Genomic DNA, 52,377 nt, shown 5'->3' on the forward strand with positions numbered 1-52,377 from the left:
GCCAACATTCTCGTTACTTCCTGCTTAAACTCAGCATCATAACTCTTTCGGGTTTTGCTCTCTTTCTGAACTCCCATTTTGCATCATGTTGTGCAAAAATGTGTGCCGCTTTCGGGAGCCACCTCAGATCTGCTTATTTTGAACCAATCGTTTTTCTAAATCTATGGCATAAACAATGGTCTTTCTTTGAAGCAAATTGGAGCAAGCCGTATTCTGTTGTAGAAACACTGAAGTCTCTAAGACTTAGTGAAGAACAAAAGCATATTCTTTTTGGATTTATCTTAAAGTTTTATGGAGGCTATCCAATTCAACATATCTCTACTAATTCTGCTGTAGCTTTAAGACTTTTAGAGAAAGCATTTCTTAGTTTCCCGCATGATTCTCCGGAAAAGTTATATTGCTTGCATTCGTCCCATGTGCGTGTCCCTACTATTTTGCCCGAAAATGAAACCATCGTATACAAATATGACGAGGGCGATGTCAAGGTCTTATCTGCTGACAATGATTTGGACTTTTATTTTAGTGTACGCAATATTCCTAATAGTGAACTTGTCTTTCAGACATTCGAGTATTTTGAAACTGGCCCACGCAGAGGTACTTTTATGCCATTGATATTTTTAAATTTGCTTTGGGAGCAACAAGGCTGTACACGTCGAAATTTAAAAGGAAAGGTCAATTCGACTTTGGAAGTATTGAAATCATTGCCACTCGATGAAGAACAAAAGCATATTTTATTCGGATTCATATTGAAATGGAAAGGAGGGTACCCAATTCAGGTTTTTGATGCAGAGGAAAAGATTTTTTATAAGCTTTTGGAAGACGAATTTTTGAGGTATTCCGAACAAACTCCGGAAAAATGGTTTTGCTCAAAAAAATATTGGGTTGAAAGCCAACAAAAAACATTTCTCCCTAATCAATCAGTCGAAAGAGAATCAAGCTTAAATCTACCGGATTATGTTCAAATTGAAGTCCATCAACCGGAAGAAGACCGACTAAGAATTGAATTATGTAGATACTATTTTGATAAGTTTCACGAAGAAAAAAATATCGATCCGGGTAAAGTATTTAAATTGCTCAATGAGAACAAGCTACCATACCGAATAGCATTGTTAAATATTACCGGATATTTAGACTTTTTAAAGAAAGAATTTGCTAATGGAATTGATAGGAAACTTCATCAATTGTTGGGAAAGATTCTATCATCGCATGAGCGAAAAGTAAGAGGAAATATACTAGTTCTTAACCCTAAGTCCATTGAGGATCGAAAAGCATACACTAGCCATGGTCATGTGAGCAAAGCAGAAAATGATCTAATGGGACTATAAATAGGGACTATTGTCGGTTAGCAGCCCCAAATCGCCCTCCTAATGTTGCAAAGTATTTAAAAACATAACTTTGCAATGGCAAATAAACAATCTGTTATCGTATCCGCGATTGGAGTGATTCCCAATCGTTCACATTCAAGCCGCAGCGTATTTGACAACTACAAGAATCAATTAGAAGTTGTCTATTCTTACCTCAGTGAACATATCGCAACAGCAACGATGATCTCGATAGCCACGGGAATTCCTCAAAAAAACATCTGTCGGTACAAAAGAAAATTGGAAAAGGCTGGTCTTGTTTATCAGGCTGAGCTGGGGATATGTGAGGTAACTGGATACAGCGCATGGTACCTGTGTGCAATTTCCAATCACGAAGACTAGAAGCTACAACTAGTACAAAAAATTAAAATTTTGCACCTGCGAAATCGTCGTGAAAAGTCGATCTCGCAGGTGAATTTGAAAAAAGCACTATTTTATCCGTCAACTTCGGCAGTTATCACATCTGAACTAGTCATTTAAACCAATCCCTCTACTCCTTCACAACCCTAAAACTCCTTTCCCCCTTCAAACCTCCAACCCTCATCAAATAACTCCCGGAGGGGTACGCCTTCATATCTACCTCTGTATCGGTTTCTGAAATCGTTTTTGTCCAGAGCAGCATTCCGCTGGTATTGTATAGGGTAAGCTGCCTTTTGGCGGCGGTTTTGAAATGTAGTATTACCAGGCCATTGGTTGGATTGGGGCCGAAGGTGATGGGTTCGGCGTTTTGGGCGGGTTCCGTGCCCAGGATTACTTCCACTCTGATCGTCGATGGTTCGCTGATCGTTCCGGTGCCGCAGCCGTTGGAGACGGACAGTAATTTGAAATAGGCCTGTGGCTCCTTGCTGGTGATGAGCAGGGTGTCGGGGGTGATTTCGGCGTAACGCTGGGTGGCACCGAAGTCGTTGCCATAGTTGTATCGCCAGGGGCCGGTGCCTGTGAGCAATACTACGGCCTTGGCTTTTCCATTTTCGTCGAGCGTAGCATGGTTGCTGGCAAAAGAGGCGGTTGCTTTGGTGCCGAACAGCATGATCTGCTGGTAATCGCTGGAAGCAGTGTTGGCATCACTTGCGGCCAGACGGATCCGGTAGAACTCCGTTGTTGAAAAACTGGGGGGAATGAAGGCCCTGAGCGGCGATCCACTGCCCGTTGCCGTCAGGGATTTAGCGAGTTTTCCCTGGCTGTCGTAAAACTGGACAGTGAATTTATTGCCAGCCGAGAACGTCCCGGTCGTTGAATAATAGACCAATAACGTATCATTTTCGCAGAAAGGATTTGGAATGTTGAAACCCGTAATGCGGACTGTTCTTGCAGACGGCGGATTAACCGTCACAGTCGCACTTCCCGACGCCCTGGCGGTGCCGCAGCTGCCTGTGGCCGACGTGATGGAGAATGTGGTAGTAGCAGGAGGGGTTATGTACACATAGTGGGATGAGCCCGTGCCCCAGGGGGAGTAGGTGGTTTTTGTACCATCCGAAAAGGTAACATCGAGCGGGATGTTGCCTCCATTGGTCGACCGGATCAGAAGATAAGTAAAATCACCCGTGTTAATAGTTGTGGTGCCGGTCAGTTGGAGATCCGGTGTCTGATAAATGCTAACCTCCAGGGATTCTGAAATTTCGGAACCGGTGATGTAACATACAAGCGCATAGGAGCCGCCTGGAAACGTGGTAGATATCGGAAATGACACGGTACCTGTGGTAGCAGTGACGGAGGGTAGTTCAAATCGTGTTCCATTGTTATTTCTGAGATAAAAACCGATTTTTTCTCCCTGAGGAACGTCGCCGCCCACCTGGTATTTTACGTTGATGCTTTCACCGAGGCATACGTTGTTTTTGTCAGCCTGGAAAGTGATGATCCGCGGCCTGACCCGTACACTTGCACTGCCCGATACGGAGCCGTATCCGCATTGGTTACTCACAGATTGCAGTTGAAAAACCGTAGAGTTCGCAAGTGCGTACGACTGCGTGTACTTCGGTTCGGTTGAAGTAAGATTGCCTTGCCCATTCAGGATCATATCCCACGGGCCTCCGCCTGTGAGGTTATAGTCGATGTATGCCGACTGGCCGTAATCGATTTCGGCGTAAAATGGATCATTGAGCGAAATTGTCGCGGTAGGTTTTTTGTTTACATAAAATCTTTTACTTCCTGCATCATTGATGCCGTCTGTCAGGATGCGGACATAATACTCGCCTTCCATCGATTCCGGGATAATGTATCTGAAATCATCCAGCGTCGTTTTTGAAGCAACAGTTGTAAAATTATCAAATGTTTTCCCGACCTGAAGATGATAGGTAGTGCCTGCCGGAGGAGTGCCTTTTTCTATGTTGAAAGGGACAATCATTTCCTCGCCCGTGCAGAAGCGTTTGTCGGTAGGAAAATACTTCATCGAAAGGTTGTAACCGGCCTGGTATAAATACATCGTTTTGTTAACTTCGGTTGTGCCGCATGAGTTGCTCAGCGATTTCAGCGTGTAGGCTGTCACTTTGGACTTGGGAATCTCCGGATAAAAAGCGTCATATTGCAGCACCTGCTTGAAATGGTAGTCCTTTACGCCGTCTGTGTATTCTGCCGTGTAAGGGGAGTAGCTGTTCAACTGGGTGTAGATGGAAGGTTTTTGGTCCACTGCGAATATCCAGGGTTTCTCGGGCGTTGACCAGTCCAGCTGGGCGAGATAGCTTAAAGTCGGTTTTTTGTCGATGATCACCCGCAAACCCGCGGCAGCCTGGATCGCAGGTCTGGTGGAATTGACCAGTATCGTGATATAACCGTCAACGGCCAGGCCCGAAGCAGCTATTTTGTAGCGGCCCGGTTTTGTTACGGTCAGCAGGTTTGTTGCATAATAGTCTTTGCTAATCTGAAATTCGTTGCCTTCTTCAAATTGTCCGAAAGTTTCAAAAGACACCTCGATACTGTCGGGTTCGCAGTAGTATTTCTGTGTGGGCGGATGTACCACAATGGCGGGCGCCGTACCAGTGAACGGATTGACGATCAGATCCATCTTCACCGGATCGTTATTGGTGTAGCAGCCGTTTGCGACGGATTTGGGGCCGTATGCGCCCGTAGCCGGAACGAAGATGTGCTGCGCCAACAGGTTGTAATCTGCCGACATCTTTTCTCCTTTGATGTCTGTCACCGTATAAGGAACGCCTCCCGAAACATTGAGTGCATACTCAAAATACTGGGGGCCTGTCATGGTCCGGGGATGGTAGGTCTGGTAACCGACTCTCGGTATGCCCCGGATATTGAAACCAGACCTGTACTGAGACGTAAGCGACGGACTGGACGTTTTGATCCTGAAAGATCTGATGTTAAAATAACCCTCCGTAATCCATTCCGCGGGCGAGTGGGGGATCAGAAATTCGATGGAGTCGTTCACTATTTTTGCTTCAAATTCATAAGTCGTATTGTTGTAGGTACGGCCCTCTACCGTAAATTTTGTATTGGCAGTCAGTACGGCATTGGTGATAAACGGAAGTCGTAGTTTTTGGTTTTCACACACTTCCCATTGTTGATCCGCAGGTGCGTCGATGGCGATGCCGGCCGGCACGGTTGCTACCACGGTTTGCTTGGGGAGGTCGGTAGTCACCCCGCAGCCGGTCTGCAGCGAGCGGATCGAGAATGTTTCTGTTTTGACAGGATATACAGCGATACTGCGGTTTTGATCCAGCGTATAGGAATTACCGTTGTTCAGTTCAATGGTATAAGGTTCAGGGCCTGAAACATTGAACCCCAGCGAAAAGGGCTGCCCGATAGTTGCCGATTCACTCTGACTCTGGAATGAGGCAACCGGCTTTTTGTAAATGGTGACCGGTGCGAGATAGGAACTCACCAATGCCGGGTTATCGACCAGCACAGCTATTTGGAATGAAGCCGCATACTCCAGGATATTTTCGGGAATGCGTGCCGCCAGCACACCATTGCTTTTTCTGGTGGCAGGTACTTCGTAGATCTTTTGGGCATTGACATCGGAATTGGGATTGAAAAAACGCAGCCGGAAAGTAGCGGTTTCGGGGATCGTGCCACCTGAGACGGCATAACTCAGCTCAACATTGCTGCCTTCACAAATAGCGTTCGGATTGTTGATCCTGAGAGGAACGATCGATATCGGGTTAATGGTCGTTTTTACTTTCCCCGAGAACGGAACGGGAACATTGCAACTGTTTACAGCTTTGACGATAAAAATCTCGGCTGGCTTTGATGCTACCATACTAATTGTTTGCTGGTAATAAGGAGAGGGGGCTATTTGCCGCACGGAGCTGTCGTTGAGCGTAATCGTGATCGGATTGTTGCCACTTGCATTTACATTAAAAATGAAGCTCATCCCGGTGTTCAAAGTGTCCGTATAACCACTCTGGCCGGCGATGGAAATTGCTCCGCGGCTTAACCAGGAATTGGCGTATAAACCGGTCTGAGTGGCCGGGCTGGTTGTCGATATCCGGTAATTGATCCGGTCGTAGGTTTCAGTAATTTCGCTTCCGACGCTAAAAACCAGGTTGCCGTTTTCAAGGACAGCTTCGTATTTACCGAGCAGCTTGTTGTTATCGTAGTAGGACGAAAGCTCCACGAAGAACCGGTTGTTGTCATTGAAATCGCCAAAGATCTGAACAGGGATTTTGGTTTGGGTCTCCGCGCAAATCCGGCCATTGTAATAGTCTGTAGGATATACCTGGGGAGTAGCAACCTGACCAACGGCGGCGTAACAGAGTAAAGACAGTCCTGCCAGCAGCAGACATTTTAATTTCATTTTGAAGAAGTTTTACTGTAGTTTTTAGTATTTCACAATCCGGTATGTGGCCAAATTCTGTTTTTTTCTGACCTGCAAAAGGTAGGTACCCGCCGGGAACGCCGACAGATCGACAGTCGCGTCCTTGCCGGTATATTTGCCTGAGAAGATCTTCTGCCCGGCCACATTCAGGATGTCCAGGTTTCTTGCTGCTCCGTCTTCAAACCGCAGCAATAGTGAGCCGGCAGTAGGGTTGGGGCCGAAACCAATGACTTCCCCCACGGGTTCCGTAGCTGTGATGAGCTCGATCCTGAGTGTCGACGGTTCGTCGATTGTACCGGGCCCGCATTCATTGCTCAGTTGTGAGATCTTGTATGCGGCCAGTGGCGTAAGCGGCGCCAGGGTGATCGTGTCGGAATAACTGGCTGTATACCGATACCGTGAAAAATTGTCGTCGCCAAAGCGGTAATCGAACGGGCTGCTGCCTTCAAGGCCTACTACCACGTTTACCGACTGGCCGGCCTCGTAAAAAATAGAAGACGTAATTAGTTTTGCCCGGGCACGTTCCCCGATCCTGAATGTTTCTGAAAAGGTGCTGCCGCTTACCTTCTGATCTTTCGAATGGAGGCGAAGCCGGTAGAAGCGGGACTGTTTGATCCCTGCCGGAATGATGGCCGTCACTGGCGAGGACTGACCGAAGGTGGGAAGCGAAACGAAATTTTTGCCTGTGCTGTCTGAAATTTGTACATCATAATCGCCGGGATTTCCCTGGTAGCCCAGGTGGGTAAACGAAATCTGTATGGTATCCGAGTTGCACACATTCCAGCGTCGCAGGCCTTCAACCCGATATATTGAAAGCGATTGCGCCAGTTTAGGCTGTACAGTGATCGTCGCCGAGCCTGATACCTTGCCCGCGCCGCAAACACTTTGCATGGGTTTCAGAGTGTAGGTAATGGTGGCGGAAGGTGCTACCTTGATCTCCATAACGCCACCCGGGTAAGTGGCGTTGTTCACGTACGATTTGCCGTCGGATAGTTCAAAAGCGGTATTGGGTGTAAACCTGGTATTCGAACGGACATAGATAACGGTGGACTCTCCGGCGGTAATGGTGTTGTCGCCAAACAGCGTCATGTCCGGCGTAGCATACAACTGGTAAAATACTGATCTGGAAAGTGTTAGCGATGCGATTTCAGCCTTGATTGAAAATAAATCACCCGAGATGTTATCAGGTATGGTCAACTGGATGCGCCCCGAGGCGCTACGCACCGAATCCAGTTTGACGGTCCCACTTTTACTACCCGTGATAGAAACAACCAGGTATGTATTTGCCGGTACTTCACCACCCCTGATCGCATAATCCAGCTCGATCTTCTGACCCGGACAGATGGACGGATCTGCATTTGCGGGGAATTTACTGATTTCTAAAACCGGTCTGACCTTGACACTCACCGAGCCGCTGGCCGTTCCGTAACCGCAAGAATTCCATATTTTGGTGATCGTGAACGTCTGCGGGCCGGTTATGATGGGCGTGTAGGAACTGCCGCTGCCGGTCACCTCCTGTTGGTGCCCGTCGCTGTAAATGATTCCCAGGGGAGTATTGCCGGTTATTTCGCCTACCATATTTACCCAGCCACCATAGTCGACCGTGGCGCTGCTCATGCCGTAGTCAGGATAGCCTGTTTTCAAGGTCGCAGTTGGTGCCTTGCCGATGTTCATGAATCCGTTTTCGGAATAAATATTATCCGAGGAGTAAATTCGCATATAGTACATGCCAGCCTTCACATCGGGGGTAATAAACTTAAATACCTGCTCATCGGTCACGGAAACCAGGTCGGTGAAAGAGCCGTTATTGCCGGAAGGAGAAATTTGCAGGGTGAATTTTGTGCCCGCCGCGGGCGTGCCGCTCTCGAATGAAAAGCTGACTTCTGTATCGGTACCTGCGCACCGCCAGTTACTGTAAATTCCCGGATTGATCAGGATCTTGTAGCCGATTCCGTAATAATAGGACGTGACTTCACCATTCCAGACCCCGCATGCATTGGCAACCGATTTTAGTTTGAACTCCGTGGTTTTGCCGTTCTGTAAGGGTAACGGAACATGCGACATCCCGTTGTTGTTGCCAATGATCCTGCCTTCAATTCCATCTATCGCATACACCGTCGGACCGTAGGCGCTTGCGGAAACTGTGACACTCGGCGATTGGCCCAGATACATTTTCTCAGGGTACTGCTGCGTGCCGGTAGGCGATAGGGACGGCTGCCGGGGCGGTAAGCCCAGGTAAATCCGCTCTGTTTCTGAAACCAGCCTGGGTAAAGATGAACTGAGCTGGAAGGTGGCATCGTAACCTCCTTCTTCCCATGCGGGCAGTTTGATTTTATGGATGCCCTGTCTGGTCACATTCCGGATCGTGTAGGAGGTGCTCTGTATGTTACTAATGTAGGATAACGTAAACTCGTTGCCGGTCTCAAACTGTCCGTTGAATGCGAGTTCCAACTCCACGCTGTCGCCTACGCATTTGGTTTTTTTGGCCCATTTTATAAAAATACTTGGTGTGGTTCCGGCCGGATTCGCAACTTTTACCGGAAATGCGGGCGGATTGGTGTTGGTAAAACAGGCATTGGAAAGCTTTGACAGCTGGAAAGTCGTATCCCGTTTCACAAAGTACTGAAACCAGATGTTCCGGTAATCGTAAGTTTCCTTCGTCCCATTTGCATGCTCGACCGTGTAGGGAGCCCCGCCACGAAGGTCGAAATCCAGCCGGATGGGCGAGGGAAACTGCACACCCCGCTCCGAATAATCGGCCATGAACATGGTCGGCGGGCTTTGGATCTTGATAACACCCGACCATTGTGAAGAAAGTGACGGATTGGCCGACACTATGCGCAAAGTATAGATATTCCCGTAATCGAGATCCGGGTCCTGGCTGTTGTTTTTAGGGATGAAAAATTGAAGGGAATCGCCCGCGACAGTGGCAGGGAACACGATCTTTTTCTCAGAATAGGTATTGCCCTCTATTGAGTAGGTTGTTTGCGCCGACACACCGCTGGCCCGAAAGCCTACCCGGACGGTCTGCCCCTCACATACTATCTTCGGACTGCTTGGATAGGCCGGCCCGGCGAAAACCAGGCTTGGCTTCACCGTCACAATTACAGGCGTATTCACCGGATTCTGAATGACGCCGCAGCCCGACTCAAATGTTTTGACCTCATAACCTGTTGTCTTTGAGGGGCTGATGTCTGTACTGTATTGCAGTACTTCTCCCGACTTAAGAGTAATCTTATAGGGCGGCTTTCCTGTTGGGTTTGAGGAAAGGTAAATGCTCTCTCCCAGGTTGATTTCCGGCTTTTCAGCTTTCAGTGAAAATGAAGGCTTGGGATATACGTACATTTTCAGTGCCTTGGTAACCGACACGGCTGAGGGGTTTTGGGTCACAATGCCGAAGTATATGGACTCACTGCCCACCCGTTCCCTCACATTATCCGGAATACGCGCAGTCAGTTCATTTTTGCCCGTCAATGTCGCCGGTACATCCACATAACGATACGAATCGATGTTTAAATTGTCGCTCGCAAACCGTATACTGAACCTGGTATTGGCGTTAAATCCAGCCCCGTCGGCGTTGAAAACCACTTTGACCTCTGCACCGGCGCAAGGCTCCGCAGGGGTGAACGCCACTGGCATAAAGTCGATCGGATTGACTTTGACGTTGACCTGTCCGCTTGTACTCATCGGCCCGCAGACATTGCTTGCTTCCTTAATGGAGTACGTGCCCGCCTTGGCTTTCGGCAGGGTGATGACCGTGGGGTAAGGCGAAGGCCACTCCCAGCCGTACTGAAGGTCGAAGGTCTCCCCGGTGTTCAATGTGACTTTGCCGGGCGAATTCGGGCTGGCGATCACCGCCAGCGAGAGCTGGTCGGTGGAGTTAATCGTATCGGCGGAAAGGCCCCAGCGGGTTACCAGCTGCACCGACCCTTTTGTATAGATCCTGAACCGGTCGTAGCCATCGATCTCAGTTTGCGGGTTCGAAGTGCGGATTTTGATACCGAAGCCTACTGAATTGGCCAGCGAAGGCTCCCTCAATATCGTAACCAGCTTGTCGCCTCTGAGCTCGGCGGGGTACTCCCAGGTTTCAGCAGGATCATTAAAGTTGCGGGAGGCCACAACGGTGAATTTGTTGCCCGCAGGAAACGTGCCATTCACATTGACATCAATGCTGAGCTCAGTTCCTAAACAATAGTTTTGCGAATTGACCCTGATAATGCTCAGGCTGGGACTTTGGGCGAAAACGGCAAATGATAAAAAGGAAAAAAACAGAACGCGTAAAGATTTAAACATAGAGTGGGGAATTGATCGTGCAATTTCCCGGTTTATCCCGATTAATGCAATTAAAAGACCCATCGGTTACATATTATTTTGATTGTGTAGTAAATTACCGACAAGGGTATGTCCGCAGGCCAGAAACACCGCATCGTGGAAGAGATTTTTTACATTTTATTAACAAGGTTTTACAAGTGAATCGCCGGAAACTATCTGCGCGACGATAAATTCGTCGGTTCAGAAGAAACGGCTCTCAAATTGTTCAATCGTACTGTAAAAAAATGGGTATGTTCAGGTCCTCCTTGTCATTTAAGGTGAGCGTAACCTATGCCGACCCTAATTTTTTTGAGATTTTTTCCTTTCCACTCTTGCAGGGAAATGCATCGCAGGCACTTAAAAATCTCAATTCGATAGTCATCACCGAGGAAATGGCTATGAAGTTTTTTGGAGAAACAGACGTTGTCGGAAGAACCCTCGGCCTGGAAGACGGCCCCTCGGTCGAAACATTTTTGATAACCGGTGTAGCTAAAAACTTGCCCGGCAATTCTTCTCTCAAATTCCAGGCAGTAATTCCTTTCAAATTTTTGCAAAGATGGTGGAATGACGGTGATTGGCTAAACTACTATCTCAATACGTTCGTATTGCTCCATCCCAACACGAACCCGGAACTGCTTGAAAACAAGTTCGCCAGCGTTTTTAACAGGGATGCGAAGGAGCAGATCAGGAAAGCCAAAATACTTGCATCCGACATTGAGTTCGGCCTGCAACCTCTTGCAGACATGCATTTGAATATATTTGGTAATGATGCCGGATCAAAGAGAAGCCGTTACGCCGCGCTGACGAACGAAAGCCTTTTTGAGTATTCGCTTATTCTGGGCGGAATAGCGGTGATGATCATGATCATGGCCTGTGTCAATTTTCTTAATCTGAGCATTTCCGGACTATTACAAAGATCGAAGGAAATAGGGGTTCGTAAAATCGCCGGCGGACTTCACGGCAGATAATCTGGCACCTCCTGACAGAAACCATTATAGTTTGCTGGATCTCTTTTCTTCTTGCTTTACTGATGGTGGCATCCGGCCTGCCGGTCTTTAATCAGATGGCTGAAAAGGATATTCACCTTTCGTTTCCCGGAGACCTGAAATTTTTTGGAGGGGCCGCGGCTGTACTTACAGCTTGCGTGCTGATCATCGGTCTCTATCCGGCTGTCAAATTATTGAGGTTTAACCTGGCAGATGTTTTACAAAGCAAACAGAATTGGGGTGGGAAAAATTATTTCAGCAGGGCCCTGATCGTTCTGCAGTTTTCACTGGCAATGGGTTTGGTATTTGCAGTTATTGTTTATTACCGGCAAATGGATTTTATCTCAGCGAGAAATCTCGGCTATAATCCTGGAAGAAAATCAACCGATATGCCATGTGCCTCGCTATTTTCATTTGTGGTGCCGGACTGTTCGGACTTACCCATTTTGAGACTTTAAAACGCAGGCGGGAAATAGGTATCCGTAAGGTATTGGGGGCGTCTGTGTTAAGGCTGATGCGGCTGGTATCCGGCGATTTTCTGATGCTTGTCCTGATTTCCGTGGTCGTCGCCTCACCGGTAGTTTGGTATGTGATGAATGACTGGCTGCGGGATTTCAGCTACAGGATACAAATTTCGTGGATAGATATGGCAGTAACCATTTGGGCTGCCATGGTGATCACCGCGTTAACGGTTGGAATCAGGGTAGGCAAGGCGGCCCTGCAAAATCCCGTGGATGCGCTGAAAGAGCGTTAACTGATCTTTTTGGGAAACATCTCGCTGGCATTGACAGCATTGGGTTTCTGAATGAATGGTTGCGGAGGCCTTACGTGGTATTTTCTGATATCATTGAGATGGCCAGAGCTGGTTACCTGTTCCGGTCGTGAAATTGTCATAATTCCCCCTCAAATATGGCCGGTTTTCCCTATGTGACCGACAGCTTAAAGACGTAATTTTGAAGCGTTGGCAGGGCGTGCAATTATTCTGAAACTATTGTGAAGTGTAATTATGGAAAATCAGGTGATATTCTTACAGGGTGGCGGGTCCGGGGAAGACTACAATGCCGACGAAAAGCTGGTGGAGTCGCTTAAATTATATTTGGGCTCAGCGTACCTTGTTCGTTACCCTTTGTTGCCCAACGACGGAACGCCTGACCTCGGGCGGCGCGGGCAGATCAGACGGCTTCTTTTCGAAAGTGCCGACGGTGTCATTTTGGTTGCCCATTCTTTCGGGGCATCGATGTTACTGGCTTGTTTGTCTGAATTTGAGGTAAAAAGAAAAATTGCGGGCATTTTCCTGATCGCGACCCCTTTCTGGCAGGGGAATGAAGACTGGGTGGAAGCCTTCAAACTGCGCCCGGATTTTGCAGAAAAACTGGATAAGAAAATCCCTTTGTTCTTTTATCATTGCCGCGACGACGAAGAAGTGCCGTTTTCACAGCTGGATACCTATAAGGAGCAGCTTCCCTGGGCGACTTTCCGCGAAATCCCGACCGGCGGCCACCAGCTAGGAGAGGACCTTTCCATTATAGCGGAAGATATCAGGGCGCTCTGACAATGAGTATATCAGCCCGATCCGGGTTCGGCGGCTTTCTCAACTGAACATTATCCAAAATAATTGAATCCCTTCGGGGCTGTCATTCAGGCAATTAGAGTAAGTCCATCAAAAGAAAAGGGGCAACCAGCCCAAAGCCAGTTCCCCCTTTATCCCTTTCCTCCCCAAATCAAATCAGGCATTCAACCCGCCGTCGATGGTTATCCAGGAGCCGGTGATGTATTTTCCTTCTTCACTGGCCAGAAACGATACCAGGCCTGCGATATCGTCGCCGGTACCGTAGACAGGGATGGCCATTTTGCCGCGGATGAAGTCGGCCAGTTCGCTTTCCGCAGGATTCATATCGGTGTCGACCGGCCCCGGCTGTACCAGGGTGACTGTGATACCTTTCGGCCCCAGGTCCCGGGCCAGCCCGCGGGTAAAACCCTGCAGTGTCGATTTGCTCATCGCATACAAAGTATTCTGCGCGCTGAGTGCGTTATCTGCCATGTTACTACCGATCGTGATGATGCGTCCGCCTGCCTTGAGATGTTTCACCGCTTCAAGCGCCGCTACATACACGGCCTTTACGTTTACGTCCATCACCTTATCGTAATCATCGATTGTGTGTTCACCGAATTTCCTCCCTATATACACACCGGCATTGCTCACCAGTATATCCAGACTACCGAAATTTTCGACTGTTTTGTTTACGGCATTGATCACTTCCTCCGGCTTGTTGTTATCCGCAGCAATGGCCAGGGCCCGGCCGCCGGCCGCACCGATTTCTGCCGCCAGCGCCTCCGCCTTTTCGGCAGAGCGTGTGTAGGTGAACGCCACCTGTGCGCCATCGGCTGCCAGACGGCGTACTGTGGCCGCACCTATGCCGCGGCTGCCACCTGTTACCAGTGCTATTTTATTTTCTAACTTTTTCATAAAAACATTTTGTTTTTTTTAATGCGTTACAAACCTACGGCGCTTGCTTTATATTTGTAAGCAAGCAGCAAATTGTTAGGTACCAACAAAAAAGTAAGAAATGAGAAAGGAAACATCCACCAATGCTTTGAACGAAAGAATGCTCAGCGACAGCTGTGGTATGGCCTATACGCTAGGGGTGTTGGGTGGCCGGTGGAAGCCTGCGATCCTGTGCAGGCTCATGCATGGCACCATGCGCTACGGTGAGCTCAAAAAGTCGATCGAGGGTATTTCTGAAAGAATGCTGGTAGCCCAGCTCCGCGAACTCGAGCGCGACGGAATCGTGCGACGGATGGTGTTTCCGGAAGTGCCGCCGCGGGTCGAATACGAAATGACAGAACTCGGGCTGACCATGCAGTCCGTCATATCGGCCATGTCGGATTGGGGTAATATGCACAGAAGTGTAAGCGGGCAATATGTCGCTGCGGAACAGGCCTGAAACAGCAGATTATCAACCCTTGCATGAGAGGGGAGATTTGCCCGGTTTGAACAACTTCCGGGTTAATCTTCCATCGCAGTTTGCAGCAGTGAAGTTTTAGACGTATTTATCTGACCAATAAAACTTTTCTGACTACCTCCGTACCGTCTTGAAGGCGGATCTTCAGCTGATAGATCCCGGTTTGATAAGCTGCAACATTCAGTTTTTCATTTCTGGCTTCGTTTTCCGCCGGCTTGTCGAAAACCGTTATTCCTGCATTGTTGATCAACTTAAACCCTGAAACCGGCTCCGAGCACGTGACGGTAATTTCGTCTGAGGCAGGGTTTGGAAAAACGGTCACTTTTACGGCCGCTTCTTCCACTCTGGCCAAAACAATTTTGCTCCACGCATGTTGACCGTTCAGGTCGATCATTTTGAGCCGGTAATAATACGTGGCCCCCGACCGGGTCGCTTTGTCCAGGTATTGATATTTGCCCGGGGCGGCGTGCGGTGCTATGTTGGCCAGAAAGCTGAACCCATTTTTCGGGTCGGTGCTTTTTTGTAATTCGAAATGGTCAAAATCTACTTCTGAACTTGTTTCCCAGTCGATTGCGACATCGCTGTTCTCTATCACCTTCGCAGTCATTTTGGTCAGCGTCACCGGTAGCGGAGTAGGCTTTCCGGTGACGAAAAATCCGCTGAACCCGGTCACATCAAAAGTAATTTCCCACCTCTCCAGACCCTCATTCCAGACAATATTGTCGTCAGCAGGATGAAAAGGAAGTGCTGCTTGGCCCAGGTAGGTGCTGGGAGCGCCGGTCTCGGATGTTCCGTGAAACTGGTTGATATACAGGTTTGCCTTGTTATCTGAAGGCGACGACGGCAGCAGGATACCTCCGGCAGCTGTATTGTAGGTGTCGAAATCCTGCTGCGTAAAGTACAAAGTGACGGTGGCGGTAGCTCCGTCGGGATTTACAGTCGGTAACAGATCATAGTGTCTTGGAACGTATGGTCTGGATGGAGGTACCGTTTCGTCTATGTACACCCTGGCGACGATGTCGCCGCTGACCGGGCTGGCGCCGGAAGGGACAACCGAAGCGATAATGCGACAGTCGTCTGCAAAGATCTGGGCCGGATCTGACCCAGCTGTTGTAGTGGTCGCATCACCGGCAATGGCCAGCGTAGTAGCGTTGATCGCAATGAAATGGTAGTTTCGTCCGACACATCCGTTTGTACCCTCAACCATGTAGGTGACCACGAGTTCTCCGTGCTGCTGGCCGGTTACCAGTCCGTTTGCTACTGTTGCAAGTCCTTTGTCGCTGCTTTGCCAGGTCCCTGCTGCGGGGGTACCGGTGAGTTGCGTGCTTGCGCCTGCACAAATGGCCGCTTCACCGGTAATTGAAACGATTGGGGAGGGGTTAACGGTAATGGTAAAAGTAACCGGGTTCCCTGTGCCACAGGTTGTTTTCGGCGTTACGGTGATCGTCGCGGTGACAGGGGTAGTACCCGGGTTGACGGCATTAAACTCAAAGATCGAAGTAGCGTCCGTCTGGTCGGACATGCCGATCTCTTTCCCACCGGTAATATCGAATCTGACTCCCGAGGGTGTGCCTGCCAGTGCAAACGCCGGGACGATCTCCTGACTGCAATAGGTCCGGTTCGGGGGGATTGTGGTGATCGTGGGAGCCTCTATTGTTGAGGTCACAACAATGGTGTCACTCGCGGTGCAACTCCCCTGGGTTAGAACTACAATGTAAGTACCCGCCGTGTAAACCGACAGCGATGGTGTGGTAGCCCCCGTGTTCCATTTGTAGGTCACGCCCTCGCTATTGTTGGAAATTGGGCTGAGCGTCGAAGCAGGTTGCTCGCAGGTCAGGACAGTATTGCCTACAATATTGACTGTCAACGGATCCGTGACGCCGTTGATGCTTCGGGAAGCACTCACGCTGCAACCGTCGCTTGTCAATGTCACAGAGTAACTTCCTGCAGTAGTGACAGTGATTTGCATGGTTGTTTCACCCGTGCTCCACAGGTAGGTCGGGTTTGTAGCGGTTGATTTTGCTGTCAGCAGTATCGATGTCTGTGAGCAGGATAATGTGCTGGAAGGAGTGGTTATACTGACCGTTGGTGGCGCGGTGCTGCCTGTAATTGTTTTGGTTGCGGTAGTCGAACAGTTTTCGCTTGTCACCGTCACGGTGTAGGTTCCGGGGGTTGTGACACTGATCGTTCTCGTGGTGGCCCCGGTACTCCAGCTGTAAGCTGGGTTGTACGAGTCGGTATCGGCAGTCAATTCGATCCTTTTTTCGCTGCAGGTCAGCGCATCAAGGCCGGTGATAGTTGCGGATATGGTTGTCGGGCTACCTGTAATGGTCTTTGACTGGGTGGCGGTGCAGTTTCCGCTGGTCATTGTCACGGTGTAAATTCCACCGGCGGCCACATCAATAGATGCCGTGGCAGCTCCCGTGCTCCACAGATAAGTCGCATCGGGGAAGGCCGTGGAGGCTATGAGTGTGATGGTCGGCCTGTTGCAGCTGAGTACCGTCTGAGCGCCGGAAATGTTGACTGCACACTGAGACGGATCTTCAACAGTTAATGTATAATCTTCTGCTTCCCCAAAATTATAATTACCGCATGCGTTGTCGGGGATTGTTTCAAATGCGGAAACAATGCGCATCATGAGCGGTCCGGGGGCAAGTCCCGCCGGAATGGCGATGTCGCCTGAAAAAGCACCAGCCCCAGGCTCCGGAGTACTGAACACCCTTTCGTCTGCTTCAAAAACGGTGTTTCTGTTCATGTCTAGCCAAATGGCGATGCCGTGAGACCAGACATCGCTCAACCGGCTGCCGCTGACAGCAACCGTTTGCCCGGCCCGAACATACACAGTCCCTGGCATAGCCGCATAGCTGTTTGGTGAACATCCGGAATTATCGCTCAGTACGGCACCGTTCACAACAACCCGCTTCAGTCCGTCTTCTCCCGAACATTCATTATTGAAAGTGGGTGTGCAGGTAACAATGTCGCCAGTCACTGTGAGCACGTAATCTTCTGTCTCGCCCATTGAATAGTTTGCACAGGAACTGCCCGGGATGGTGTTGTATACTACTGTGACCCGCATAGCAAGCGGACCTGCGGCAGCGACCGGAATGGTGACGCTTCCTGATACGGAACCAGTTACCAGCGAAGGCGTATAAAATACCCTTTCGTCGTCCTCGAACATCCTGTTTCGGTTGCCATCGATCCAGATGGCCGCCCCTTCCTTATTCAGCGAATTCAGAAAGGTGGCAGTGAACGGCACTGTCTGTCCCGGTGCAACGGTCGTAGTGCCGGGAAGCACGCCATAGCCGTTGGGTGAACAGCCCGAATTCTCGCTCAGCATGACGCCGTTGAGGGAAAACGATTTTAAACCGTCGTTATCCGAACACCCTATGGAATAAACGGGAGTACAATCTGGGGACAATGTTTTAAAATTCCCCATCGTATATTCAGAGAAAGTGTTCATTTCGCAGCTCCTCCGCACTTGCCAGTCGTAGCTGGTGCCTTCGCTCAACCCTGTTAATAAATAACCGGGGGATGTGAGATTGCTGACCGTATTCCAGCTGGAAGCCGAGCTTGCTTTCCATTGCAGCTCATACACGGTGCCGGCTCCCATATTGATCCAGCTGAGCTGTGCGCTGTTGGTACCGATTTTGGTATTCGCGGTACCGAGTGGAGAAGGACAGACGGCGGTACTGAAAACCGTTGACGCGGTGTATGCCGATGATCCCGACGTACATTTGTTGCGTACCTGCCATTCATAGTTTAAGCCTGGCGTAAGGTTGCTGAGGGTGTATTCCGCTGTATTGAGGTCGCTGACATTTGTCCAGCTGGCAGTGTAAGCAACCCGCCACCGCAAATCATAACTAATTCCGGGGCCTGATGGTAACCATCTTAATTCGGCACCGGAGGTGGTGACCTCGATGGTTTTCATATTCCGGGGCACTGAGCAGTCTGTGGTGATCGACGCCGCTGCGCTGATTCCCTCTGTACTGTTGGAAGGCCTCACACGGTAATAATAGCTGGTGGTAGCCCCTGCTTTTGTATCGGTAAATGTGGTCATATCGGGCCCCACACCTCCTATATGTACAAAACCTGATTCCGGAGAGAGTGAACGTTCGATGAAGTAGCCCATTTCGTTGGAAGCATTGTCCTGCCAGTTGAGCACTACGTTTGCTGAACTCCCGGTGAAGCTGGCTGTCAGGTTGGTAACTGCCGGAACATCCGTAGACGGGTAGGTGAGCGAGTAAGAAGTGTGGCTCTGGCGCAAGGCGAGGGCGGTCTGCATGCGCTCATACTGGCTGGGGACAAAATGATGTGTGCAGGTGTGATAGTAGCTCATAAGATTGGAAATAGATGGAGTATACCTCTCACCGTTTGCGTCCAGCGCTGTTCCATTGTATGAATTGCATCCGTTTACGTTGATCACCGAACTCCCTTCCTGTCCGTAAGGATCCGCCGGGGTTTCGCAAAGCATGTCGCCTGCGAACGAACAATTCGCTCCCGGACCCCGTGTCACGAGTTCGTTGGTGGGCTCTGTACCATTGCTGCTGCCAAAAGTGTGGAGCAGGTTAAAATTGTGCCCCAGTTCGTGAGGTACCACCCGGTTTCCCAGGTCTTCCTCCGTCGCCGGATATCCTGTGAGTATGAATGAACGTGTAGAAGACCGGGTGTTCGACGGGTAATATGCATATCCTCCCCAGCCCTCACTTGTGTAGTCGACATAATATTGGTTGAGGGCGTTGCCTGCGTCCCGGGAATTTGCAACAGCATCCTCAATAGTGGAGGTGAAGTTATTGTACCAATAGGAATTGTCAATATAATCAAATGAGGTGCCTGCATAAAAAAACTGGATGCCGGTGCCATTTTGCATGTGGTAACTGTTGGCAAGGGCAAGTATGTTGTTGAGGCTGTTGACGCTGTAACCACCGTTGCCGTCACTTCTCCGTAAAATATGCGGACGGATGGGAACCCATGTAACGCCCGTGCCGCCCGCATTCCTCATCCGTGCGGCCCTGGCCATTTCCATCTCCAGGGCTTTTCGCTCGTCGTCGCCCAGTTCGGGAACGGCACACTTTAATACATTGCCCGATATCCCTTGACTTACACCGCCGGGCAGGTCTGATTGTCGCGTTTTTTTGAAGGTTTGGGCATAAGAAGGCCCCTGTAAGCAAAGCAAAAGGGATGTTAATGCCATGCAGTTCAGTAAAGTTCTGATCATTAAAGTTATCGTTGATGTGTTTACATTCAGAAATACAGGCGACTTCCGTGCGCGTAAAAGCAAACGGAAACGCAAAAACAGGAAGTGGCGGGTGACGTCGCTATTCTGAGGATGTAGAAGAATGTTTCATGTCGTTGAGAATTATGTTGAGAATAAATGCGGTAGAAAATTATAACTTTTTTTAAGTATTTACATTCTGATATTTTTTATAATCTTACAAATGTTATGTTAAACTGCGTTTCCTTTCAACTTAAACAGTGCCCAGCTCATTTTATGAAATTTTTTGTAAGCAGATCGTCTATCAGAAAAATAGTGCCAGCTTTTTATTTTCTTTTTTTATTGCCAAATATTTCTTGTGACAACAAAGAGCCCGTCCCAAGGGTCGTTGTTGATGCGCCTCAACTGGATCTGAAATACGACCAGCAGCACCAGTTTAAGCTTTCTGAGGGAGGTGAAGAACTCCAACCCCAAACCTTTGTGTGGAAATCAGATGATGAAACAGTGGGTACGGTGGATGCAAATGGAAAGTTTACGGCCCGAAGAGTTGGGGAAACTATTGTCCATGCTGTGTCGCCGGATGGAGAAATGCAAATCGAAAGTAAGGTAACCGTAAGCCCATACTCGTCGTTGTACACGGAACCCGTACTGCTTTGGGGCGCGAGCCAGACGCAGGTTAAAGCGGGAGAGAAACGCAAAATTTCGGAAAGTTCCCCATATTACCTGGCGTTTACGGGGGAAACGACCACGGTTAAAAAAGCCGAATATTACTTCAGCCCGGACCAAAAACTCAGCGGTGCCAACATTTACCTGGGTAATACGCAGGAAGCTTATCAGGAGGCTGTTTTGTATTTAAAAGAGCGGTATCCCGACAATTTCACCTACAAGAATACTACTGCGCCGTTTCAATTGATCCATTCGTTTTTTAACGATGCCAAAACAATGCGTATTGATTTTTCAGCGACGGAAATTTCCGGAAACGTTGTGAATTATTACAGTTTTACGTTCTGACAGACTTTTCGGATGAAAAGCAATAAGCAGTATAGGCAATGGTGTCTGCATCCAGCTCCTGTAACGGTCTGGATGTTCACATTCACTCGCTTCGCAGACTCTTGACAGGGTCCGTTAATGCTGCCTTGATGCTTTGGAACGAAATCGTCAGCAAGGCAATGGCAAGCGCCAGCACGCCGGCGAAACCGAAAACCCACCACGGCATGTCCATGCGATAGGCAAAATCCTGCAACCAGTTGTCCATGACATACCAGGCAATCGGGACAGCGATCATGATGCCTGTCATCACCAATTTGATAAAATCAGTGGCCAAAAGACGGATAATCCCCGTCAGGCTCGAACCTAAAACTTTCCGGACGCCGATCTCTTTTGTCCGCACCTGGGCTGTGTAAGTTGCAAGTCCGAATAACCCGAGACATGAAATCAGAATGGCGATGGAAGCGAAAATGTTGAACAACATGCCGGCTTGCTCTTCGGACTTGTAAAGACTATCGAATGCTTCGTCCAGAAATGCATATTGAAACGGGGCATCAGCATTGAATTTTGTCCAGATGTTTTTAGCAGCCGCAATGGCTTTTTTTGCGTCAGTACCTGTTGTTTTGATGTAAATGCGGTTCATATTACCGGGATCATAAATGAAGACCGCGGGTTCGATTTTTTGTTTCATCGAGGCAAAATGGAAGTCCTTCACCACCCCGATAATTGTCCCTTCCGTGTCCCAGATCTTGAAACGCTTGCCGATCGGATCTTTTATCCGCGCAGTTTTGACAGCCATTTCGTTCAGGATAAAATGCCTGGTATCGGCCGGAGCGTCCGTAAAATTACCGCCTTCTTTCAGCTGCATTTTGAAGAACGGGATAAAGGACCTGTCCGTGTTCATGAACCGGATCATCATGGTTTCGCCCGGTTGCTTTCCATCCCAGTTGCTGGTCCCGGTCTGGCCGCCGATCAGGACCACATTGAAGTTGGATCTGCTGACGTCGGATATGCCGGGCTGGCTCAATAAATCGGACTTGATGGCTTCATAATGCTTCGTCAGGTCCCGCATATAGAAGGATAACACATGCGTTTTGTCATAACCCAGTCCTTTGGACCGGATATATTTCATCTGGCTGCTGATGATCAATGTTCCAACGATCAGAATCACCGAAACCGTAAACTGAATAACTACCAGTGTTTTGCGGAACATTGCTTCGTTAAGCCCGACCGAAACTTTGCCTTTCAGGGATTTGAGTGGCTCAAAAGACGATAACAGTAAAGCCGGGTAAATGCTCGAAGCGGCCAGTGTACAAGCTATGGTAGCACCCAAAACCTGCCATATATGTGGTTTCAGAAAATCCAGGACTAATTTTTTGCCCGAAATCTGATTGAAAAACGGCATGAGAATGTGCATCAATACGATGGCCAGCAACGTGGACAATGAAAATAGCAATATGGTTTCTACCAAAAACTGCACGAAAAGTTGTATCCGCGCCGCGCCGACAATTTTGCGCATGCTCACTTCCTTGGACCGAAGCAATGAGCGGGCTGTAGAGAGGTTGACGTAATTAATGCAGGCAATGATCAGGATCAGTAAGGCCACGATCATAAACATTCTCACCGTTTCAATTCCTTGCCCGGAACCGTCGGATTTGTATAAATGTACGTCCGGCAACGCCTGTAATAAATAGGTGAGGTCCGTGTCGTCCGGTTTGTTGCGCAGATGTATGTTGCGAAGATTGGCTGCTATATCCTGCAACGGCCGGCCCGGCTGTAAGAGCAGATACGTTGTGTAATCAAATTCGGAAAAATCATTGTCCATATTTTTCCCGTCCTTGCGCCCTTCATATACATCCTTAAAGCGGAGCGAAATTGGGAAGACCATGTCGCCTTTGATGCTCGAATTCTCCGGAAAATCTTCAACTACACCTGTAACTGTGAAATGTACGTTCCCACAAGCAATCGCTTTTCCAAGGGCGTCAGCATCGCCAAAATACCGCCTGGCGGTTGTTTCGGTAAGTATAACCGAGTAGTTATCCGGGAAAGGCTTCTCCGGATTCCCATGAACGAGCCTGTAATCGAACATGGTGAACAGGGTAGGGTCGGCGAAAAAAGTGTTTTCTTCGCTGAAAACCTTGTCCTGATACCTGAACAAGGTGTGCGCACCATTATAGGTCATCCGGACCGCTTCCCTGATCTCAGGAACTTCCCTTTTGGCAAATCCCGCGATAGGCGCAACCGTTGCGGTCCATATCTGCTGACTGGAACCCGTGCCAACCCTGTTTTCAAGCTTATAAATATTATCCGCCTGCTTGTTGAAGCTGTCAAAGCTCAGTTCATCCTGCACCCAAAGCAAAATCAGGATCCCGACCGCCAGCCCCACAGACAGCCCGATGCAATTGATCAGCGAATAAAAGCTGTTATTGAGCAGATTGCGCCAGGCAATTTTAAAATAGTTACCGATCATATCATGAATGAGAAATGGTGAAGGATAAGTTTGGCTTTGTTTTTTAAAATAGCCTGGTTTGAAGAATCCCAGAACTTCCAGCCAATAGAGCCGCCTGGCTTTTTTCAGGCCAAATCGGCGGATATGGTCGTTGAATACTTCATGTAAATCTCCTTCTACGTCCTCAGCCAGGTTTGCAGCGCAAAACCATCTCAGAAAACGGACGGCAAGCTGAGGCGGAGCAGGGGGGATGTGCGCGTTCTTTTTCATAAATCAACAACCATTTTAAGTGGGCTGATAAGTCTGTCCCAGAAGCCGGCACGTACCTGCTGGATCTCTTTCAATGTGCGCAGTCCGTAGGCTGTAACGGAAAACAGGCGTTTGCGTTTGCCACCCCGCTCCGCAGTAGGCTCGCCCATAGCAGATCTCACCATACCTTTTTCTTCCAGCCGCTGCAATGCGGAATGTACCTGATTGAGCCGCAGGTCCCGGCCGGTTTGCCTGCCGATATCAAGCAAAAGCGCGGCTCCGTAAGCCTGCCCGTCCGTCACAGCCACGGCGAGCAGCACAATTTCCTCAAACTCTCCGAGATAGGTTCGTTTCATGGTTTTAATTAAATCTATTTTTGCTGATAAAATAGTTTGCCAGGAAATGAATTGTCTATCAACAGCTTGAATGTGATATACTTGTAAAAATACTTGCAGCTGAACGTTGTCCGATATCGAACAGCGTTTGTGCGGTTATGCGCCCGGATTATTAGCGTAAGTGACCATCATGCGGTATGTGCGAACAGGCACGTCTAGTCTGTAAGCTTAATGTATTCGCATTCGCCGACCGGTAATTTCTCCGGCCGCTCGTACCATTCGTCGATTTCCTTGCCGCCAAGGAATTGTTTTGCGGACCAATGGTACTCACCGGCGGGCAGGTCGACCTTTACCATATCGCCGAGCGTTGCCTGGTTGCAGTCCGGTCTTTTTGCATTGGGCGAAACGAGTTTTCCGACGAATTTTTTGTTAACGTAAATGTCTATTGCATCAAATTCCTTCCTGTCTAATTGGGTGTAGAAGATAAACCGGCCCTCCTCCCGGGGCGCTGGTTCATCCTTCTTGCAGGAAATAACTAATAGTTGCAGACCAAGCATAAGCCCGAATACCTTTGAAGCCGAATGGCAGCTTTTTAGAATCTTTTTCATAGCTACTGATTTGTTAAGTACGATTTGTTTTAAAAAACACGGTATGATTGATACGGCAAAAGTATTTCCCCTGGATAGTTGAGGCGAAATTTTAAGTACCGACGCGTGGTAATTATCTGCTGAGCCGTGGGGTAAATGCCGGTGAGACGTTTTTGAGAACTGCGAATCCGGCCTGCGCATAGAGCACCTGTTCCCTGAATTCACACAAATTTGAAGATGAGTTAATTTACTTTAAATGAAAGTGGCGTTACTTTGACGGCGCAATATATGCTCTGCCCTGTCCGGCAAGGCGAAATCGACGTAAACGCAAAACTTCGGCCACACGGCGAAGACTGGTAATTAAACCGACCTAATTATTCTCAAAATGACAAATGTTCTAAAAATACAGGTAGTCGCTGGCTTTCTTTGTCTGATCAGCCTGGCGGGATTCGGCCAGAAAAGCGCGCCTTTTTTCTTTATCCAAATGACGGATACTCAATTTGGATTCTTTACCGATAACAAGAGTTTTGAAAGGGAAACAGAGAATTTTGAGAAAGCCGTTGCGGCGGCAAACCGGTTGCGCCCTGCCTTCGTAGTCATCACCGGAGACCTGATCAACAAACCAGCCGACAAGGCGCAACTGTCGGAATACAAGCGAATCGTAGCGCTCCTTGATCCTGAAATTCCTGTATATCATGTGGCTGGAAATCATGATGTTACAAACGATCCCAGGGAGAACGATATCGCCGGTTACCGCAAAGAGCTTGGAAATGACTTTTATGTCATTAAACACAATGGCATGCGCGGGATCGTCCTGAATTCCCTGTATTTTAAAAGCCCTGCCGGGGTGGAAAAGGAGGCCGCCGCCCAGGATAGATGGTTGACCAGGCAACTGAAAAAAGCCAGACGCGCTTCAGCTGCGCCTCTGCTGGTGTTCCAGCACCACAGCTGGTTTTTGGCTGAGCCGGAAGAAAAGGATGAATATTTCAACATTCCTGCTGTGACACGGAACAAGTACCTGGCATTATTTCAACAATATGGTGTGAGCCATGTTTTCGCCGGCCATTATCACCGCAATGCATTTGGCAAATCCGGGACCATGGAAATGGTAACTACCGGCCCCGTAGGGAAGCCCCTGGGGAAGGACCCGTCGGGTTTTCGGATTGTAAAGGTTTCCGGAAATAAGGTAAGTCACCAATATTACGAACTTGATCACATACCCGGCCAAATTGTTCTGGAGTAGGCGAAACTTGTTTACTCCTCAATCACCGAAATCCCCTTTTGTTTGAGATTTTCCAGTCCGTCGATCATTGCTTTGATTTGTTCTGCGGAATGCCGTTGCCATATTGTGACCTCGCCGATCACTTTGAATGGATGCAGGGAGCGATAGGACATTGTAGGGTTACCGGGGAATTTTTTATCGGTAACATTCGGGTCGTCTTCCAGCGGACCTGTCGCTTCCACCAGGAATATTCTTTCACGTCCCTCTCCCAAAGCAAGTTCAGCTCCCCAGACAGCGGCATTCAGGGTGGCAGAGAGGTAAATGTGTTTTAATTTCCTGTCTACAAAATTGGAGTTAAAGCCGGTTTCTATAAAATCCCCGATTTTCAGATCTGCTTTGGTCCCATGAAAGAAGGTTTGAGAAAAAGCATTATATACCGGTGCGCTGGTTTCGTGTACTGTATCCATTGGTTACTGGTTTTGATTTATTGTTTTTATTTTTCGGTTCATTATTTCCATGGCATTTAAAAAATACCTTTCCAGAACTTTTAATTCTTCTGTTGAAAATGTAGCAAACAAGTTTTCGGTATTGGTCTGGAAATCTTCGTAAAGAGGTTTTAACAGCGCTGCTATTTTATTTGTATCCGGTACGATGATCACTTTTCTGCGGTCAGTTTTATCCGGCTTCCGTTCCACCAATTTTTTCTTTTCAAAACGGTCTATCAGGCTCGTGGTAGCGCCCGTCGTCAGCCCTGTTATAGCGGAAAACTCTCCGGCAGTCATTTCCCCCCGCTGGATCAAGAAACCTAAATATTTATGGTCAGTGCCCGACATACCTGCTTTTCTGCCGATGGCTTCGTGCATCTGTATGGAGGTATAGGCAAATTGCTGGCTTAGTTTTCGGATTTCTTCCAGAGCGGACATATATCTTGATTGTTAATTATCTTGATTGTAAAGATAAATAAATGACGCTGGATCTTCTAAAAAATCCTGAAAAACTGCCTTCAAAGCTGTGAACTCGGCCCGTTCAGCTGTTCAGCCAGGAATTACGGAAGTCGGAGAAATTCATGCCGGTTTTGGATTTAAAAAATTTACTGAATGAGGACGGATCTTCGAATCCCAGCTCCAATGCAATTTCCTTCATTCGCCCGGCGTTGGTCAGCGCTTTTCGTTTGGCTTCGAGCAGTAGCCGCTGCTGTATGTGGTAGCTCGCCGAATGCCCCGATGCCCTTTTAACGACCTCACTCAGATAGTTGGAAGTCACCGCCAGATCTGCGGCATAAGCTGAAACCTGTTTTTGCCGGCGGAAATTCCGGTCCAGCAGCTTCATGAATCTGTTAAAAACGATCTGATCGTTTCCCGGAAGGCGCGGGAGCGCGTCGGTATCGAACCTGCGCGAGAAGTAGGCGACCAGGATTTTGAGAAGGCCGTGCAGCATGTCGGCCCTCAGCCTTTGCTGGTTCCTGTATTCCCAGATGATCGTGTCGATGACGTTCTCGATGTCCATTTGTGTGCCTGCGTTAAACCGCGCCACCAGCAGGCGTTTGCCCCGGCTGGTGTGGTTCAGGGCGGGAGGTAAACTTGCAAAGGCACTGCCTGCACAAAGAAATTCTTCCGAAAAGGCAATTTTATAGCCTACGAGCTCCCGTTCCGGGGTAATCCGGTGGATTTGCCCGGGGAAAAGACAGTAAAGCGTATTATCCAGGATCTGTCGCTTTTCCAGGTCTATCATAAATGCCCCCTTGCCCTTTTTGATCCAGATCATCTCGAATATTTCCGATTGGTGATATCCGCCGCCGGAAGAGCCGGGTATACGCCCGTAGATGTCCAGACATTCTGCATGGAAAGGCTGTTCAGATGTCATAGGATCAGTGTTTTTTTGATACTACATGATTTGGTATGCCCGCTTGTATTCCGAAAATGTCATCCCGGCTTTATTACGGAAAAATTTGCTGAAATGCGCCATATCCCTGAAACCAAGTCCGTAAGCAACTTCCTTCATACTGGCATGAGAGCTGATTGCCGCTTGCTTGGCTGCCCGGATGGTCTGTTCGTAAATATGGTGGCTTGCAGGATGGCCCGACACTTTGCGAACGGTTTCGGTCAATACATCCGTTTTTACCGACAGGGCTGCGGCGTATTCCTGAATTCCCTTTCTGTCCGTTCCGCATTCGCTGACGAGTTTCATAAACCGTTGAAACAGCCGGTTGTCGTCATTTTCAGGCGCCGGTGACTCCGGTTGTTGAAAAAGGCGCGAAATAGAAACGAGGAGTACTTTCAAAAGTCCGGGGACCAGCATATCGCCGCTGTGGAAGTTACGGCATTCGCGCGACAGGTTGATGATCAGCCGCTCAATAGCGATACTGTTTTTGGCAAGGGTAGATGTTGCCGAAATCGGCTGTCCGGGCTGGTAACCGGGACTGGACGCGAACGGGTAAAAATGCCGGCACCCTGTCAACAGCAGCATTTCTTCCGGAAAGGATACCGAATAACCACTGCAGTTCTGGCCGAAGGTCGGATTTGGGGCGCTTCCTGGAGGCAGGACAAACAGCTGCCGCATGTTTTTGTCCATGGAATTAACGGTCCACAATATGCGGTATGAAGTAGCGCGGCTTTCCGGAAACTCGGCCCAGGTTTGGACTTGCTGCACCTGGAGCAGACTTGCCCCGGCATGCAAAGACGAAACTTCCCCGGTCATTTTTTTACGCTGTAAGGAAATTGGATATTCTTTTGGGTATGCAGCGTGAACGATGGTGTCACAACGCAGATAGCCGGTCTCTGCCTTGTCACATTGCGGTTCCGGGAGTTAAAGTACATCTGCGTGCCCGGCGATGCCGGGGCCGCGGGGAGCGTAGCCGTCAGCAGTGAGGAGATGGTTTTCATGATAAATTGTCTGAGTTAAAGTTGAGCTGTTAATTATCATTATTTCCAATTTTATGCCAATTAGTTAAAATATTGATTAGTAGTGTTTTGTGTAATATTAAAAATCTGATTTATTGTTGAAATACCAACAATACAGTCTGCTGATTAACGATATTTCAACAATCGTACGGGATCTCGAACGTTTACATGGTTAGAAAAAGTACCAGCAGCTGATTGCCGAGGCCCAATCAGTAATTCAGATCGAGTTTGCTGATGCCCAGTTTTTTGATCTTCGAATTCAAAGTACCAACTTTCAGGTCCAGAATTTCCGCCGCACCGCCGGGACCAAATATTTTGCCGTTACATTTATTGAGAATCTCTATAATGTGGCTCCGTTCATTTTCTTCAAAAGTCTTGACGGCGAGCGAGCCGGAGTTCTTGTCTTGGCTGACGTTTTTCCTACCGGGCAAATGCATTTCAGACAACACATTCCCTGTCGCCATAATGATGCTGCGCTCGATCACATGTTCCAGTTCCCGGACATTGCCCGGCCAGGTGTAGGCCATTAGCTCGTCCATTGCCTCACTGGTGATCCGGTTGATGCGCCGGCCGACGTTCTTGGCATACTTGTTCAAAAAGAACCTTGCGAGCGCTGGGATATCCTCTTGATGTTCGCGCAGGGGCGGGAGCACGATGGGAAACACGTTCAGCCGGTAAAACAAATCACTCCGGAACCGTCCTTCCTGCACTTCCTTCTGCAGATCGCGGTTGGTGGCCGCGATCAGGCGCACGTCGACCTTGATCGTCTCTCTTCCGCCGACCCGCTCGAACTCCCGCTCCTGAATGGCCCGAAGAAGCTTCACCTGCATTTCAAGCGGCATTTCCCCGACCTCGTCCAAAAACAGAGTGCCATGATTGGCCAGCTCGAATTTTCCTACCCTTTTCTCTGTGGCACCGGTAAAGCTTCCCCGCTCATGGCCGAACAGTTCACTTTCCACGAGGCTGGGCGGCAATGCGGCGCAATTCACCTTCACCATAAGCTTGTTGCCGCGCCTGGACGCATCGTGAATGGTCCTTGCGATCAGCTCCTTTCCTGTGCCCGTTTCTCCCATCAGCAGCACGGTGCTGTTGGTGACTGAAACCTGTGAAAGCATATTGAACACCTTCTGCATTTCAGGTCCTGTGCCGATCATGCGGTTTTGGGAGTAACCGGCCTTCGCCTCCTCCTGCAAATAATGCTTTTCGTCTTCCAGCTGCTCTTTGTACCGGTTTATTTCTACCAGTTGCGCTTCGATACGTTCATTGGCAATGATATTGGATACGGCCGTCGCAAAGTGATGGGAGAGGCGGGCCAGCAGGCTGAGGTGCCTGGGCAGAAAGGCTCCGTCATGCTCCGCAAGCAAAACGAGCGAGCCAATGATCTCATTCTTGTTCTTCAATCTCACACATGCCACCTCCCGGATCCCGGACCTCAATATAAATTCGATGTGCGGCTGGTGCATCCGTCCGAGTGCTTCGTGATTGAAAAGCACCGGTTCATTTGTAGCCAATGCAATGTTGTGCATTCCGTCCTGGATGGGAAACTCGGCCGCTTCCACGGACTTCCAGTCGGGATGCTGCTGGGTTTTGGTATTGTCCCTGGCGAAAACTTTGTACGTGCCCTTGCTGAAATCATAGCAGGAAATGCAGATATCCGAAAATGACAGAACAGTTTGCAGCAACTGTTTGACGGCGGGCAGCAACTCCCTTTTTTCCCGCACCGAGTTCATGGCACTGCTGATTTCCAGAAGCAGCTGATTTTCCTCGTCGCGGCGTCTGATCTCCATCGCCGCGAGTATATTGGCCATTCCTTTTGCCAGCTGGAATGTGATCTGCTGGAGCAATGAAATGTGTGCGCTGGTAAAATGCCCTTCGTGGTGCGACATGAGCACCAGCTGGCCCACCACTTCGTTGCCGTCCAGCAGTTTGAGATGCAGCATCTGCCTGACGCCCATCTGATATACCACCTTTGCCCACGGAATACCATCTCTGACCAGGTCGGCTACATTGGTAAGCTCCGGTAAGTGCGATTTGCGGCGAAGGTTCATATCCGGATAGTCGTGGTTGGCCATTGCGCGGAACAGGGGGTCGTTCAGGCGCTCCGGCAGCACGTCGTAGCTGAACATACGGTACGCTTGCTTTTCACGAACGTAGAGCAGCAGGTTGTTTTCTTCATACGGAATATAGCGGCGCAGGTCAACATCAATAATTTTCTGAAAATCTTCCTTCGTACGGATCCCGATCAACCGGTTGTTTAGCGCCATAATAGCCTCATTTTCCGCATCGCGCCGCCGGATTTCTTCCTACCTCAGGAAACTGACGGTGGATTTGGCAATGATGGGCGCAGCACTTTGCAGTATTGGGTACACATGCGGGTTAAATGTATTTTCGTTTTCGGAAAAAAAGCAGAGCATACCGATTGCCCCACTTTCAGCTGGCAGGGAAATGGCCAGGACCTCATTCAGCCCCGATTCTCGGATGATCGGAATGTGGGTGGGCGCGTCCGATTTGTCGGCATAATCGGAGATCCGGATCACCACCGGCTCGGTAGTAGCGAGAACGACATTGTTAATACCGTCGTCGACGGCAAAATCATGGTGGGAAATCCAGTTGAAAAGCGGATGGTCCCTGAGTTTCGACACCGGATCTATCACATAGGGCCTCAAAGTTGTCCGATTGTCACTGCAAAGGAGTAGTGAACAATGACTGAACGGGAAGAAACGTCTGAACTGCTCGTGGATATTCGTAATGAGCTCTTCCTTTGTTCGGGACATGAGCAGGGTCGAATGAAATGCGAGCAGCAGGTCCTGTTTTTTTTCATTCTCAATATCCATTCCGGCATTCATAAAAGGCTGCGATGTTCGGGGTGAGTAGACTAAAAGCACCCTAATTTAGCATAAATTCGTCAATCGACGTACCTTTTAAACATCGGCAGCGGCCTGAATGGATGATGGAAAAAATTGGAAACTATTTGCCCTTGCAATGGCAAGGGCAACGTTTTGAACAGGCATGTATCGGTCAGTAGTTTTTAATCCAGTCGAGAATGTAGTTGGCATCGTTTTCCCAGCCGGGCTGTGCGAGCAGGTGGTGATTGCGGCCTGGGAATTCTTTGTATTCCAGAACCGAGCCGTTTTGTTTGTAACGATGGTAATTGCGGTTGTTCAAATGAGCGGGAATAATGTTGTCGAGGCTTCCCGAGGTAAGCAGCAGCGGAGCGTGCGGTTTATCAAAATCTACGTGCGCAGCGCTTGTAAGGCCACCACGTGCGACCCGCTTTGATTCAGGTGCCGTAAAATCATCGTATGCCTTTTGCTGAGCTTCGAGCGGCATTTCGTTCACAAACGCATATTGCCACGTTTCAAATGGCATGAGATAGGTTTCGTCCAGGGAAGTAAAAAGCCCCAAAGCACCCCAGGTCGATTTCAGGAATGAGAATTCATAAGGGATGATCCCCTGCGGAGGAACAGAGTGTATCGCGACGGCGGCCGCAGCAAGGTCCCGGTTAAGTAAAATTTGGGTGATCAGCCCCCCGAGGGAGTGTCCGATGATGATGGGCTTTTCAGGCAAACCTCTGGCGATGTCGGCGTAGTGGTCGATCAGTTCTGCCAGGGTAAGTTTGGCCAGGTCGGTATCATGTGGCTGGCGCGCGCGGAGCTCGGCGGCAGTTCCGTCTTTAAAAGGCCAAGGGGGGGCAATCGTTGTGTAGCCACGGTTTTCGAAGTAAACCTTCCATTCGTCCCAGCAATGGTGTGTTACAAAGGCCCCGGTTAAAAAAAGCACAGTTTTCGTTTTCATGATTATATGGTTAGATGGATTCTTCCACCACGGTGCGGGCGTGATGGAACGGGCTATGACAGATATTTGCGGATTACAGGTCAAAGGCGAAATTAGGCGAAGCAAATGCACGCTTCAATGGCTGTTTTGCGGTAGTGGTTGTACATTTTAAGAATGCGGCGCTTGTTGGGAAAAAGAAATAACAGCCGCGCATTGCCAGAAGCATAGTCCGTCAGCGAAGTATCCTTTCCGCTCGGCTTTGCGCATTCGCAGTCATTCTCCGGGCTTTTTAAATTAAAACCAACTTTACGCTATCAGAATGTCGCGGTACTTTGAATTGATCTAACAGCTGTAAACGAAAAAACGGCAGTAGCCCACGCCACTGCCGTTTCCGTCAAATATGTTACACTCACAGTAACTCACCCATCCCGAACACGGTCAATCCTTTGGCAAATTGTTCGGCTACGGCCTGGTTGGCGGCTTCAATATATTGGCCGGTAATCGGGTCGACCACGGTTCGTAATGGCCGGGTGCCTTTTGGCGTGCCGATCAGTTTTACAATGGCGTCGGCCACATCCTGCGGGTTTGGGTTTTTAGCCTGCATCTCTCCGCCCAATGTCGCTATCATTTTGTTGGGGATATCGGCAATGGCGCCGTACCCTTCAGCTACTGCCTGGTCAGAGGCCGGGTTGTTCTTTTGCTGCATTTCGGTCGGGAAAGCGCCTGGCTCCACAATGGCCACATCAATGCCTAGGCGCTTTACCTCGTAATGCAGGCCCTCGCTGATTCCTTCCAGCGCAAATTTGGAGGCCGCGTAAATGGTAGCGAACGGGAAGGATACCCGCCCGAAGCCGCTGGTCACGTTAATGATCAGTCCGTCAGCCTGTTTGCGCATGGCTGGCAGCACTTGCTTGATCAGTCGCCAGGGCGCGTAAACGTTGATATCAAACGTGGTATGCACATCTGCCGTGGTATAGCTCTCGGCCACCCCGGTCATGCCGTAACCGGCGTTGTTTACCAGCACATCAATAGTGCCTTCTTTGGTCAGAATGGTTTCAACGGCTTGCTTCACACTTTGCTCGTCGGTCAGGGTAACGTCCAGAACGGTCACGTTCTCCACAGCTGCAAGGGCCTCGGCTTTATCGGCATTACGGCCCTGGGTATCGCGCATCGTGGCGTATACTTGGTGTCCCGCTACGGCTGCGCTATGGGCGGTAAGCCAGCCAAAACCACTATTTGTTCCGGTTATCAATACGATCTTTTTGCTCATCTTCTTTACTTTTAATTGAATGAGCAAAGGTTGAAAACGGCAACAAAAAAGCATTTATCATTTGGTAAAAAGCGACGCTAGCGGATATTACGGCGTATACGGCTGAGCGATTGCTGGGTGATGCCCAGGTAAGAGGCCACGTATGATAGCGGGATACGGTTGACAAGGTTGGGGAACGCTTCAATAAACGACAGGTACCGCGTGGTGGCGTCTTCCGAAACCAGCGGACTGCGCCGTTCCATGGCTAATGTAAGGCACTTTTTTACCATGTTGGCCTTCATCATGTCCCAGCCCACAATGGTGTCGGATATCTGGTCCCAGTTCTTTTTGTTGAAAACCAGCACCTTGCAGTCGGTCACGGCCTGCACATATTCCGACGCTACGATCTGCGATTCGAATTTCTGGTTATCGACCACAAAGTTGCCTTCATCCACAAAATAATTGGTGATTTCCTCACCCTTGTTGTTATAATAACAAAATCGGAACACGCCTTCCAACACGAATGCCACATACCGGGGCACCTTTCCGGCTTCCGACAGGTAGTCATCTTTTTTGAATTCGAGCATTTCAACCTTGCTCAGCAAAAACTCGATCTGCTGTTTGTTCAGGTCACCAAATTGCAGGATAAGATTTATCAGCGCTTCCATCATCTAAAAATAGTACACATGAGGGGGCATTCATTTATCATATGGTAAAAAGTGAAGCGAGCCGGGCCCATCACTATTGAGAATGAAAGCATAAGGACCGGCGCGGCAGACAATCATTCAGACTTAATTGTAAGACTCGTAGTTTTTGATAAGTTCCACAAGGAGGTAATGAGTATGGTCAAAACAATAATGGGTGTGACGAAAACGGAAGCCGGCTTACCAACAGCAACGTGTGCCTTTGAACGCAGATAGCAATAGCTTTTATTCGATAACAACACTTTCAAGGCCTTTTTGTAACGCAGTTTCCTGCAGACCCGGAATTCTTTGCCCTTCCACGCGAAATGTGGTAATGTCGGTAATGCCAATAAAGCCTAGTATAAATTTCAGATAGGGACTGACGAAATCAAACGACTGCATGGGCCCTTCGGAATACACACCGCTGGATGCGATCGCGATATATGCTTTTTTGTTTTTCAAAAGGCCCTCGGGCATTCCGTTCTCTTTGTAGCTGAAAGTTATCCCCGGTCTGGCAATGTGATCTAGGTATGCTTTCAATGTGGACGTGATTGCAAAATTGTAGAATGGGGCACCAAAGACATAGATATCCGCTTCCTGCATTTCCGCAATAGCTTCGTCTGAAATCTTTATCGCTTTCATTTGTTCAGATGTGTGATTTTCGGCAGGTGTAAACCATGAGCCAATTTGCAGTCCGTCTAAATGCGGAAACGCTTCTTTTGCCAAATCTCTTTCTTTGACAATGCTATCAGGGTATTTTTCTTGAATTTTCTCAATGATAACGCTACCCAATTGTTTGCTTACCGAAGCCTCACCTTGTGGGCTTGTAATAATATGTAATACTTTTTTGCTCATTATTTTTTTGTTTGTAATGATGCAAAATTAGCGATGTTTGCTAACCATTAATTAGTAGTATACAAAAGGTTAGTACTAACATTTAGGTTACCTGATAAATATGAAAGCGGGGCCAACAAAGTCAACGCGCTATTTATACAGCTCTTCGGGTAGTATGGACGAAGCGCCGGGAATTGTCGTGTAACCTCTGAGCTTCTGTGGCAGTAGTGCACCTGATGGAACAACAGTCTGCCCATGCAAATCATATTCCTTTTGACTACATCAAAAGGCGTTTTGGCTACTTCTGCTTTTTATTCCTGCTGCAATTTTGCATAAACGAAAACAGGATAAAATGAAAAAAAGAAGCAAGATGAAGACCTGCTTGATGGTCCTACTATTCAGTGTGGCGAGTTTAATGTCATTCGCACAAACGACAGGAAATTTCAAAGGGAAGATTTTAGATCAATCCACAAAGCAACCGGTTGTGGGCGCGACGGTGCAAATTGATCAGACACAGCTTGGGGCGACAACCGACACAACCGGAGTATTTACAATCAATAACATCCCGACAGGAACTTACGGGGTAACGATCTCCTACCTGGGTTTTCAAACCAAAAATATCAGCGAAGTAATCATTACCTCAGGCAAAACATATTATTCGGAACTTGAAATCCTGGAAGCGGTAGCCAACTTAAATGAGGCGACGGTCCGGGCATTTAAAGGGGAAAACAATCTTCTGACACCAGTTTCCACTTTTTCCTATTCGCGGGAAGAGATTTTTAGAAATCCCGGCGCCCAGGGCGATATCATGCGGGCTTTGGGAAGTCTGGCGGGCGTGGTAAGCAGCGGGGCTCAATTCTCGGCCATTGCTGCACGGGGGCAGGGAACGCAGGACAATGTGTATATGGTCGACGATATACCGATGTTCAATTTGTCGCATTTGGAAGCGGAGGGTTTTAACTCAGGTTTTAACGACCCCAATGGCGGCCGGTTCAGCATTTTTGCTCCCCGGATTATCGACAATGTTCAATTCCAGAATGGCGGCTTCGATGCGGTGTATGGTCGGAAATCTTCGTCCTATCTTGGGCTTGGGATCAAGGAAGGTAACAAGGCCACCTGGTCATTTGCCGGACAGTTTGATTTGCTGGGCGCTACCCTCATTGCCGATGGTCCGGTATCTAAAAAAACAAGCTTGTTCGCCTCGGGCCGGTACCAGAACTTTGGGTTGTTACAACGGATGCTGGACCAGCAAAATCCGGTCAGCATCGGCTTTGGCGATTATTTGATTAAAACGACCACGGAGCTCAATGCAAAAAACAAACTTTCCGTCATAGCCATGTATAACCCGGAAAGGCCACGCCGGGGCATTGATGATATCGATACAGACTACAATATCAATGACGACAACAGTGGCGGGACCATACTCTTTAATCACGAAGGCAGCAAAGCCCTGGTTGGACTAAACTTGCGAACGCTGATTGACAGTAAAAGTTACATCAAGAATGTCCTGTACTTCCGTTCATCGACAGTCGACAACAATTTCGGCCATTTCACGCCGTCGCTGGATGAGGAAGGTATGGTGCTGGACCCACGATCGGGCAGATATGAGGATGATTTACGCCGGATCAAAAACGACCAAATGGAAATTGGCTACCGCTCAATCTACACCAAACGCTTTGATAAACTGACAATAACCGCGGGTTTGGATGCCGCTGTGGTGAACCTTGATTATGAAAGAAGCTTAAAGCGCATCGATACCGTTTATTCTTTCCGTAATACGGACCTCAGGCCAAGCCCCGGGCAATATTATCAGATCCTGAACCCATCCCAATACAATTCCAGTTTTGATAACAGTGCCTTCAACGGATCGGGCTACGTGGCGGTATCATGGAAAATCGCGAATGGATTTACCCTGAACCCAAGCATTCGCTACGATTACACAGGCTTCACGGAGCAGCATACCGTTTCGCCGAGAATAAGCGGCAGCATTCTGCTGGGCGACAAACAGAGCATCAATTTTGCTTCCGGTATCTACTTTCAGGATGCTGCTTTCTCTGACCTTGCGGGTCAAAGCGCTGCCAATAAGCTGAAAAATGAACGCACTTTTCAGAATATTCTGGGCTATAAATATCAATTTTCAGGCGATTTGAAACTGGTTGTGGAAGGTTGGCATAAACAGTTCGACGACGTGGTTGTCCAGCCCAACCGGGTGCAGAGTTACCTCCATAATAACGGTACCGGCTACGCATACGGCGCTGACCTGAGCCTTACCAAAAGACTTTCACAAAGCTGGTACGGGACCGCCAGTTATTCTTACATGGAAAGCCAGCGGGATGATCACAGTGGCCTGGGCGCATACGACTACACGTTCAACATACCACACAACTTTTCCATACTGGGGAGCTATAAGCCTAATAATAAATGGATCTTCTCGGGTAAATTCCGGTACAGCACCGGTCGGCCCGCAGATATATACACGCTTCACTCCAATGTGCTGAACAATCCCGATATGCTGCGTTATTCACAGGAAATCACTGAGGTCAATGGCAGAAGACTACCTGATTATGTCAGCCTGGATATGCGCGTTGATTACAATGTGCCTTTGAAAAAGGGAATGTTCTCCGCCTTTGTAGATCTTGCCGATATCAATAACCAGTTTAATGTAAATTCTGAGGTATTCATTCCCAATACCGGCGGCGTGTACAGGGTCGGCCTGGGTGTGTTTCCCACGTTTGGTGTACGGGTTGAGCTGTAAATAGCCTTAAAACGAATTGTTTTGATGTGGTTAAAATATCCTTTCAAGTCTTAAATAAAATATGCCAAACGCACCGATCAGAATAAACTCAATACCTCAGGCCCATAAGATGCAAGGGTTCGCTCCTCCGCCGCACCCGTTGATCCGGATATGAGCCCAAGGGGTGGATGCTGTTTGTACATCCGGATTTTTTCTGGGGCTCTCCACTTGCAAAAAAGATAAAACAATACGAGTTTTTATCAGCGGCAGTTCATTACCCGTAAAATAGCTGATCACCAAATCCTTGACCGGCTGAATGTTTTATTGGATGCGTATTTCAATAGAATCGTTCAACAAACTTTTTAAGACCAAAACCAAAGTGTCCCCGTTGGAATTCAGGGCTTCATTCAACTGACCATGAAAAAGGTTCTAAATTGCCCAAACTAGGATGATGATACAACTTCAAAAAAGCCTAACGGAATAATACGGAATACTCCCTCAATTCGGCTACAACATTTCCTGTTTCGGCTACAAGCGCCTTGTCACGATCGCGGAAATTTGCTGTGTAAAAATTAAAAATGATATGCAGACAGAAACAAAGAAAGTGGCACTGGTTACAGGAGCAAATACTGGCGTGGGATACCAGATCGCTAAATCACTTGCTGAGGAAGGCTATACGGTTTACGTTGGTGCCAGAAACCCGGACAAAGGGGAGGTTGCAGCTACCGGGATTGGAAAACAGTCAAAAGCCATTCAATTGGATGTTACCGATTCCCAATCCATCGATGCAGCAGTAAGGCAAATTCAAAGCGAAGCCGGATACCTGACGCTGCTCGTTAATAACGCGGCCATCTCGAATGCGGGTAAACCTGGACGCACCATGGAAGAGGTCCTTGGAGCTCAGCGCGCCAGTATCGCGCCTATCGACGAAATGAAAAAGGTCTGGGAAACGAATGTGTTTGGCACACTTGCCGTGACACAAGCCTTTTTACCTCTGTTAAGGAAGGCTGAGAAAGCGCGGATTGTGACCGTGTCGAGCGCATTGGGTTCTCTTACTTTGAATGCCAATCCAGCTAATCCATACCGCTCAGCCTTCGATGCCGTCTATGGGGCATCCAAAACTGCGCTTAATGGTGTTTTCCTTTCGCTGGCCATCGATTTAGCGAATACCAATATCAAAGTGCACCTGGTAAGTCCTGGTTTTACGGCAACGGCTCTGAATAATTTTCAGGGGACCGATTCGGTTGAAGAAGGATCTATGGAACCAATCAGGGTGGCCTTGTCAGAGGACTTGCCGACAGGAAGTTTTACCGGACCCGCTGATTATGCCGGATCAGACAACATTGTTCCGTGGTAATAATGGCAGGGACAAAATCCTGTGGCTGGAAACAGTCACGGGGTTTGGTATATTTATATGATGAAAACTAAGGAAGACAAATTGATACGGTTCATAACGATCTCGGAGACGCATGAGGCTTTTGGCTTGCCCAAACCCCAACATCCTTTGATCAGCCTGGTGCATTTCAACGGGCGCAACCCTTTTAATACAAGCATGGCGCCGATCTATGACGTGCTTAGCTTCTATAAAATCACTTTCATTACCGATAACAACGGAAGGCTGAAATACGGAAGGGACTGTTATGATTACGATGAAGGAAGCATGCTGTTCCTGGCGCCTAACCAATTAGTGGGCAGCACAGATTATAATAGCAGGACCTATTGTTACATCCTGCTCATACACCCCGATTTTTTACTGGGCTATCCTTTGGCGAGTAAGATCAGGCAATACGGCTATTTCGCATATTCAGCGAATGAAGCACTGCATTTGTCCGACACAGAAAAGGAAAATATCCTTTCGATTTACAGGAACATGGAAAAGGAGCTCAACAGCCGTGTGGATGAATTCAGTCAGGAGCTCATGATCGCCCATATCGAATTGCTGCTGAGCTATGTTAACCGCTACTACAAGCGGCAGTTCATTACCCGCAAGGTGGTCAACGATGATATCCTGTCGAAAACAGAAGCCATACTCGATCATTATTTGAACAGCCAGCAATCCCTTCATGACGGGGTTCCTACCGTTCAATTTCTCTCTGAAAAACTGAACCTTTCGCCGGGTTACCTAAGCGATATGCTCCGTTCGCTGATCGGGCAGAATGCCCAGCAGTACATCCACGAAAAATTAATCGAGAAAGCCAAAGAGCGGCTGACCACGACGCAGCTTAGCATGTCCGAAATTGCCTATGAGCTCGGATTTGAACATTCGCAAAGTTTCAGCAAGCTATTTAAAAACAAAACCAATCAATCTCCGATGGAGTTTAGGGCTTCGTTTACGTAAAAACATTCGTTCGAAGGTCGTAAAATTGAGAATGGCAAAGGATTGATTTTATTAACTTTGCCCCATGCTAAATGAAGAAACGACTGGAATACCCGGACTGAATGAAGTGGACCTTCGACTTACAGGTTTTAAAGTTCATGCACTTCCGGAATCAACAGAAGTCCCGGTCAAAGCCGGGCGGCGCGACTTTTACAAAATGGGTTTGGTCAACGGCGACATGACCATTAATTATGGTGGTCAGCTACTGGAGATTAAAGGGACCGCACTCTTTTTCGTCAACCCGCAAGTGCCGCACGCGCTCGTTCGTCGTATCAACCGTACCAGTGGCTACGCCTGCATCTTTACTGAAACCTTCCTCAATGGACGGGAATTACAGGACTCCCCACTTTTCAGGGTCGGCGAAAATCCGGTTGTACCACTTAATGCAGAGCAAGCCGCATTTATGACTGGCCTTTTCGAGAAAATGCTGTCAGTATACGATGGCGACTATCTTTATAAGGGCGATCTGGTCAAAAACTACATTACGCTCATTATCCACGAGGCCCTTCGAATACAGCCCGCACAGCATGTCTCTACCTTTAGAAATGGCGAAAGCCGCATTTCACACCAATTCACTGACCTGCTCGAAAAGCAATTCCCGATTGAGCGCAGCGACGATCCGCTCCGCTTACGCAGTCCGCAGGACTATGCCAGACATTTAAGCGTACATGTCAATTACCTGAACCGGTCTGTCAGGGAAACGACGGGTAAAACCACTTCGGCGCATATATCTGCACGGATTATTGCAGAAGGAAAAGCACTGTTGCAACATAGTGACTGGAGTGTAGCCGAGATCGCTTACGCGCTTGGGTTTGAGTACCCTGCCTATTTTAATAACTATTTCAAACGCCTGACTGGTAGTACACCGAACACTTTCCGGAAGGTTTGAAAATCATAGTTATTGGATTGATATTGATTGGCTGTCCGCCCAGCTGCGGCCTAATTTTGCCTTATCATTATTAAATCATTCAACAATGAAAATTTTAGTAACAGGAGCGACAGGAAAAGTAGGCAGCCGTTTAGTGCCACGGCTCATAGCCAAAGGCTATGATGTATCAATATTGGTCAGGGACGTTGCAAAGGCTGGCAGTTTGATAGAACTCGGCGCGACACCTGTCACCGGCGATCTATTTGAACCAGCGACCTTGCCAGCGGCCGTTTCCGGCATGGATGCCGTGATCCATCTTGCCGCGTTATTCCGGACCTTTACAGATAATGAAGGTATCATCAAAACCAACCGCGAGGGAAGTATCGCACTAGCGCAGGCTGCACACGAAGCCGGAGTCAAACGATTTGTTTTTACCAGCACCTCTAATGTCTACGGTTCGGGATACCACCGCCCGGCAAAAGAAGACGAACAAGTGGATGTTAACGATCCGCGCGCTTACTCTTCCAGCAAGGTCGCCGCAGAAAGGGAATTGATCGGGATGCAGCAAAATCAGGGATTTGACGTCCGTATTCTGCGTCTTGGCTTTGTCTACGGTGACAAAGACCCGCACATCGCCGAAATTATCCCATATATCAAAAAGCTGAACATGCACTCTGGTTCACGCATGCACATGGTACATCACCTGGATGTCACGCAGGCACTGGTCCTGCTGCTCACCACCGAGGGATTGGATGGAGAGATCTTCAACGTAGCCGACGATGCACCCATCACTTTGTACGAACTGGCTGATTCTGTCGGAAAAGCAGCAGATACCTTTGATGGAACGGACGGGCCGCTTAACGACCCCTTCCATGGCATTCAGGATATTTCCAAACTTCGAAAGAAGACCGGCTTCCGGCCATTGGTGCCAAGCTACTACGTGGCCCGCGATCTTGATATTTTGTAGCCATAGACCGTGTGCTTAGCAGCGTTGGAAATTCGGATACCTTTTCCCCGGATTTGGATAATTGTGGCCGCATGCCGCTCCCTAAGTTTGCATCATAAAACAACTATGATGATAACAGCAAAAGGATATGCGGCGCAAACGGCAGAGAGCCCACTAGCGCCCTGGCAATTTGAAAGACGCGAAGTCGGCGCGCACGATGTACAGATCGAAATACTATACTGCGGGGTTTGCCATACCGACATTCACCTGACCCGCAACGAATGGTTTGAAGGGATCTTTCCGATGGTCCCCGGCCACGAGATCGTTGGCCGTATCAGTATGCTCGGTGCTCATGCCAGAAAGTTCAGCATCGGCGATCTGGGTGGCGTGGGCGTGATGGTAGATTCCTGCCGGGAGTGCCCTGACTGCAAGAACGGGCAAGAGCAGTTTTGCAGTGTAGCCCCGGTCCAAACCTACAATAATCTGGGCCACGACGGCCAGCCTGTTTACGGCGGATATTCCAATACCATTGTTGTCCATGAAGACTTCGTGCATCGCATTTCTGAAAAGCTCGACCTGGCCGGAGTTGCCCCATTACTTTGCGCGGGAATAACAACCTATTCGCCACTAAGGAGATGGAATGTAGGTAAAGGACATAAACTGGCTGTGGTCGGTTTAGGTGGATTGGGCCACATGGGCGTTAAGTTTGGGAAAGCTTTGGGTGCAGAGGTGACGGTGCTGAGCACTTCTCCCGGCAAAAAGGAAGCGGCTACGCAGCTCGGGGCTGATCATTTTATCATTTCCAGGGATGAAGCACAGATGAAAGCAGCCTTCAAAACATTCGACTTTGTGCTCGATACCGTTTCGGGCAACAGTGATGTAAATCCTTATCTGGCGGTTTTGAAAAGCAACGGTGTTTACGTTAATGTCGGGATGCCGGCCAAGCCTTGGGAGGTGAGCTCCTTTTCGCTGGCGACAGGCAACAAAGTCATTGCCGGGTCTGGCGCCGGAGGGCTGCCCGAAACACAGCAGATGCTGGATTTTTGCGCCGAGCACGGTATTGTTTCCGACATTGAGCTGATTGATATCAAGGATATCCATACTGCCTATGACCGTATGCAAAAAGGGGATGTCCGCTACCGTTTTGTCATTGATATGAAAACCCTGTAACTTCAATCAATGAACAAGCCATACCTCATCAATTCCATATCCGAGCAGCACAGGCTGCTCGGATTGCCTAAGCCTAAACATCCGCTGATCAGCGTATTCCGGCATGAACATGCTGATTACGCCAGCCTGGTCGATCTCCAGCATTTTACCCTCAATTTTTACTGCATATCCATCAAAACCGATTATGACGGCAGGTTGAAGTACGGGCATCGCCATTACGATTTTGACGAAGGGATGATGGCCTTTATTTCTCCGAACCAGCTGCTGATGAAACTGGATCCTGGATCCAAGCCGCCGGGTGGCATGACGCTGATGTTTCACCAGGATTTCATTGCAGGCACTTCGCTGGGTACCAAAATCCGGAATTTGGGCTTTTTCTCCTACGAGCTCCACGAAGCCCTTCATTTGTCGGAGCAGGAAGAGGAGAAGATCAAGGATCTTTTTGTCAGCATAGAGGCCGAGTATCAAAGCAGCATCGACCAATTCAGCCACGAAGTGATGGTTGCCCACATTGAGCTTTTGCTGCAGTATAGCAGCAGGTTTTATGCCCGTCAGTTTATCACGCGTAAAGTGGCCAATGACGAAATCCTGGTCCGATTGGAAGGTGTGCTAAACTGGTTTCTGGAATCGCAGAAACTGCTACCGACTGTACAACAGGTCGCCAAGGAGTTGAATGTGTCCGCCGATTATCTCAGCGATATGCTGCGGACAATGTCAGGACAAACTGCCCAGCAGCATATACACGCCCGGGTGATCGAAAAGGCAAAACAGTTATTGGCAACTACGAACCTACAAGTCAGTGAAATTGCCTATCAGATGGGCTTTGAATATCCACAATCCCTTCATAAGCTGTTCAAGAACAAGACCAACATGTCTCCCATACAGTACCGTGAAAGCTTGAATTAGATCATGAAGCCTTGATGTGTTGCGGGACGCGGTTTTCAATCAGATCCCCAAGTTTTGATACCGCATAATTCCGGACACGGTCGAAAAGTATTTTTAAAGCTTTAAAGTCAATGGAATATGGAACCCAAGGGTTGGAGGCTGTTGCTGGGATATTTGTATGCCAACCAAAATCAATATGCATTGGGGCTTGCATGCCTTTTTAAAGCTAATCCCCTGCTTGAACAATCCGGTGATGCGCAGCTCGCTCCGGAGGTTTTGATAGACATAGGCTATGCGTTTAATGCTTTAACGATGTATAAAAATCGCTTAGTTATTATATCAAAGCCATACACTTCGTGGACCATATCTAACAACTATCCGCGTACAGCGATATATGCTATCACCAACCTTAGTTAGCTGAATATTAAACTTAGGAATTTCAAAGAGGCCAATCTTCATATCAAACACATGACATGGCGAATAAGTGGGGGTATAAAAATGAATATTTAGATCATGAGATCCGGGGAGAGATACTCATGTATCAGGGTCAGCCCAAGGAAGCAATACCTCATTTCCATCTTGCCAATGAAGCTTACATAAGAGGAATTATACCAAAAATGGTTTTAATTTTGTGAATCTCTACATAGCGCAATGCTATTTGGCATTAGGGAATCTGAAAGAAAGTATTGCCTACGGATAACCGGCGTATGCAGGCTCATCCACCCTTATGATGCAGGAGTTACCCATAAAAGCAAGTTCGCTCTTAAGCGAGGCCTATGAGAAATCCGGGCAATGAATGGTGGCATACAAATATCTCAAACAATACCGTGCAGTTATGAAGGCAAATGAAGAGGAAGATCTGGCAGGTCGACCTTCAATGGCCGAAATAGAGGGCATTATTCAAAAAAGTGAGCAGGAAAAAGCTGCATTGGAGCGTGAAAAGCTGATTAAAGAAGCAGAACATCAAAACCAGCGTTGGTGGCTGATTAGAGCGGCCGGGATTTTGACTTCGGTATTTGTTTTGTTGCTTGTTTTATTTCGAAACTACCGCCAGAAGCAACGTGCCAATACCCTGCTGCATCGGCAAAAAGAAGAAATCGATTACCAGCGAGGCCAGGTTGAAAATGCGTTAACAGAACTACAAACTACCCAGGCCCAACTCATTCAAAAAGAAAAGCTCGCCAGTCTCGGTGAACTCACAGCGGGTATTGCCCACGAAATCCAGAACCCTCTGAACTTTGTCAATAATTTTTCCGAGGTGTCAGCAGAGCTGATCGATGAATTAAAAGAAGAAGCATTGGCCGGACATACACAGGACGTCATAGAGATCGCAGATGATCTCGCCGAAAATCTGCACAAGATCAATCATTACGGCGGACGGGCAAGCAGCATTATCAAGGGAATTTTGGAACATTCCAGGAGCGGTAATGGCGAGCGACTGCCCACCGACCTAAATGCCTTGACCGATGAATATTTACGCCTGGGTTATCCCGGCCAGAGTAGCAAAAGCAAGGAATTCAATTGCAAATTAGTAACGGACTTTGACCCCGATCTGGATGAAGTTAATGTTGTTCCGCAGGAGATTGAGCGGGTACTTCTGAGCCTTTACAGCAACGAATTTTACGCGGTTTTGGAGCGACAAAAGCGAAAAACTGCAAATTATCAGCCAGCCATCTGGGTAAGTACGCAGCTGATTGACAAGCAAGTATAGATTCGGATAAAAGACAATGGTGTAGGGATTTCGGGAACCGTAAAAGCGTGTACCTAACTTCTTTCACCTAAAGGTAGATCAGACAATTAAAGTAGATTTTAAAAAATCTGTAAGATGTGATTGGAAATGAAACATTAAAAAGCTGAAACGTGAAAAGATAAAGGGCTTAACTTGCCGTCCTATCAATAGTTGACAAAAGTCTTAAAAAACGTTGGATCAGTGCGATTGGTTTAAACCAGGATCAGTAATTGACGAGTATCCCACGTTAGAGCGTAATTGGTGACAAATATAATCACTGACGATTGTCAGCTATACGTCAGCCCTATGATTTTTGCACGCCGAGAAAATCCGGAAGGAACAAAATAACCCACCGGCATGGAGACGTGTTCGTTGTACGCCAATTAATGACTAACTTTTTCGAAAAAAGGTGGAATCAGAAATAACACTCCAAATCATCCTTATTAAACCCACGCCAAACGTAGTCTTTGGCCTGCAGAAGGGGGCTGGTATCAATTATGAAACGGTTCAGAAGCAGATTACCACATCCGACGATCTAACCTTTACGTTTACAATTAAGGTGAAGGGTGATAGATCAAAAGATAAACTTCCCAAATTGTCGGGCAGTTTTGTATAAGGTTCCGCAGATAATAAGTTTGTTTATATCGACATCGGAACATATGCCGGCCAATCTGATACGATCTGGTCGAGACGGATTAAAATACCATTAACAGGCATTACCTGGAAGGAAATCGATTCATTAACTGGCAACTCAATGCTGCAAACAAGTGTTCCGGGAACTGGCAGCGATGGGGGGCCAAACTGTGCGACAGTTAAACCTTTTGCAGGTTGGCATCTTAAATAAATATCCTCGACGGTACGCATTTAACTACCTCCAACAATTTCCGTCCGTTTTAGGTACATCACGTGTTCGGAATCGGACGAATAGCTAGCAAGCAATCTGTCAAAAAACCACATCAGACGCAAATAAGAGCGAATTTAGACAATTGGTACTTTTTTTGTTCCGAATTACAGGAGAGAATAATATAGCCCTGAAATGGGCTTTTCTGGCAAGGTGAAAACAACGGATGAAACCTCGACCCGTCGGTCACCCCGTAATGACTGGTCAACGCTACTAAGTACCATATACATCTCCTCTTTTAATAAGTACGCTATGCTACTAAATTATATCAAAATAGCTTACCGTAACCTGCTCACCAATAAGGGCTTTTCGGCTATCAACATCATCGGACTTTCGTTGGGGATCGCCTGTTCCATCGTGTTGTTCCTATTCATTCTCGATGAGCTAAACTTCGATACATTCAATAAAAAAGCCAGCCGGACGTATCGGCTGTACGTTCACAGTTCGATTAACAATGAAGAAGCGAACAATTCCAAGACGGCACCTCCGGCTGGCCCTACAATGGTGCAGCTGTTCCCAGAAGTGCTGACCCAAACACGCATCGGCTACTTTGGCGGACACGATTTGCGGTATAAAGACAAAATTTTCAAGGAAAACAGAATCTATGCTGTTGACTCCACCTATTTCGATGTGTTTACGCTTCCCTTTCTTCATGGCAATCCATCGATTGCTCTCAAAAACCCAAACAGCATTGTCCTGACCGAAACCATGGCCAGCAAATACTTCGGGTCGGAAAACCCGACGGGAAAATCGTTTCTGGTTGATGGGACAAATTCCTATCAGATTACGGGTGTCATGAAAGACTTTCCTGAAAAGTCGCATTTCCGTTGCGATTTCCTTTTATCGATGTCGACCTATCCCGAAGTTGATCAACAAGACTGGCTGCAAGGGGATTACTCCACATACATTGTTCTCAAAGAAGGGGCGGATCCTACACGGGTCGAGCGCAAAATGCAGCAAGCCATTCTCGAACGCTTAGGACCTGAGATCGAAAAAGCATTGGGCTTTTCCATGAAGCAATTTCTGGCCAACGGCAATGTATTTGAGTATCGCATGCAACCGTTATTATCCATTTATCTCCACGCAAAACGCCAATACAATATCGACCCCAATACCGAGTGGGGTGATATCCGAATTGGCGACAGTGTGTATGTGTATATTTTCTCGGCAGTGGCGTTATTTATTCTGCTGATTGCCGTCATCAATTTCGTCAACCTATCGACAGCCCGTTCCGAGAAACGCGCCAAAGAAGTAGGCATTCGAAAAGTCATCGGTTCGAGTCGCTTAAAACTAATTGGGCAGTTTACGACGGAATCCATATTGCTGACCAGCCTTTCGGTTATCATCGCGTTGGTCTTGGTACAACTCATGCTTCCCGCCTTCAACCAGGTAGCAGGCCGGCAGTTGACACTTCCACTTTTAACCAATGCATATGCCATTCCGGCGCTACTTGCTTTTACGCTCATAGCAGGTCTGCTGGCGGGAAGTTATCCGGCCTTCTTTTTATCGTCTTTTCGGCCGGTCGAGGTCTTAAAATCGGGCATACAAAAAAGAAAATCCTCGCTACGTAGCCTGCTGGTGATTACTCAGTTCTCGATATCCATTACGCTAATTCTGGGTATGATCATCATCCGAAACCAATTAGGGTATCTTCAGCATAAAGACCTGGGATTCAACAAAGAGCACTTGCTTTCTATTGATAATGCGAAGGTGCTGGGCGATAAACTCAAACCGTTTAAAGCCGAACTATTGAAAAATCCAGCCATACTATCGGCCAGCAACTCATCCCTATTATTTGCAAACGGTATTCCGGGAAGTGCTTATTTGTTTGGAAAACGGTCAGGTAATGATCCTGTTTTATGCCAGTTTCTAGATGTCGATGCGGATTTCGCGGAAACGTTTGCGGTGCCACTTAAAGTCGGGCGATTCTTTTCTGACGATCGGCTGGCCGACAGCACCGCTGTGGTCATCAACGAAGCGGCATTAAGAGCGTTTAAGACGAACGATCCGTTAGATCAGGTAGTCACCGAAATCGATGTAAATGGCCCTAAAACGTATAAAATCATTGGTGTTATAAAAGATTTCAATTATGAATCGCTCCACCGCCAGGTTCGTCCGCTGGTATTTCACCTCAGTCCCGTCCGGCAAGCCGCCAGTATTTTAAACATCCGAATTCAGCCTAATGCCACAAAAAGCGCGATTGATTACATAGAAGAAACCTGGCGACGGTTCGAAAAAGCGGAACAATGTCACTATTCGTTTTCAGATGAGCGGCTGGCCCGACTTTACAAAGCGGAACAAAATACGAGTATCATCGCAACAGTCTTTTCGGCCCTGGCCATCTTTATTGCCTGCCTGGGCTTGTTTGGTCTGGCCGTTTTCATTACCGAGCAGCGCACCAAAGAAATTGGCATTCGTAAAGTGTTAGGGGCCAGTATTTCCGAAATCCTGTTTCTGTTGTCGCGCCAATTTATTGCCTGGGTCGCCATTGCCATTCTGATTGCCTCGCCCATTGCTTGGTACGCCATGAGTCGATGGCTCGACAACTTCGCCTACCGCGTCGATATTTCGTGGTGGGTATTTGTTCTTGCCGGATTTCTGGCCATTGCCATTGCTATATTGACGGTAAGTTTTCAGAGCCTTAAAGCTGCGCTGATGAATCCTGTAAAGAGTTTACGGACCGAATAAAGGAAAATGTACTAAAGTTCAAACCCAAAAGACATTCACATAGCGATCATGCCTTTTGGGCCTTACTGGTTTGTATCTGCTTCATAAAACGTCCAAAATTTGCGGCAATCTGGAACTTTCTTTCAACCCATAATGCTCTACCAAAATTTACCAGAGAATTTGCTTTGTAGTCTTTAGTAGAGATTATCTGATTTTGATTTTTAAAATCCCTGGTAACTCCGAACCTTTCAGACTTTAATCTGGCTGTTACTCCAACGCTCCATTTTTTTGCCTTTCTGAGCGTATATATCAAGTTCCGATTGTTGCTTGACAGAGGGTGTTCAATAACTCAGTATACATCATCAGAACGCTGAAATGGGCATTTAAAAGCGCCCTGGCGTGAATTGGCTTTACAATTTCAAGTCCGAGGTCTTTTTGACTTTTTTAGCATCTGTTTAAGGAAATTGTATCCTCTAATTCCATTTGCAGGAGTTGTCGATCTCAATATCCAAAAAGTAACTTTATATAAAGTATAATTATATATTAAAGTTGTTTTAGCATAAAACAAAAACAACTCTTATGCTCGCACATTTCCTTTCATTTGCATGGCGCCGCATCTGGCGTGAAAAACAGGTAAACATCATCCGCGTCGCAAACCTGAGCATCGGGCTCGCCAGCGGTCTGGTGATTTTTCTGGTCGTCAATTATATGCTGACCTTTGATCGGTATCATCCGCATGTCGATCGTTCCTATTGGGTGGTAACTGATGTCCACAGGGAATCGACAAGGCAGACGGATGCTGCTCCCAGGCCATTGGCAGACGTTCTGCGCCGAACTTATCCGTTTGTCGAAAGTGCTGTGCGACTGGAAACCATCTTTGGCCGGATGATCAGCGTCCCTAACGGAAAAGGGGGATGGGCGAAAAAATTTAATGAAGCCCGAAATATGTGCTATACCGAGCCCCAGTACTTCGATCTCTTCGGCGTAGAATGGGTCAGTGGAAACCCTAAAACTGCGCTATCTACTCCAAATACAATCGTGCTCAGCGAGCGATATGCCGAAAAATACTTTAATACAACCCAAGCGGTAGGAAAAACGCTTCGGTTCGACAACCGCGTCGATCTCACGGTAACGGGAATTATTAAAAATCCCCCGGCAAATACACAACTGCGTTATGACGGGCTCATTTCCTATGCTACAATTCCCGTACTCGAATCGCAGACTGGCATACAGGATTGGCTGGGCCTTCAAAGCATGTGTTTTGTGCTCATGCGTGATGGTTCAAATACAGACCAACTGCTTGGCGCTTTGCGGGCCATCAAAAAGAAGCATTTGCCGCCAGCCGAATTGAGCCACTTTTCGTACCATATTCTTCCACTGGCAGAGCTGAACCACCAGCGTAGTGGAATGGCTCCCAGGGGAGTACTGTATGCTTTGGTCGCCGTTGGTCTTCTACTGGTAGGGGCTTCCTGCATCAATTATATCAATTTGGCCACGGCACAAGCGTTACAACGTTCGCGGGAAGTGGGTGTCCGCAAGGTTGTTGGCAGTAACCTGTTTCAGCTTTTAAAACAATTTATGATCGAAACCGGCCTGATCACCCTGCTTTCGGTGGCAGTGGCGTTGGTCCTGACACAGCTTGCGATGCCTCTTGTGAACCAAACCCTCAATGATCAGGACGAAACGCTTAAACCGTCTATTGGAATTTTGGACCTGGTAGAACCTAGCGCATTACTCTGGTTTTTGCCGCTATTAATTGGCGTTACTGTGCTTTCCGGGTTTTATCCGGCGATGGTGCTCTCTGGTTTCAATCCTGCCAAAGCACTCGCTGGTCGGTTAGGTCGCGGAGCCGGTGGACTGAATATCCGCAGGACGCTCATAACAGGTCAATTTCTGTTGACCCAATTATTTTTGATCGTCGTTTTGGTGATAACCACACAGCTGCGCCACATTCAAAAGATAGATTGGGGATTTCGTCACGACGGGATGCTCGCCATATGGCTTCCTCGGCAGGCGCCGGTCCAATATGAAAGGTTGTTAAGCGGATGGCAACGCATACCGGGCGTTGAATCGATCACCTTCGCAAGCGATCCACCGGCATCACAGTACAATCGTCCCGCATCTTTTAGTTATCACACGGCAAATAAACCGGAGCCATTCGAAACCCGGGTTAGGGCTGTTGATGAGAAATATCTTGGGGTTTTTGGGCTGACACTTGTCGCAGGCCGCAATTTCGAAACGGCTGACACCACCGGACAACAGGTGCTGGTAAATGAATCCATGGTAAAAAGACTAGGTCTTTCTTCACCGGCCCAGATCATCGGTAAGCGGATGCGGATCAAAGATGCGGACCGAACCATTGTGGGGGTAGTGAAAGATTTCCGAAGTGGCGACTTACATTCTCCGATAGTCCCGGCTACCTTAATCCACGATCTCAAACACACGGCGATGGCAGTGCTTACTTTCACTTCAAGCCAACAAAAGCTGCCTGAAAAAGCAATACAAAGTACCTGGGATCAAGTTATGCCTGATCAGCTGTACAAATCCTCGTCCGTCGAAGGACTTATGAAGTCATTCACGAAGATGGAAAATCTATTGGCCGGATTCGCGCAGATCTTTGCCTGCATTGCTATTGCCATGAACTGTCTTGGTCTGTATGGCCTTGTGACTTTTATGGCTGAAACCCGTGCGAAAGAGATTGGTATCCGTCGGATACTTGGCGCACGTACGGCACAAATGTTATGGATTTTTGGAAAGGAGTTCAGCAGGCTAATGGCAATCGGTTTTGTATTTGCCGCTCCGCTTGGCTGGTGGCTGGCTTCTGGCTGGTTGCAGCAGTATGCGCACCGGATCCAGATTAACGGTTGGCTATTTCTCGCAGCGGTTGCCTCAATGGCCATTATTACCACCGCAACAGTACTTGGTCATGCACTAAAAGCCGCTGTTTCCGACCCAGTGAAATATTTGAGGGCGCAATGAGGAAGTACTAACATAAGGGCTTCGCACCGTCGGAACTTGCAATTCGCAATGTTTCGGCGGTCGCCCTGCATTACAGTGTCTAGAAAATGAGGGATTTATGAGATAAGTGACTTATTTCAGTTCCTTGAGGTGGCTCCCGAAAGCGGCACACATTTTTGCACAACATGATGCAAAATGGGAGTTCAGAAAGAGAGCAAAACCCGAAAGAGTTATGATGCTGAGTTTAAGCAGGAAGTAACGAGAATGTTGGC

At 48.1% G+C, this 52,377-nt stretch carries 39 protein-coding genes and 1 pseudogene; 21 read left to right on the forward strand and 19 right to left on the reverse strand.

Annotation, left to right across the window (positions count from 1 at the left end; genetic code table 11):
• Together FBF61_RS34805 and FBF61_RS32210 are read left to right on the forward strand one after the other, a co-directional pair.
• On the forward strand, positions 1–1,325 hold a 1,325-nt coding region (locus tag FBF61_RS34805), incomplete at its 5' end, for a hypothetical protein (RefSeq protein ID WP_166444673.1).
• A gap of 75 nt (positions 1,326–1,400) precedes the next feature.
• Positions 1,401–1,703 (forward strand): helix-turn-helix domain-containing protein, encoded by a 303-nt coding sequence (locus FBF61_RS32210; RefSeq protein WP_229215322.1) that lies wholly within the window; start codon positions 1,401–1,403, stop codon positions 1,701–1,703.
• 148 nt (positions 1,704–1,851) lie between these two features.
• Here FBF61_RS32210 and FBF61_RS32215 read toward each other — a convergent pair whose 3' ends face one another.
• Complete coding sequence (locus tag FBF61_RS32215) at positions 1,852–6,108, reverse strand: T9SS type A sorting domain-containing protein (protein ID WP_138485115.1); 4,257 nt, start codon at positions 6,106–6,108, stop codon at positions 1,852–1,854.
• A 24-nt stretch (positions 6,109–6,132) separates the two neighbouring features.
• Complete coding sequence (locus tag FBF61_RS32220; protein ID WP_166444674.1) at positions 6,133–10,422, reverse strand: T9SS type A sorting domain-containing protein; 4,290 nt, start codon at positions 10,420–10,422, stop codon at positions 6,133–6,135.
• Positions 10,423–10,691: 269 nt separating this feature from the next.
• Between FBF61_RS32220 and FBF61_RS32225 the strand changes: the two genes are divergently transcribed.
• Genes FBF61_RS32225 through FBF61_RS32230 form a run of 3 tightly spaced genes read left to right on the forward strand, consistent with a single transcriptional unit; the run spans position 10,692 to position 12,180 of the window.
• On the forward strand, positions 10,692–11,408 hold the full coding sequence (locus tag FBF61_RS32225) for an ABC transporter permease (protein WP_166444675.1): 717 nt from the start codon (positions 10,692–10,694) through the stop codon (positions 11,406–11,408).
• A gap of 38 nt (positions 11,409–11,446) precedes the next feature.
• Positions 11,447–11,884, forward strand: a complete 438-nt coding sequence (locus FBF61_RS35695; RefSeq protein WP_374756640.1) for a hypothetical protein — start codon at positions 11,447–11,449, stop codon at positions 11,882–11,884.
• Positions 11,821–12,180 carry an ABC transporter permease gene (locus tag FBF61_RS32230; RefSeq protein WP_138485118.1) on the forward strand — a complete coding sequence of 120 codons (360 nt, stop codon included), beginning with the start codon at positions 11,821–11,823 and terminating at the stop codon, positions 12,178–12,180. Before FBF61_RS35695 ends, FBF61_RS32230 begins: the two co-directional genes overlap by 64 nt.
• On the opposite strand, the gene FBF61_RS34815 is transcribed toward FBF61_RS32230, so the two are convergent.
• Complete coding sequence (locus FBF61_RS34815; protein WP_166444676.1) at positions 12,177–12,320, reverse strand: hypothetical protein; 144 nt, start codon at positions 12,318–12,320, stop codon at positions 12,177–12,179. The genes FBF61_RS32230 and FBF61_RS34815 overlap by 4 nt on opposite strands.
• A 112-nt stretch (positions 12,321–12,432) precedes the next feature.
• On the opposite strand from FBF61_RS34815, the gene FBF61_RS32235 reads away from it, so the two are divergent.
• Entirely contained in the window at positions 12,433–12,978 is a 546-nt protein-coding gene (locus FBF61_RS32235) for an alpha/beta hydrolase (RefSeq protein ID WP_138485119.1), read from the forward strand.
• Between the two features lie 174 nt (positions 12,979–13,152).
• Here FBF61_RS32235 and FBF61_RS32240 read toward each other — a convergent pair whose 3' ends face one another.
• Complete coding sequence (locus tag FBF61_RS32240) at positions 13,153–13,893, reverse strand: SDR family NAD(P)-dependent oxidoreductase (protein WP_138485120.1); 741 nt, start codon at positions 13,891–13,893, stop codon at positions 13,153–13,155.
• Between the two features lie 100 nt (positions 13,894–13,993).
• On the opposite strand from FBF61_RS32240, the gene FBF61_RS32245 reads away from it, so the two are divergent.
• Entirely contained in the window at positions 13,994–14,371 is a 378-nt protein-coding gene (locus tag FBF61_RS32245; RefSeq protein WP_138485121.1) for a winged helix-turn-helix transcriptional regulator, read from the forward strand.
• Positions 14,372–14,477: 106 nt separating this feature from the next.
• Here the strand turns inward: FBF61_RS32245 and FBF61_RS32250 are convergent, their stop codons facing one another.
• Positions 14,478–19,604 (reverse strand): GEVED domain-containing protein, encoded by a 5,127-nt coding sequence (locus FBF61_RS32250; RefSeq protein ID WP_138485122.1) that lies wholly within the window; start codon positions 19,602–19,604, stop codon positions 14,478–14,480.
• A 339-nt stretch (positions 19,605–19,943) separates the two neighbouring features.
• Here FBF61_RS32250 and FBF61_RS32255 point away from each other — a divergent pair, with 339 nt between their 5' ends.
• On the forward strand, positions 19,944–20,612 hold the full coding sequence (locus FBF61_RS32255; RefSeq protein WP_166444677.1) for an Ig-like domain-containing protein: 669 nt from the start codon (positions 19,944–19,946) through the stop codon (positions 20,610–20,612).
• Positions 20,613–20,694: 82 nt separating this feature from the next.
• Here FBF61_RS32255 and FBF61_RS32260 read toward each other — a convergent pair whose 3' ends face one another.
• The 3 genes from FBF61_RS32260 to FBF61_RS32270 form a co-directional block, all read right to left on the reverse strand.
• Complete coding sequence (locus tag FBF61_RS32260) at positions 20,695–23,307, reverse strand: ABC transporter permease (RefSeq protein WP_229215323.1); 2,613 nt, start codon at positions 23,305–23,307, stop codon at positions 20,695–20,697.
• Positions 23,304–23,642, reverse strand: coding sequence for a PadR family transcriptional regulator (locus FBF61_RS32265; protein ID WP_138485124.1), 339 nt, complete (start codon positions 23,640–23,642; stop codon positions 23,304–23,306). The genes FBF61_RS32260 and FBF61_RS32265 overlap by 4 nt, the downstream gene beginning before the upstream one ends.
• Positions 23,643–23,836: 194 nt before the next feature.
• The gene (locus FBF61_RS32270; protein WP_138485125.1) at positions 23,837–24,229 is read right to left on the reverse strand and encodes a hypothetical protein; all 393 of its coding nucleotides are present in this window, start codon (positions 24,227–24,229) and stop codon (positions 23,837–23,839) included.
• 364 nt (positions 24,230–24,593) lie between these two features.
• Here FBF61_RS32270 and FBF61_RS32275 point away from each other — a divergent pair, with 364 nt between their 5' ends.
• The gene (locus tag FBF61_RS32275) at positions 24,594–25,451 is read left to right on the forward strand and encodes a metallophosphoesterase (RefSeq protein WP_229215324.1); all 858 of its coding nucleotides are present in this window, start codon (positions 24,594–24,596) and stop codon (positions 25,449–25,451) included.
• 11 nt (positions 25,452–25,462) lie between these two features.
• Here FBF61_RS32275 and arr read toward each other — a convergent pair whose 3' ends face one another.
• From arr to FBF61_RS32330, 11 genes are all read right to left on the reverse strand, one after another.
• A complete protein-coding gene (gene arr / locus FBF61_RS32280; protein ID WP_138485126.1) occupies positions 25,463–25,897 on the reverse strand; it encodes an NAD(+)--rifampin ADP-ribosyltransferase in 435 nt (144 codons plus the stop codon).
• A gap of 3 nt (positions 25,898–25,900) precedes the next feature.
• Positions 25,901–26,353, reverse strand: coding sequence for a MarR family winged helix-turn-helix transcriptional regulator (locus FBF61_RS32285; protein ID WP_138485127.1), 453 nt, complete (start codon positions 26,351–26,353; stop codon positions 25,901–25,903).
• A gap of 103 nt (positions 26,354–26,456) precedes the next feature.
• Positions 26,457–27,293 carry an AraC family transcriptional regulator gene (locus FBF61_RS32290; RefSeq protein WP_138485128.1) on the reverse strand — a complete coding sequence of 279 codons (837 nt, stop codon included), beginning with the start codon at positions 27,291–27,293 and terminating at the stop codon, positions 26,457–26,459.
• 21 nt (positions 27,294–27,314) lie between these two features.
• Positions 27,315–28,127: a helix-turn-helix domain-containing protein gene (locus FBF61_RS32295; protein WP_138485129.1), complete on the reverse strand. Its 813-nt coding sequence runs from the start codon at positions 28,125–28,127 to the stop codon at positions 27,315–27,317.
• Positions 28,124–28,312 (reverse strand): hypothetical protein, encoded by a 189-nt coding sequence (locus FBF61_RS32300; protein WP_138485130.1) that lies wholly within the window; start codon positions 28,310–28,312, stop codon positions 28,124–28,126. The genes FBF61_RS32295 and FBF61_RS32300 overlap by 4 nt, the downstream gene beginning before the upstream one ends.
• A gap of 227 nt (positions 28,313–28,539) precedes the next feature.
• Positions 28,540–30,594: a sigma-54-dependent Fis family transcriptional regulator gene (locus tag FBF61_RS32305; protein WP_229215325.1), complete on the reverse strand. Its 2,055-nt coding sequence runs from the start codon at positions 30,592–30,594 to the stop codon at positions 28,540–28,542.
• Positions 30,595–30,633: 39 nt separating this feature from the next.
• Complete coding sequence (locus FBF61_RS32310) at positions 30,634–31,164, reverse strand: GAF domain-containing protein (protein WP_138485131.1); 531 nt, start codon at positions 31,162–31,164, stop codon at positions 30,634–30,636.
• A 184-nt stretch (positions 31,165–31,348) separates the two neighbouring features.
• Positions 31,349–32,125: an alpha/beta hydrolase gene (locus FBF61_RS32315; RefSeq protein ID WP_138485132.1), complete on the reverse strand. Its 777-nt coding sequence runs from the start codon at positions 32,123–32,125 to the stop codon at positions 31,349–31,351.
• Between the two features lie 388 nt (positions 32,126–32,513).
• Positions 32,514–33,374 (reverse strand): SDR family oxidoreductase, encoded by an 861-nt coding sequence (locus FBF61_RS32320; RefSeq protein ID WP_138485133.1) that lies wholly within the window; start codon positions 33,372–33,374, stop codon positions 32,514–32,516.
• A 77-nt stretch (positions 33,375–33,451) separates the two neighbouring features.
• The gene (locus FBF61_RS32325) at positions 33,452–34,024 is read right to left on the reverse strand and encodes a Crp/Fnr family transcriptional regulator (protein WP_310590296.1); all 573 of its coding nucleotides are present in this window, start codon (positions 34,022–34,024) and stop codon (positions 33,452–33,454) included.
• Between the two features lie 258 nt (positions 34,025–34,282).
• On the reverse strand, positions 34,283–34,891 hold the full coding sequence (locus FBF61_RS32330) for an FMN-dependent NADH-azoreductase (protein ID WP_138485134.1): 609 nt from the start codon (positions 34,889–34,891) through the stop codon (positions 34,283–34,285).
• Positions 34,892–35,222: 331 nt separating this feature from the next.
• Between FBF61_RS32330 and FBF61_RS32335 the strand changes: the two genes are divergently transcribed.
• From FBF61_RS32335 to FBF61_RS32395, 12 genes and pseudogenes are all read left to right on the forward strand, one after another.
• Positions 35,223–37,625: a TonB-dependent receptor gene (locus tag FBF61_RS32335; RefSeq protein ID WP_138485135.1), complete on the forward strand. Its 2,403-nt coding sequence runs from the start codon at positions 35,223–35,225 to the stop codon at positions 37,623–37,625.
• Positions 37,626–38,187: 562 nt separating this feature from the next.
• Positions 38,188–38,961 carry an SDR family NAD(P)-dependent oxidoreductase gene (locus FBF61_RS32345; protein ID WP_138485136.1) on the forward strand — a complete coding sequence of 258 codons (774 nt, stop codon included), beginning with the start codon at positions 38,188–38,190 and terminating at the stop codon, positions 38,959–38,961.
• A 60-nt stretch (positions 38,962–39,021) separates the two neighbouring features.
• A complete protein-coding gene (locus FBF61_RS32350) occupies positions 39,022–39,942 on the forward strand; it encodes a helix-turn-helix domain-containing protein (RefSeq protein WP_138485148.1) in 921 nt (306 codons plus the stop codon).
• 64 nt (positions 39,943–40,006) lie between these two features.
• The gene (locus tag FBF61_RS32355) at positions 40,007–40,870 is read left to right on the forward strand and encodes a helix-turn-helix domain-containing protein (RefSeq protein WP_229215326.1); all 864 of its coding nucleotides are present in this window, start codon (positions 40,007–40,009) and stop codon (positions 40,868–40,870) included.
• Between the two features lie 85 nt (positions 40,871–40,955).
• The gene (locus FBF61_RS32360) at positions 40,956–41,816 is read left to right on the forward strand and encodes an NAD-dependent epimerase/dehydratase family protein (RefSeq protein WP_138485137.1); all 861 of its coding nucleotides are present in this window, start codon (positions 40,956–40,958) and stop codon (positions 41,814–41,816) included.
• A 108-nt stretch (positions 41,817–41,924) separates the two neighbouring features.
• The gene (locus FBF61_RS32365) at positions 41,925–42,965 is read left to right on the forward strand and encodes an NAD(P)-dependent alcohol dehydrogenase (protein ID WP_138485150.1); all 1,041 of its coding nucleotides are present in this window, start codon (positions 41,925–41,927) and stop codon (positions 42,963–42,965) included.
• Between the two features lie 9 nt (positions 42,966–42,974).
• Positions 42,975–43,871: a helix-turn-helix domain-containing protein gene (locus tag FBF61_RS32370; protein WP_138485138.1), complete on the forward strand. Its 897-nt coding sequence runs from the start codon at positions 42,975–42,977 to the stop codon at positions 43,869–43,871.
• A 117-nt stretch (positions 43,872–43,988) separates the two neighbouring features.
• The gene (locus tag FBF61_RS32375) at positions 43,989–44,267 is read left to right on the forward strand and encodes a hypothetical protein (protein ID WP_138485139.1); all 279 of its coding nucleotides are present in this window, start codon (positions 43,989–43,991) and stop codon (positions 44,265–44,267) included.
• A 379-nt stretch (positions 44,268–44,646) separates the two neighbouring features.
• Positions 44,647–45,561, forward strand: coding sequence for a sensor histidine kinase (locus FBF61_RS35435; RefSeq protein ID WP_138485140.1), 915 nt, complete (start codon positions 44,647–44,649; stop codon positions 45,559–45,561).
• A gap of 427 nt (positions 45,562–45,988) precedes the next feature.
• A pseudogene (locus tag FBF61_RS35205) lies at positions 45,989–46,423 on the forward strand (DUF5990 family protein).
• A 309-nt stretch (positions 46,424–46,732) separates the two neighbouring features.
• Complete coding sequence (locus FBF61_RS32390; RefSeq protein ID WP_166444678.1) at positions 46,733–49,168, forward strand: ABC transporter permease; 2,436 nt, start codon at positions 46,733–46,735, stop codon at positions 49,166–49,168.
• A 558-nt stretch (positions 49,169–49,726) separates the two neighbouring features.
• Positions 49,727–52,126 carry an ABC transporter permease gene (locus FBF61_RS32395; protein ID WP_138485142.1) on the forward strand — a complete coding sequence of 800 codons (2,400 nt, stop codon included), beginning with the start codon at positions 49,727–49,729 and terminating at the stop codon, positions 52,124–52,126.
• The last annotated feature ends 251 nt before the right edge of the window (positions 52,127–52,377 follow it).

It is taken from the genome of Dyadobacter bucti (genome assembly GCF_005869225.1).
GTDB classification, from domain to species: Bacteria; Bacteroidota; Bacteroidia; order Cytophagales; family Spirosomataceae; genus Dyadobacter; species Dyadobacter bucti.

Excerpts from the sequence above, each read along its gene's own strand:
- FBF61_RS32210 (WP_229215322.1), top strand. The coding sequence starts at position 1,401 with ATGGCAAATAAACAATCTGTTATCGTATCCGCGATTGGAGTGATTCCC.
- FBF61_RS32215 (WP_138485115.1), bottom strand. The coding sequence starts at position 6,108 with ATGAAATTAAAATGTCTGCTGCTGGCAGGACTGTCTTTACTCTGTTAC.
- FBF61_RS32220 (WP_166444674.1), bottom strand. The coding sequence starts at position 10,422 with ATGTTTAAATCTTTACGCGTTCTGTTTTTTTCCTTTTTATCATTTGCC.
- FBF61_RS32225 (WP_166444675.1), top strand. The coding sequence starts at position 10,692 with ATGTTCAGGTCCTCCTTGTCATTTAAGGTGAGCGTAACCTATGCCGAC.
- FBF61_RS32230 (WP_138485118.1), top strand. The coding sequence starts at position 11,821 with ATGTGCCTCGCTATTTTCATTTGTGGTGCCGGACTGTTCGGACTTACC.
- FBF61_RS34815 (WP_166444676.1), bottom strand. The coding sequence starts at position 12,320 with ATGACAATTTCACGACCGGAACAGGTAACCAGCTCTGGCCATCTCAAT.
- FBF61_RS32235 (WP_138485119.1), top strand. The coding sequence starts at position 12,433 with ATGGAAAATCAGGTGATATTCTTACAGGGTGGCGGGTCCGGGGAAGAC.
- FBF61_RS32240 (WP_138485120.1), bottom strand. The coding sequence starts at position 13,893 with ATGAAAAAGTTAGAAAATAAAATAGCACTGGTAACAGGTGGCAGCCGC.
- FBF61_RS32245 (WP_138485121.1), top strand. The coding sequence starts at position 13,994 with ATGAGAAAGGAAACATCCACCAATGCTTTGAACGAAAGAATGCTCAGC.
- FBF61_RS32250 (WP_138485122.1), bottom strand. The coding sequence starts at position 19,604 with ATGATCAGAACTTTACTGAACTGCATGGCATTAACATCCCTTTTGCTT.
- FBF61_RS32260 (WP_229215323.1), bottom strand. The coding sequence starts at position 23,307 with ATGAAAAAGAACGCGCACATCCCCCCTGCTCCGCCTCAGCTTGCCGTC.
- FBF61_RS32265 (WP_138485124.1), bottom strand. The coding sequence starts at position 23,642 with ATGAAACGAACCTATCTCGGAGAGTTTGAGGAAATTGTGCTGCTCGCC.
- FBF61_RS32270 (WP_138485125.1), bottom strand. The coding sequence starts at position 24,229 with ATGAAAAAGATTCTAAAAAGCTGCCATTCGGCTTCAAAGGTATTCGGG.
- FBF61_RS32275 (WP_229215324.1), top strand. The coding sequence starts at position 24,594 with ATGACAAATGTTCTAAAAATACAGGTAGTCGCTGGCTTTCTTTGTCTG.
- arr (WP_138485126.1), bottom strand. The coding sequence starts at position 25,897 with ATGGATACAGTACACGAAACCAGCGCACCGGTATATAATGCTTTTTCT.
- FBF61_RS32285 (WP_138485127.1), bottom strand. The coding sequence starts at position 26,353 with ATGTCCGCTCTGGAAGAAATCCGAAAACTAAGCCAGCAATTTGCCTAT.
- FBF61_RS32290 (WP_138485128.1), bottom strand. The coding sequence starts at position 27,293 with ATGACATCTGAACAGCCTTTCCATGCAGAATGTCTGGACATCTACGGG.
- FBF61_RS32295 (WP_138485129.1), bottom strand. The coding sequence starts at position 28,127 with ATGACCGGGGAAGTTTCGTCTTTGCATGCCGGGGCAAGTCTGCTCCAG.
- FBF61_RS32300 (WP_138485130.1), bottom strand. The coding sequence starts at position 28,312 with ATGAAAACCATCTCCTCACTGCTGACGGCTACGCTCCCCGCGGCCCCG.
- FBF61_RS32305 (WP_229215325.1), bottom strand. The coding sequence starts at position 30,594 with ATGGCGCTAAACAACCGGTTGATCGGGATCCGTACGAAGGAAGATTTT.
- FBF61_RS32310 (WP_138485131.1), bottom strand. The coding sequence starts at position 31,164 with ATGGATATTGAGAATGAAAAAAAACAGGACCTGCTGCTCGCATTTCAT.
- FBF61_RS32315 (WP_138485132.1), bottom strand. The coding sequence starts at position 32,125 with ATGAAAACGAAAACTGTGCTTTTTTTAACCGGGGCCTTTGTAACACAC.
- FBF61_RS32320 (WP_138485133.1), bottom strand. The coding sequence starts at position 33,374 with ATGAGCAAAAAGATCGTATTGATAACCGGAACAAATAGTGGTTTTGGC.
- FBF61_RS32325 (WP_310590296.1), bottom strand. The coding sequence starts at position 34,024 with ATGATGGAAGCGCTGATAAATCTTATCCTGCAATTTGGTGACCTGAAC.
- FBF61_RS32330 (WP_138485134.1), bottom strand. The coding sequence starts at position 34,891 with ATGAGCAAAAAAGTATTACATATTATTACAAGCCCACAAGGTGAGGCT.
- FBF61_RS32335 (WP_138485135.1), top strand. The coding sequence starts at position 35,223 with ATGAAAAAAAGAAGCAAGATGAAGACCTGCTTGATGGTCCTACTATTC.
- FBF61_RS32345 (WP_138485136.1), top strand. The coding sequence starts at position 38,188 with ATGCAGACAGAAACAAAGAAAGTGGCACTGGTTACAGGAGCAAATACT.
- FBF61_RS32350 (WP_138485148.1), top strand. The coding sequence starts at position 39,022 with ATGAAAACTAAGGAAGACAAATTGATACGGTTCATAACGATCTCGGAG.
- FBF61_RS32355 (WP_229215326.1), top strand. The coding sequence starts at position 40,007 with ATGCTAAATGAAGAAACGACTGGAATACCCGGACTGAATGAAGTGGAC.
- FBF61_RS32360 (WP_138485137.1), top strand. The coding sequence starts at position 40,956 with ATGAAAATTTTAGTAACAGGAGCGACAGGAAAAGTAGGCAGCCGTTTA.
- FBF61_RS32365 (WP_138485150.1), top strand. The coding sequence starts at position 41,925 with ATGATAACAGCAAAAGGATATGCGGCGCAAACGGCAGAGAGCCCACTA.
- FBF61_RS32370 (WP_138485138.1), top strand. The coding sequence starts at position 42,975 with ATGAACAAGCCATACCTCATCAATTCCATATCCGAGCAGCACAGGCTG.
- FBF61_RS32375 (WP_138485139.1), top strand. The coding sequence starts at position 43,989 with ATGGAACCCAAGGGTTGGAGGCTGTTGCTGGGATATTTGTATGCCAAC.
- FBF61_RS35435 (WP_138485140.1), top strand. The coding sequence starts at position 44,647 with ATGGTGGCATACAAATATCTCAAACAATACCGTGCAGTTATGAAGGCA.
- FBF61_RS32390 (WP_166444678.1), top strand. The coding sequence starts at position 46,733 with ATGCTACTAAATTATATCAAAATAGCTTACCGTAACCTGCTCACCAAT.
- FBF61_RS32395 (WP_138485142.1), top strand. The coding sequence starts at position 49,727 with ATGCTCGCACATTTCCTTTCATTTGCATGGCGCCGCATCTGGCGTGAA.